At 66.6% G+C, this 57,409-nt stretch carries 48 protein-coding genes, 5 tRNA genes and 2 pseudogenes (2 of these 55 cut by a window edge); 17 read left to right on the top strand and 38 right to left on the bottom strand.

The features are described from left to right. From HTY51_RS18210 to HTY51_RS18195, 4 genes are all read left to right on the top strand, one after another. A protein-coding gene (locus HTY51_RS18210; RefSeq protein ID WP_174254051.1) for a PLP-dependent aminotransferase family protein crosses the window boundary here: on the top strand, positions 1–1,075 show its 3' portion. 122 nt of this gene lie to the left of the window's left edge; 1,075 of the gene's 1,197 nt are visible here — the last part of the coding sequence; the start codon falls outside the window, past its left edge; its stop codon occupies positions 1,073–1,075. Between the two features lie 58 nt (positions 1,076–1,133). Beyond that, positions 1,134–2,060 carry a PhzF family phenazine biosynthesis protein gene (locus tag HTY51_RS18205; protein WP_174254050.1) on the top strand — a complete coding sequence of 309 codons (927 nt, stop codon included), beginning with the start codon at positions 1,134–1,136 and terminating at the stop codon, positions 2,058–2,060. Continuing rightward, on the top strand, positions 2,057–2,725 hold the full coding sequence (locus HTY51_RS18200; protein ID WP_174254049.1) for a VOC family protein: 669 nt from the start codon (positions 2,057–2,059) through the stop codon (positions 2,723–2,725). The genes HTY51_RS18205 and HTY51_RS18200 overlap by 4 nt, the downstream gene beginning before the upstream one ends. Positions 2,726–2,787: 62 nt before the next feature. After that, on the top strand, positions 2,788–3,456 hold the full coding sequence (locus tag HTY51_RS18195; RefSeq protein ID WP_174254048.1) for a histidine phosphatase family protein: 669 nt from the start codon (positions 2,788–2,790) through the stop codon (positions 3,454–3,456). A gap of 6 nt (positions 3,457–3,462) precedes the next feature. Here HTY51_RS18195 and HTY51_RS18190 read toward each other — a convergent pair whose 3' ends face one another. Continuing rightward, complete coding sequence (locus HTY51_RS18190; protein WP_174254047.1) at positions 3,463–4,266, bottom strand: LuxR family transcriptional regulator; 804 nt, start codon at positions 4,264–4,266, stop codon at positions 3,463–3,465. Positions 4,267–4,338: 72 nt separating this feature from the next. Between HTY51_RS18190 and HTY51_RS18185 the strand changes: the two genes are divergently transcribed. Continuing rightward, positions 4,339–4,803: a DUF3237 domain-containing protein gene (locus HTY51_RS18185; RefSeq protein ID WP_174254046.1), complete on the top strand. Its 465-nt coding sequence runs from the start codon at positions 4,339–4,341 to the stop codon at positions 4,801–4,803. A 30-nt stretch (positions 4,804–4,833) separates the two neighbouring features. Continuing rightward, on the top strand, positions 4,834–5,826 hold the full coding sequence (locus HTY51_RS18180; protein ID WP_174254045.1) for a tripartite tricarboxylate transporter substrate binding protein: 993 nt from the start codon (positions 4,834–4,836) through the stop codon (positions 5,824–5,826). Here HTY51_RS18180 and HTY51_RS18175 read toward each other — a convergent pair. After that, complete coding sequence (locus tag HTY51_RS18175) at positions 5,813–6,274, bottom strand: DUF2917 domain-containing protein (RefSeq protein ID WP_254606932.1); 462 nt, start codon at positions 6,272–6,274, stop codon at positions 5,813–5,815. The two genes, HTY51_RS18180 and HTY51_RS18175, sit on opposite strands and share 14 nt — an antisense overlap. Before the next feature lie 122 nt (positions 6,275–6,396). Between HTY51_RS18175 and HTY51_RS18170 the strand changes: the two genes are divergently transcribed. Continuing rightward, a complete protein-coding gene (locus HTY51_RS18170) occupies positions 6,397–7,353 on the top strand; it encodes a LysR substrate-binding domain-containing protein (protein WP_174254044.1) in 957 nt (318 codons plus the stop codon). A gap of 16 nt (positions 7,354–7,369) precedes the next feature. Here the strand turns inward: HTY51_RS18170 and HTY51_RS18165 are convergent, their stop codons facing one another. Then, complete coding sequence (locus tag HTY51_RS18165; protein WP_174254043.1) at positions 7,370–7,810, bottom strand: PilZ domain-containing protein; 441 nt, start codon at positions 7,808–7,810, stop codon at positions 7,370–7,372. 352 nt (positions 7,811–8,162) lie between these two features. Between HTY51_RS18165 and HTY51_RS18160 the strand changes: the two genes are divergently transcribed. Continuing rightward, the gene (locus tag HTY51_RS18160; protein ID WP_174254042.1) at positions 8,163–8,381 is read left to right on the top strand and encodes a SlyX family protein; all 219 of its coding nucleotides are present in this window, start codon (positions 8,163–8,165) and stop codon (positions 8,379–8,381) included. A gap of 1 nt (position 8,382) precedes the next feature. Here the strand turns inward: HTY51_RS18160 and HTY51_RS18155 are convergent, their stop codons facing one another. From HTY51_RS18155 to HTY51_RS18130, 6 genes are all read right to left on the bottom strand, one after another. After that, positions 8,383–8,955 carry a histidine phosphatase family protein gene (locus HTY51_RS18155; RefSeq protein ID WP_217448221.1) on the bottom strand — a complete coding sequence of 191 codons (573 nt, stop codon included), beginning with the start codon at positions 8,953–8,955 and terminating at the stop codon, positions 8,383–8,385. A gap of 16 nt (positions 8,956–8,971) precedes the next feature. Continuing rightward, on the bottom strand, positions 8,972–9,352 hold the full coding sequence (locus HTY51_RS18150) for a PilZ domain-containing protein (RefSeq protein ID WP_174254041.1): 381 nt from the start codon (positions 9,350–9,352) through the stop codon (positions 8,972–8,974). 219 nt (positions 9,353–9,571) lie between these two features. Further along, positions 9,572–12,175 carry an EAL domain-containing protein gene (locus tag HTY51_RS18145; RefSeq protein ID WP_174254040.1) on the bottom strand — a complete coding sequence of 868 codons (2,604 nt, stop codon included), beginning with the start codon at positions 12,173–12,175 and terminating at the stop codon, positions 9,572–9,574. A 3-nt stretch (positions 12,176–12,178) separates the two neighbouring features. Then, entirely contained in the window at positions 12,179–12,991 is an 813-nt protein-coding gene (locus HTY51_RS18140) for a creatininase family protein (RefSeq protein WP_174254039.1), read from the bottom strand. A 19-nt stretch (positions 12,992–13,010) separates the two neighbouring features. After that, entirely contained in the window at positions 13,011–14,567 is a 1,557-nt protein-coding gene (locus HTY51_RS18135) for a B12-binding domain-containing radical SAM protein (RefSeq protein WP_174254038.1), read from the bottom strand. Positions 14,568–14,594: 27 nt separating this feature from the next. Next, on the bottom strand, positions 14,595–15,809 hold the full coding sequence (locus HTY51_RS18130) for a cyclopropane-fatty-acyl-phospholipid synthase family protein (protein ID WP_254606931.1): 1,215 nt from the start codon (positions 15,807–15,809) through the stop codon (positions 14,595–14,597). Positions 15,810–16,079: 270 nt separating this feature from the next. Between HTY51_RS18130 and HTY51_RS18125 the strand changes: the two genes are divergently transcribed. The 7 genes from HTY51_RS18125 to priA all read left to right on the top strand — a co-directional run bounded on the left by HTY51_RS18125 (position 16,080) and on the right by priA (position 23,854). Further along, complete coding sequence (locus HTY51_RS18125; RefSeq protein ID WP_174254037.1) at positions 16,080–18,233, top strand: protein-disulfide reductase DsbD; 2,154 nt, start codon at positions 16,080–16,082, stop codon at positions 18,231–18,233. Between the two features lie 25 nt (positions 18,234–18,258). After that, the gene (locus HTY51_RS18120; RefSeq protein WP_174254036.1) at positions 18,259–18,861 is read left to right on the top strand and encodes a thioredoxin family protein; all 603 of its coding nucleotides are present in this window, start codon (positions 18,259–18,261) and stop codon (positions 18,859–18,861) included. 11 nt (positions 18,862–18,872) lie between these two features. Then, positions 18,873–19,493: a redoxin domain-containing protein gene (locus tag HTY51_RS18115; protein ID WP_174254035.1), complete on the top strand. Its 621-nt coding sequence runs from the start codon at positions 18,873–18,875 to the stop codon at positions 19,491–19,493. After that, positions 19,493–19,915 (top strand): CoA-binding protein, encoded by a 423-nt coding sequence (locus HTY51_RS18110; RefSeq protein ID WP_174254034.1) that lies wholly within the window; start codon positions 19,493–19,495, stop codon positions 19,913–19,915. The genes HTY51_RS18115 and HTY51_RS18110 overlap by 1 nt, the downstream gene beginning before the upstream one ends. After that, entirely contained in the window at positions 19,908–20,276 is a 369-nt protein-coding gene (locus HTY51_RS18105; RefSeq protein WP_174254033.1) for a hypothetical protein, read from the top strand. The genes HTY51_RS18110 and HTY51_RS18105 overlap by 8 nt, the downstream gene beginning before the upstream one ends. Positions 20,277–20,305: 29 nt before the next feature. Next, a complete protein-coding gene (hemE, locus tag HTY51_RS18100) occupies positions 20,306–21,406 on the top strand; it encodes a uroporphyrinogen decarboxylase (protein ID WP_174254032.1) in 1,101 nt (366 codons plus the stop codon). A gap of 375 nt (positions 21,407–21,781) precedes the next feature. Next, positions 21,782–23,854 carry a primosomal protein N' gene (priA, locus tag HTY51_RS18095; protein ID WP_174254031.1) on the top strand — a complete coding sequence of 691 codons (2,073 nt, stop codon included), beginning with the start codon at positions 21,782–21,784 and terminating at the stop codon, positions 23,852–23,854. A 2-nt stretch (positions 23,855–23,856) separates the two neighbouring features. On the opposite strand, the gene HTY51_RS18090 is transcribed toward priA, so the two are convergent. From HTY51_RS18090 to HTY51_RS18080, 3 genes and pseudogenes are all read right to left on the bottom strand, one after another. Continuing rightward, positions 23,857–24,801, bottom strand: coding sequence for a hydrogen peroxide-inducible genes activator (locus HTY51_RS18090; RefSeq protein ID WP_174254030.1), 945 nt, complete (start codon positions 24,799–24,801; stop codon positions 23,857–23,859). A gap of 238 nt (positions 24,802–25,039) precedes the next feature. Continuing rightward, positions 25,040–27,247 (bottom strand): catalase/peroxidase HPI, encoded by a 2,208-nt coding sequence (katG, locus tag HTY51_RS18085; protein ID WP_174254029.1) that lies wholly within the window; start codon positions 27,245–27,247, stop codon positions 25,040–25,042. A gap of 247 nt (positions 27,248–27,494) precedes the next feature. Next, a pseudogene (locus HTY51_RS18080) lies at positions 27,495–28,459 on the bottom strand (AEC family transporter). 70 nt (positions 28,460–28,529) lie between these two features. On the opposite strand from HTY51_RS18080, the gene HTY51_RS18075 reads away from it, so the two are divergent. After that, positions 28,530–30,653 carry an ATP-dependent helicase gene (locus tag HTY51_RS18075; RefSeq protein ID WP_174254028.1) on the top strand — a complete coding sequence of 708 codons (2,124 nt, stop codon included), beginning with the start codon at positions 28,530–28,532 and terminating at the stop codon, positions 30,651–30,653. Then, positions 30,650–31,756 (top strand): phospholipase A, encoded by a 1,107-nt coding sequence (locus HTY51_RS18070; protein WP_174254027.1) that lies wholly within the window; start codon positions 30,650–30,652, stop codon positions 31,754–31,756. The genes HTY51_RS18075 and HTY51_RS18070 overlap by 4 nt, the downstream gene beginning before the upstream one ends. Before the next feature lie 5 nt (positions 31,757–31,761). On the opposite strand, the gene HTY51_RS18065 is transcribed toward HTY51_RS18070, so the two are convergent. The 26 genes and pseudogenes from HTY51_RS18065 to trpE form a co-directional block, all read right to left on the bottom strand. Beyond that, entirely contained in the window at positions 31,762–32,151 is a 390-nt protein-coding gene (locus HTY51_RS18065) for a carboxymuconolactone decarboxylase family protein (RefSeq protein ID WP_174254026.1), read from the bottom strand. Between the two features lie 59 nt (positions 32,152–32,210). Then, a complete protein-coding gene (locus HTY51_RS18060) occupies positions 32,211–33,548 on the bottom strand; it encodes an MATE family efflux transporter (RefSeq protein WP_174254025.1) in 1,338 nt (445 codons plus the stop codon). A 153-nt stretch (positions 33,549–33,701) separates the two neighbouring features. Continuing rightward, entirely contained in the window at positions 33,702–34,103 is a 402-nt protein-coding gene (locus tag HTY51_RS18055) for a hypothetical protein (RefSeq protein ID WP_174254024.1), read from the bottom strand. A gap of 176 nt (positions 34,104–34,279) precedes the next feature. After that, positions 34,280–34,355 (bottom strand) — tRNA-Phe (locus HTY51_RS18050). A gap of 48 nt (positions 34,356–34,403) precedes the next feature. Further along, positions 34,404–35,084, bottom strand: a complete 681-nt coding sequence (locus HTY51_RS18045) for a response regulator (protein WP_174254023.1) — start codon at positions 35,082–35,084, stop codon at positions 34,404–34,406. Between the two features lie 36 nt (positions 35,085–35,120). Next, complete coding sequence (locus HTY51_RS18040) at positions 35,121–37,409, bottom strand: ATP-binding protein (RefSeq protein WP_254606930.1); 2,289 nt, start codon at positions 37,407–37,409, stop codon at positions 35,121–35,123. Next, the gene (locus tag HTY51_RS18035) at positions 37,406–38,047 is read right to left on the bottom strand and encodes a DUF4390 domain-containing protein (protein WP_254606929.1); all 642 of its coding nucleotides are present in this window, start codon (positions 38,045–38,047) and stop codon (positions 37,406–37,408) included. Before HTY51_RS18035 ends, HTY51_RS18040 begins: the two co-directional genes overlap by 4 nt. After that, on the bottom strand, positions 37,998–39,323 hold the full coding sequence (gene rsmB, locus HTY51_RS18030) for a 16S rRNA (cytosine(967)-C(5))-methyltransferase RsmB (RefSeq protein WP_174254022.1): 1,326 nt from the start codon (positions 39,321–39,323) through the stop codon (positions 37,998–38,000). The genes HTY51_RS18035 and rsmB overlap by 50 nt, the downstream gene beginning before the upstream one ends. Before the next feature lie 98 nt (positions 39,324–39,421). Further along, complete coding sequence (gene rpoC, locus HTY51_RS18025; RefSeq protein ID WP_174254021.1) at positions 39,422–43,621, bottom strand: DNA-directed RNA polymerase subunit beta'; 4,200 nt, start codon at positions 43,619–43,621, stop codon at positions 39,422–39,424. Positions 43,622–43,641: 20 nt separating this feature from the next. Further along, complete coding sequence (gene rpoB, locus HTY51_RS18020) at positions 43,642–47,754, bottom strand: DNA-directed RNA polymerase subunit beta (RefSeq protein ID WP_174254020.1); 4,113 nt, start codon at positions 47,752–47,754, stop codon at positions 43,642–43,644. A 299-nt stretch (positions 47,755–48,053) separates the two neighbouring features. Further along, a complete protein-coding gene (rplL, locus tag HTY51_RS18015) occupies positions 48,054–48,428 on the bottom strand; it encodes a 50S ribosomal protein L7/L12 (RefSeq protein ID WP_174254019.1) in 375 nt (124 codons plus the stop codon). A 40-nt stretch (positions 48,429–48,468) separates the two neighbouring features. Further along, entirely contained in the window at positions 48,469–48,969 is a 501-nt protein-coding gene (rplJ, locus tag HTY51_RS18010) for a 50S ribosomal protein L10 (protein WP_174254018.1), read from the bottom strand. A 234-nt stretch (positions 48,970–49,203) separates the two neighbouring features. Then, positions 49,204–49,893 carry a 50S ribosomal protein L1 gene (gene rplA / locus HTY51_RS18005; protein ID WP_174254017.1) on the bottom strand — a complete coding sequence of 230 codons (690 nt, stop codon included), beginning with the start codon at positions 49,891–49,893 and terminating at the stop codon, positions 49,204–49,206. Then, a complete protein-coding gene (rplK, locus tag HTY51_RS18000) occupies positions 49,894–50,325 on the bottom strand; it encodes a 50S ribosomal protein L11 (protein WP_174254016.1) in 432 nt (143 codons plus the stop codon). A 124-nt stretch (positions 50,326–50,449) separates the two neighbouring features. Then, entirely contained in the window at positions 50,450–51,037 is a 588-nt protein-coding gene (gene nusG / locus HTY51_RS17995) for a transcription termination/antitermination protein NusG (protein WP_174254015.1), read from the bottom strand. Beyond that, positions 51,037–51,420, bottom strand: a complete 384-nt coding sequence (gene secE, locus HTY51_RS17990; protein ID WP_174254014.1) for a preprotein translocase subunit SecE — start codon at positions 51,418–51,420, stop codon at positions 51,037–51,039. The genes nusG and secE overlap by 1 nt, the downstream gene beginning before the upstream one ends. Before the next feature lie 113 nt (positions 51,421–51,533). Then, positions 51,534–51,609 (bottom strand) — tRNA-Trp (locus tag HTY51_RS17985). A gap of 8 nt (positions 51,610–51,617) precedes the next feature. Then, a complete protein-coding gene (gene tuf / locus HTY51_RS17980; protein WP_174253578.1) occupies positions 51,618–52,808 on the bottom strand; it encodes an elongation factor Tu in 1,191 nt (396 codons plus the stop codon). 81 nt (positions 52,809–52,889) lie between these two features. Next, positions 52,890–52,964: transfer RNA gene (locus tag HTY51_RS17975), tRNA-Thr, on the bottom strand. 31 nt (positions 52,965–52,995) lie between these two features. Further along, positions 52,996–53,069 (bottom strand) — tRNA-Gly (locus tag HTY51_RS17970). A gap of 78 nt (positions 53,070–53,147) precedes the next feature. Then, positions 53,148–53,233 (bottom strand) — tRNA-Tyr (locus HTY51_RS17965). 62 nt (positions 53,234–53,295) lie between these two features. Further along, a pseudogene (locus tag HTY51_RS17960) lies at positions 53,296–54,014 on the bottom strand (uracil-DNA glycosylase). A gap of 37 nt (positions 54,015–54,051) precedes the next feature. After that, positions 54,052–54,852, bottom strand: a complete 801-nt coding sequence (gene trpC, locus HTY51_RS17955) for an indole-3-glycerol phosphate synthase TrpC (protein WP_174254013.1) — start codon at positions 54,850–54,852, stop codon at positions 54,052–54,054. A gap of 126 nt (positions 54,853–54,978) precedes the next feature. Beyond that, a complete protein-coding gene (trpD, locus tag HTY51_RS17950; protein WP_174254012.1) occupies positions 54,979–56,028 on the bottom strand; it encodes an anthranilate phosphoribosyltransferase in 1,050 nt (349 codons plus the stop codon). A gap of 13 nt (positions 56,029–56,041) precedes the next feature. Further along, positions 56,042–56,632 (bottom strand): aminodeoxychorismate/anthranilate synthase component II, encoded by a 591-nt coding sequence (locus HTY51_RS17945; protein WP_174254011.1) that lies wholly within the window; start codon positions 56,630–56,632, stop codon positions 56,042–56,044. Positions 56,633–56,637: 5 nt separating this feature from the next. After that, positions 56,638–57,409 carry the 3' portion of an anthranilate synthase component I gene (gene trpE, locus HTY51_RS17940; RefSeq protein WP_174254010.1) on the bottom strand. Its footprint extends 728 nt past the window's final position, so only the last 772 of its 1,500 coding nucleotides appear in the window; the start codon falls outside the window, past its right edge — the gene reads right to left on this strand; its stop codon occupies positions 56,638–56,640.

Genomic DNA, 57,409 nt, shown 5'->3' with positions numbered 1-57,409 from the left:
CGGCGGCCTGCCCTCGCCCAAGACCTTCCCGGTCGCCGAATTCGAGCAGGCCTGCGCGCGCGTGCTGCGCGACGACGCCCAGGCAGCACTCCAATACGCCGCCAGCGAAGGTTACGGCCCGCTGCGCGAGATGGTGGCGGCCGGGCTGCCCTGGAAGGTGGACCCGGCGCAGGTGCTCATCACCACCGGCTCGCAGCAGGGCCTGGACCTGGCGGCCAAGGTGCTGATCGACACGGGCAGCCGCATCCTGGTGGAAACGCCCACCTACCTGGGCGCCCTGCAGGCCTTCGCCCCCATGGAACCGCAGGTGCACAGCGTGGCCAGCGACGACGAGGGCGTGGACATGACCGCCCTGCGCCAGGCCCAGGCGGCCGGCACACCGGCGCGTTTCCTCTACGTGCTGCCCAATTTCCAGAACCCCAGCGGCCGCATGATGAGCGAGGCCCGGCGCGCCGCACTCAGCACCACCGCCACCGAGCTGGCCCTGCCCCTGCTGGAGGACAACCCCTATGGGGAACTCTGGTTCGACCAGCCGCCGCCGGCACCGCTGACGGCGCGTCACCCGCAAGGCTGCATCTACCTGGGTTCGTTTTCCAAGGTGCTGGCGCCCAGCCTGCGCCTGGGTTATCTGATCGCGCCGAAAGAGGTGTTCCCCAAGCTGCTGCAGGCCAAGCAGGCGGCCGACCTGCACAGCCCGGGTTTCAACCAGCGTGTGGTGGCCGAGGTGATGAAGGACGGATTCCTCGACCGTCACGTGCCGCGCATCCGCGCGCTCTACAAGGCGCAGCGCGACGCCATGCTGGCCGCGCTGAGCCGGCACATGCCTGCCGGTGTGGAATGGAACCGGCCCGTGGGCGGCATGTTCCTCTGGGCCCGCCTGCCCGCCGGCCTGGACGCCACGGCCCTGCTGCCCAAGGCGGTCGCGCGCGGCGTGGCCTATGTGCCGGGGGCCGCCTTCTACGCCGGGGCGCCCGATGCGCGCACCCTGCGCCTGTCCTTCGTCACGGCCAGCGAAGAGGAGATCGAGCGCGGCGTGAGCGCCCTGGCCGCCGTCATCGGGGAGCACATGGCATGAACGCCGCACGGCCGCCCGAAGGCGTTCGCACCGCAATGCGCAGCATGGAGGTTATCCCGTGACCCAACACCAGCGCCCCTATAAGCAGGTCGACGTCTTCACCGCCACACCCTACCGGGGCAATCCGCTGGCCGTCGTGCTCGACGGCAGCGGCCTGAGCGAAGACGAGATGCAGCGCTTCGCGCACTGGACCAATCTCTCCGAGACCACCTTCCTGCTGCCGCCCACGCAGGCCGGCGCCGACTACCGCGTGCGCATCTTTACACCCGGCGGTGAACTGCCTTTTGCCGGCCACCCCACCCTGGGCAGTTGCCACGCGTGGCTGCAAGCCGGCGGTGTGCCCAAGCACCCCGACCTCATCGTGCAGGAATGCGCCGTAGGCCTGGTCAGCATCCGCCGCGCCGGCCAGCACCTGGCCTTTGCCGCGCCGCCGCTCACGCGCAGCACACCCGAGCCCGCGTTGCTCGCCCAGATCGCGCAGGCCCTGGGCATCACAGCGCAGCAGATCCTCGCCGCGCAAGTACTGGACAACGGACCGCGCTGGCTGGGCCTGCTGCTGGACAGCGTGGATACGGTGCTGGCCCTGGAGCCCGACCACCAGCGCCTGCGCGAGCTGGGGCAGAAGGTGGGGGTGGCCGCGCTCGCGCAGGACAGCGGCGCCGTGCAGCTGATCGCACGCAGCAGCCGCGAAACCCGCGCCTTCGCCGAGCATGCGGACGATGCGCCCCAGCTGGCCGAACCCGATCTGGAGGTGCGAGCCTTCGCCGCGCCGGTAGGCATCAGCGAAGACCCGGTCACCGGCAGCCTCAACGCCAGCCTGGCCCAGTGGCTGATGGCCGAGGGCCGCCTGCCCGCGTCTTATGTCGCGGCGCAAGGCAGCTGCCTGGGGCGCGCCGGCCGTGTGCTGCTGGAGCGCGATGCGCAAGGCCAGGTCTGGGTGGGCGGCCAGGTGCAGACCTGCATCACAGGAAGCGTTTTGTTGTGAGCGCGCAGCTCGATCACCTGGTGGTGATCGCCGCCACGCTGGACGAAGGCGTGGCCTGGTGCGAGGCCACGCTGGGTGTGTCACCGGGCCCCGGCGGCCGGCACGCGCTGATGGGCACACACAACCGGCTCTTCAGCATCGCCAGCCCCGCCTTCCCGCAGGCCTATTTCGAGATCATCGCCATCGACCCGGCTGCGCCGCCACCGGCACGCCGGCGCTGGTTCGACATGGACGACCCCGCCCTGCAGGAACGCGTGCGGCGCAACGGCCCGCAGCTGCTGCACTGGGCCGCACGTGTGCCCGACGCCCGCGCCGCCGTGGCCACACTGCAGGGGCTGGGCATAACCCGCGGCGAGGTCATCGCCGCCTCGCGCCCGACGCCGTCCGGCCTGCTGCAGTGGCAGATCACGGTGCGCGAAGACGGCCAGCGCCTGTACGACGGCGCCCTGCCCACCCTGATCCAGTGGGGCGCGGTGCACCCGGCCGCCGCCATGCCGGCCAGCGGTGTGACGCTGTCGTCTTTCGAACTGCAACACCCGCAGGCCGAGACCCTGGCCAGGGCCTGCCAGACCCTGGGCCTGTCCGGCGTGCCGGTACAGGCCGGCCCGGTGCAGTTGCGGGCCAGGCTGCAGACGCCGGAGGGGTCGATCGAGATTTGCTCCTGAATTAATAGCATTCGTCGCACCGGCGACAAGCACCAGGTGCCGAACTTGCCACAATCCACTGCATGGGAACCCTCTACCTCGTGCGCCACGGCCAGGCCTCCTTTGGCGCGGCTGATTACGACCAGCTCAGCGACCTCGGCCGCCGGCAGAGCGAACGGCTGGGCCGGTACTGGCGCGAACGCGGCATCACCTTCGACGCCGTGCTCACCGGCACGCTGCGCCGCCATGCCCAGACCTGGGAAGGCATCGCCGCTGGCGCCGGTTTTGACAAGGCGGTGCAGGCGCTGGCGGGGCTCAACGAATACGACAGCGAAGCGGTGATCACCGCCATCCACCCACAGCCCCTGCAAAAACCCGACACGCCCGAGCTCTACCGCCACCACTTCCGCCTGCTGCGCGACGGCCTGCGCCAGTGGATGAACGGTGTGGTCAGCCCGCGCGGCATGCCCAGCTACGACGACTTCCTGGCGGGCGTGACCGGCGCGCTGGACCACGTGCGCAGGAATTACGAGGGGAATGTGCTGATCGTCTCCAGCGGTGGGCCCATTGCCACCGCCGTGGGCCATGTGCTGGGCACCACGCCCGAGACCACCATCGAACTCAATCTGCGCATCCGCAACAGCGCGGTGAGCGAGTTCAACTACAACCCCAAACGCCACAGCCTGCTGAGCTTCAACACCCTGCCGCACCTGGACCAGCCGGAGCTGGCGGATTGGGTGACCTACGCCTGAGGGCACTTACTGCCGGGTGAGCGGGGCCGCAGGGGCGCACAGCAGCAGGGCAAAGAGCTCGTTGCGGAAGTGGATGCCCAGGCGATCGAAGGCGCGGTTGCGGTAGGTCTTGACGCTGGGCAGGCCCAGGCCGAGGTCGGCGGCGATGCCGTCGTAGGTCATGCCGCGCAGCAGGCGCACGCAGACCTCCAGCTCGCGCGGTGTCAGCGCCGGCTGCAAGGCGAGCAGGCGCTGCGCCTGCGACACGGGCTCCGACGGCGCTTGCACCACCCCCAGCGCCACGTGCTTGCGCGCCAAAGCCAGCAGGGCCGGCGCCAGGGCCTCGAAGTCCGCCACCTGGGCGTCACTGAACGGGGCCTGGTGCTGGTGCCGGTAGAAGTTCACGGCGAAGAGGCCGTCGTCACGGGCCTGCACCACGGACACGCGTTCGGCCACGCCATGCGCCTCGTAGACCCGCGCCCGGTGCTGGGCCGGCACCTCCTGCGCCGTGAGATGGCACAGCAGGGGCTGTTCCTCGTGCGGGGTCTCGGTGATCAGCGTGCGGTCGCTGCGGTATGGCCCGGAGAGGTAGGCCGACCAGCACTCGCGGGTGGTGTCGGGCACCCCCAGGCTGCCCGACAGAAAGAGTTGCGGCACGCTATGGCGCCCGGTGCGGTAGACCGAGTAGGAGGCGGCGGGCACCAGGGGCTGCAGGGTTTCGAGCAGCAGGGAGCGGAAGCGCGGCTGCCCCAACTGGGTGATGAGCCCGGCCAGCAGCTGGGCATGACGGCCCGTGCCGCTGGCAGTGCCGGTGCAGGTCCACTTGCGCATGTGTCTCCTCGCTCTGTTGTTGTCATCTTAAGGGATGACAGCAACCCGAGGCGAGCCGTCCTAAGCTGCAGCATGTCCTTCACTGCCCCCACCCTGGCATTCTTTGCCGAGCTGTCGGTGCGCGTCGGCACGCCGCAGGAAGTCGGCACCACCGTGCACGGCCAGCGCCGCCTCATCCCCATCCTGGGCGGTGAAGCGCGCGGCGATGGCTGGACGGCACGGGTACTGCCCGGCGGCGCCGACTACCAGCTCATCGTGAGCCCGCGGCTGGCCGAGCTTGACGCGCGTTACGTGCTCGAGACCGACGCCGGCGACCTGATCTACGTGTGCAACCGCGCGCTGCGCGCGGCCGCGCCCGAAGTCACGGCGCGCCTGCTGCGCGGCGAGCCGGTGGACCCGGCGCTGGTGTATTTCCGCTGCAACCCGAGTTTCGAAACCGCCTCGCCCGCGCTGGGCTGGATAACCGAACGCCTTTTCGTGGGCACCGGCGTACGCCGACCCGAGCGCGTGGAGATGCAGTTTTTCACTGTGAACTGACCCCCGAATTCATTACAAGGAGACCTCATCATGAACACCCCCTCCACCCTGCGCCGTGCCCTGCTGGCCAGCGCCGCCCTGCTGACCTGCCTTGCCACCACCGGCGTGCAAGCCCAGGCCAGCTACCCCAACCGTCCCGTGCGCATCATCGTCGGCTTCCCGGCCGGTACCGGCCCCGACATCGTGGCGCGCCTCGTGGCACAGCGGCTTTCCGAGGGCTGGGGCGGCCAGGGGGTGATCGTTGACAACAAGCCCGGCGCCGCCGGCCTGATTGCCGCCAGCGAAGCTGCACGCGCAGCACCCGATGGCTACACGCTCCTGCTCGCCGAGACCGGCATGCTGAGCATCGCCCCCAGCACCTACAGCAAGCTGCCCTACGACCCGTCACGTGATTTCGCACCCGTGAGTCAGGTGGTAGGTGCCGATTTCGCGCTGCTGGTCAACCCGCAGAAGGTAGCGGCAAAAAACGTGAAGGAATTCGTGAGCTGGGTGCAGCAGCAGAAGGGCCTGTTCATGGCCACCTTCGGCGCCGGGACGCTGGGCCATTTCGGCGCCTTCAAGCTCGGCGACGTCGCGAGGATCAAACCCGAGCCCGTGCACTACAAGACCACGTCAGACGCGCTGGGCGGACTCTATAGCGGGGACGTGCACGGCGTGTTTGCCAGCGTGGGCTTGTCGGCCCCCCAGGTGAAATCGGGCAAGCTGCTGGCCCTGGGCACGACAGGCCCGGCGCGCGCCTCCGCCTTGCCCGAGGTGCCCACGATGAACGAGCAGGGCTACCCCAGCCTGGAATTCAGCGCCTGGTTCGGCATCGTGGCGCCGGCACGCACGCCACCCGAGCTGCGAGCCAGGCTCAGCGCCGATGTACAGAAGGCCGTCCAGGCTCCCGAGGCGCGGGCCAAACTGGAAGAAGCAGGCTTTCGCGCGACGGGCACCACGGCCGAGGAGTTTGTGCGCATCATCGCGGCGGACAGGGTGACCTGGGGCAAGGTCGTGGCGGCCACGGGCTTCAAGGCCGACTAGGACCGACCCCCCGGCGTCCGACCAGCAGGGCCAGGGCGGTCGAGGCCAACCCGCACAGCAGACGCCGTGAAGCATCGCCGGCCAGTCGCGCCGCAACGTACAGGTCGGCCAGCGGCTGCAACAAGGGTTCGGGTGCGGGTGCGGGTGCGGGTGCGCGGGGCAGCCATTCAAAACCCAGCGCGCCCTGGTCCAGCGATTCGAGCACAAGGTGCCGTCCGGGCTGCACCAGCAATTGTTCACCGGGCAGCAGGAAATAGTCGCCGGCGTCCGGCCCGTGTCCACGGGGCCGCTCGCCCAGTGTGGCCCAGGCCCGGCCCTGCCGGATGCGCAGCACGCCGGCGACGCGCGGACGCAGGCTCAGCGCCTGTCCGGGCGCCAGTTTCCAGCAGCCCGCAAGGCCGGACAGGCCCGGGGATTGTTGCAATTCGTGATCGCTGACGGGAAACATGACTGACTCCTTTTGAGAGTGTTCGGCATTGCATCATCTGCAGAATCCCCTGGCCCGTCTAATGAAATCCGGTTAGGCTATTGATTCCGGAAACGCATCAATCACCCCCCCACGGTATTCCCATGGCCGGCCCCGATTTCGCACCCCGCACCCGCCCCATCGGGGTGGGCCAGCTGCGTGCCTTCGAGGCCGTGGCGCGGCACCTGAACTTCCGCGCCGCCTCGGAAGAACTGGCACTGACGCAGAGCGCCGTGACACGGCAGATCCAGGCCCTGGAGGACGAGGTGGGTGTGAGCCTGTTCCTGCGCCACACCCGTGCGGTCGAGCTCACGGCCGCCGGCGCACAGCTGCTGCAGGCCCTGCTGCCCTCGCTGGAGCGGCTGGACAGCGCGGTGCGCCAGATCCGCCGCAGTGCCGGGCGCAAGAGCGTGGCCATCAGCACCTGGGCCTCCTTCGCGTCCATGTGGCTGATCCCGCGGCTGGAGGCCTTCCAGAGCCAGCACCCCGACATCGACATCCGCATCGACGCCTCGGATGCGCTGGTCGACCTGGACACGACCGACGTCGACCTGGTGCTGCGCTACACCCAGGCCTCCAATGTGCCGGCACACGCCGTACACCTGTTCGGTGAACAGCTCACACCCGTGGTCAGTCCCTGGCTGCTCAAGAACCGGCCCCTGCAGCGCGCCGAGGACCTGGCGCATTTCACCCTGATCGAGGCCAACGAAGCGCAGCACAGCCACCCCATGGCCTGGCTGACCTGGCGGCACTGGCTGGACGTCTACCGCCTGCGCAAGCTCGAACCCAAGCGCTGGCTGCACTTCGGCTACGCCTACCAGATCGCGCAGGCCGCGCTGGCCGGCCAGGGCGTGGCGCTGAGCCGCATGCCGCTGGTGGCCGACAGCCTGATTTCAGGGGATCTGGTGGAGGTGCTGCCCGGCATGCGCCTGGACTCGCCCATGGCCTACTGGCTCATCCTGGGACCGCACAGCCAAGCGCGACCCGAGGTGCAGGCCTTCTGCGAGTGGCTGACGGCCCAGGCGGCGCTGACGCGCCAGGCGATCGGCACCGAGCGCTGACTGCGCGCTGAGCGGATCAGGCCGCCGCGCCCACCAGCACCGAGAGTTCGCGTGCCAGCAGCGCCGGGTCCTGGGAATTGCGTTCGATCAGCTGGCGCAGGTGGGTGACGCTGTCGAGGTCGATGTGCAGGCACTGCAGGCCCAGCTGGCTGCCCCGCACACGCGTCACCGCCACGTCCATGGCGATGAAGACGGTGGGCGAGAGCAGCAGGCGCAAGCGGCCGCGCACGCCCACCGGACAGGGCAGGGCGGCACCCATGTCGACCAGCGCGCCCTTGAGGGAGACATCGAGCACCTGGACCTCGCGCATGTACCCGGCGAGGTTGAGCCGGGCCGGCGCCTGGTACACCGAGCGCAGGAAACGGCGGTAGGCCGTCGAACGGTTCAGCACCGGCACCGCCTCCAGCACCTCGACCGGTTCGGGGCGTGTCGCGAATTTCTTCCAGGTATCAAACATGGTGTGTCGCCCTTTCTGTGATGTGCTGGTGATGTCACGCTGCCGCTTTGCTGCGCTTATTGTCCGGGCTGCACGCCTCAAAACCTCACGAAACTCCAGAGGAAAACACAGAAAAATCAGGCTGTTACGCGCGCGTCACGGCAGCACGTGCGCTTAGGGCCGAGACTTGAGAAATCGCTTGAAGTGTGACGTCTTCCGAGCGCAACACTCGAAAAATGGGAGCTTGCGTTAAGCCCTGTGATGACCTATGAACGAGGTTTTCGCTGCAGGAATCTGCATCGGATCGGCCCGCACCGCAAAGCGCCACATGCCCCCCTCGGCAACACGCCTGCTTTTCGGGTCCAATACGGCCATGAACCCGATGCACGATGCCGACGCCCGCCTGACCGAGCTGGAGATCAAGGCCAGTTATGCGGAAGACCTGCTGGAGCAGCTCAACGCCACGATCTACCGCCAGCAACAGCAGATCGACCTGCTGCTGCGCGAAGTCATGAGCCTGCGCCAGCAGCTGCCCGAAGGCAGCGCGCCCGTGCTGCGCAACCTGCGCGACGAGCTGCCGCCGCACTATTGATTCAGGACAGGGGCGGGGGTGCGTAACGCACCGTGTCCTGCGGCCGGCCCTGGCGGTCCACCCGCACCAGCACCATCTCGCTGCTGGCCACGCCACCGCCTGCATAGGCGCTGATGTTCACCTGGTGCGTGACCAGGATGGGCGCGCGGTCCGACGGGCCGCTGAGCAGGCGCGCCACAAAAGCCTGCAGGGCCTGGGTGCTCGCGTCCTCCTGTCCATACCGGCCGAAAAAGGAGCCCAGGCTTTCCTCCACCGTCACGGCGCCAAAACCGAGCAGCTGCGCCGTCTCCAGGCAGCGGCACCAGGGGCTGGAATAGACCTGCGCGCGTGACACGCCCTGGCTGCGCAGCCAGCGGCCGGCAGCGCGGGCCTGCTCACGGCCGGCCGCCCCCAGGTTGCGCTGCGTGGCGCAGTCGCCCCGGCGAAAACCCGGCGGATCGCCCACGCCCGGGGCATCGGCATGGCGCATCAGCAGCACGTGCCGACCCGCGGCCAGCAACTCACCGGGGGTGGCCGCGTGGCCTGGCGGTGCCAGCCACAGGGCAGGCAGACCCAGAGCGAGACGGCGTCGCATCGAGGGGGCCGGGGGCTCAGTCGGTAGCGGCACCCTGGGCCACCAGGGTGGCGAGGTCGCGCTCGAGCAGGGCCGGGTCGTCGGCATTGTGTTCGACCAGCTGGCGCAGGTGCGTCATGCTGTCGAGGTCCAGGCGCTCGCAGTGCAGGCCCACATGGCGGCCCTCGATGTGGGCCACGGTGGTCTCCATGGTGATGGCCGCGTCGGCAGCCAGTTCCAGGCGCAGCAGGTAGGTCTCGCCGACGCGCCCGGCCCAGCCAACCGGGACCTCGACCAGCGCGCCCTTGAGCGAGACGTCATGCAGAAAGGCCTGGCTCTCGCGTTCACCCAGCCGCAGGCGCACCGGGGCGTGGAACACGGAACGCAGGAACTGACGGCGGTCGGTGGAGGTTTTCAAGGGCGACTCCTGTTCCAGGAACGGATTAGTACTGCGACCCGGAAGTATCGGAACATGAAAGCGCGCCTTCGCACGCATGGCGGCGTTGCAAATCCTCGCCATAGCAAGGGCTATGGCTGTGGTTTGCGCCTTGCCCTGCGCACGAATCCATCACTTTCATTGCGTTCCTCTACTTCCGGGTCCCAGTACCAAGGAGTATCGGCAGCCCCGGCGGGGCTGTCAAACCGGCGTCGTCGGGCTTGTGGCGTGCAAGCCCATCTGCGCCAGCCAGTTTTCCAGCGGCTGCGGCTGGGCAAACAGGTAACCCTGCAGGCGGTCGCAGTGGCTGGCCAGCAGGAATTCGGCCTGGGCACGGTTCTCCACACCCTCGGCCACCACCTCCAGCCCCAGGTGCTGCGCCATCGAGAGGATGGAGCTCACGATGGCGGTGTCGTTGACATCGTGCGGCGTGTCCTGCACGAAGCTGCGGTCGATCTTGAGCTCGAACAGGGGCAGGCGCTGCAGATAACTCAGGCTGGAATAACCGGTGCCGAAATCGTCGATGGAAAAGCGTATGCCCATCTGCACCAGTTCGCTGATGCGTCGCAGGGAATGCTCCCAGTCCTGGATGAACAGGCTTTCGGTCACCTCGAAGATCAGCTGGCGCGCCGGCGCGCCGGTGCCCTGCAGGATGGCCCGCACACGCGGGACGAAATCGTCGCTGCGGAACTGGCGTGCACTGACGTTGACCGAGAGGGACTGTGTCAGCCCGCCGAGCTGCATGCGCGCCAGCGTCTGGCAGGCCTGTTCGATCACCCACTCGCCCAGCGGCAGGATCAGGCCGGTCTCCTCGGCCAGGGGGATGAAACGCATCGGCGGCACCAGGCCGCGCGTGGGATGCAACCAGCGCACCAGCATCTCGCCGGCCACCACCCGGCCCTGGGCGTCGACCTGGGACTGCACGTGCAGGCGCAGCTGCCCGGTGGCCAGCGCCTCCTTGAGTTCCTGCTCCAGGGCCAGCCGCTCTTCCACCTCGTGCTGCATGGTCAGCTCGAAGAAGGCGATGCGGTTGCGCCCCGCGGACTTGGCACGGTACATGGCGGTATCGGCCTCGCGCAGCAGGTCGTCGATCTGCTGGCCGGCCTTCGGGAACAGGCTGATGCCGATGCTGCCCGTGCTGGTGTAGCTGAAGTTGTCGATCAGGTGCGGCCGGTCCAGCGCGGCGCGCACCTTCTCGGCCACGGCCATGGCCGCGCGGGCGCTGGCCTCCACGTCCTGCCCCAGCTCGTTGATCAGCAGCACGAACTCGTCGCCGCCGATGCGCGCCACCGTGTCCTCGGCGCGCAGCAGGATCTGCAGGCGCTTGGCCACCTCGGTCAGCAGATGGTCGCCCACCGAATGCCCGCGCGCGTCGTTGATCTGCTTGAAATTGTCGAGGTCCACGAACATCACGGCCCCGTACTGGCGGTTGCGCCGTGCCAGCGCCAGCGCCTGCTCGACACGGTCGCGCAGCAGGCTGCGGTTGGGCAGTCCCGTGAGCACATCGAAATACGCCAGCTGGAAGGTATAGGCCTCGGCCTCCTTGCGCTCGGTGATGTCGGTATTGAAACCATGCCACAGGGTGCTGCCGTCGGCCAGGCGTTCGGGCTGGGCGTTGCACAGGCGCCAGCGCAGGCCCTGCTCGGGCAGGATCACCCGGTACTCCACACGCCAGGGCTGCAAGGTCTCGGCCGAGACCCGGATGGAATCGAGCACCGACTGCAGGTCATCGGGGTGGATGCGCTGCAGGGCCAGGGCCGCATCCTCGCGCACCGACTCGGGCGTCACCTCGTAGATGGTGCGGATGCCCTCACTGGCAAATGGGAAGCTCAGATGGCCATCGGGGTCCAGGCGGAACTGGTACAGCGAGCCCGGCACGTGCAAGGCCAGGTTGTCGAGCAACGCCACCTGGGTCTGCAGCTGCTGCTGCCAGCGCATGCGTTCGGTGATGTCGCGGAACACGATGCTGCTGAGCCACTGGCCGTCGTGGTCATGGTAAAGCGCGGAGGTGATCTCGACCTCGAACAGCGTGCCGTCGCCGCGCCGCATACGCAGCTCGCCCCGGGCCTGGCCCTCGCGCTGGCGCAGGTCCAGCAGGAGCGGCAGACGGGGATCGCCCAGGTCGAGCACCCCTTCGCGCCCGCGCTGGCGAATCTCCTCCTCGCTCATGCCCAGCATGGCGCAGGCGGCCGCATTGGCCGCCAGCACCTCGCCGCCGGGCCGCGTCTGCAGCACGCCGTCCAGGGTGTGGTCGAACAGCTTCTGGTAGCGGTCCACGGCCAGCTGCAATTGGGACTGCTTCTTGCGCAACTCCAACTGCGCCACCACCTGGCGCGCCAGCAGGGCCAGGGTCTCGCGCTGCTTCCCGGAAAACTCGCGCGGCTGGCGGTCGATCACGCACAGCGTGCCCAGGGCCCGGCCATCGGGCATGACCAGGGGAGCCCCTGCATAAAAACGAATATGAGGATCGGCCGTGACCAGCGGGTTGTCGCGAAAGCGCGGATCCAGGCTGGCATCCGGCACGACCATGACCTCGTCCGGCTGCTGGATGGCCACGCTGCAAAACGACATGCTGCGCGGCGTCTGGCTCGGATCGAGGCCCACACGCGACTTGAACCACTGCCGCTCCTCGTCGACCAGGCTGACCAGCGAGATCGGCATGCCCAGCCACTCGGAAGCCAGGTGCGTGAGTTCGTCAAAGTCGAGCTCTGGTGGCGTGTCCAGCACGGCATAACTGTGCAGCGACTGCAGACGTCGCTGTTCGGCCATGAACTCGCCACCGGGATCAGGGCTGACCGGATCCATGCGCTAGGACCGCGAGGCCAGTGTGTCTGGTGGCAGGCGGTCGATCTCGGCCAGCAAGGCGGCCAGCGCACGGCCGGCGGCATCGAGCACGGCACGGCCCTGCTCGGCCGTGGCGGCGGCGGCATTGCCGACGGCACCGGCCGGGTTGTAGTCCTGCATCTGCCAGCCCAGCTTGGCGCTCCTGCCGTTGCCCAGGATGGGAAACTGCTGTGCGCGCTGCTGCGAGGCCGAGGCGAAATTCCGCGCCTGCGCCATCTGCACCTGGGCGGGCTTGAGCGCCAGCATCATGGCGGTCTCGATCTGGCCGGCGTGGATGCCAAAGCGGTGCTCGTCGGCGCTGAACTGGCCCTCGACCTCAGGCCCCAGGGGCAGGTTGAACCAGTTGACGCTGTAGACCAGCAAACCCAGGCGCGCGCGCAGGTCGCGCGCCACGATGTCCATCACGCCGACCTGGCCGCCATGCGCATTGAGCAGCACCAGCTTTTTCACGCCGGCGCGCGCCACCGACTCGCCGATCTCGGTCCACAGGCTGATGACCGTGTGCGAAGACAGCGTGAGCGTGCCGGGGTAGGCCTGGTGCTCGGGGCTCAGGCCCACGGCCTGGGTGGGCAGAAACAGCACCGGCAGGTCGGCCGCGATGTGCGGCAGGGCAGCAGCCACCACGCCATTGGCCAGGTCGGTGTCCACGCTCAGCGGCAGGTGCGGGCCATGCTGCTCGGTGGCGGCCACGGGCAGCACCGCGATGGCACGCTGGCTGTCGAGCAAGGCGAAGTCACGCGTGCTGAGTTCGGACCAGAAACGGGTAGGGCTGACCATGGGGGTCTATCTTAGGGCTTCAGTCGACACCCGGGGCGACATGGCGGGCCTGGCGCTCGGCCCGCTGACGCCCGCCCCGGGGCAGGGGCAAGCCTTGCGCCGGCAGCACGGCGCGCAGGCTCTGCGGCCGCGCCCGCGCGCCGCTGGCCAGATAGTCGTCGCACAGGGTGTTACGCACGGCGTCGGCATCCAGTCCCCGCGCCTCGATCAGGTAGTCATGCAGCGCATCGACCAGTTGCTCCGGGCTCAGATGCGCCGTCTCGCCCAGCTGCGACCACAGCCAGTCGCTGAAGGCCAGGAAGGCGGCAAAGGCCGACGGCCCCTGCAACAGCAAGGCCAGCGTGCGCGGGAAGCGCCCGGAGTTGGCCAGCAGCTCCCAGTAACGCGCCAGTCGTGCGTAGCGCTGCACGGTGGACGCATCCACCACGCCGGTCTGGCGCACGGTATAGGGCGGGGCCGGGTCGTAGACCATGCCGTGGACGGCCGTATGACGTGCGATCGGCGTGCCGCGCAGGCGCTTGAGCAGGCCGAGCTGGATCTCGTGCGGGCCCAGGGCATGCAGGCGGTCGAAGCCGGCAGCAAAGCTCTCCAGCGTCTCGCCGGGCAGGCCGAAGATCAGGTCGGCGTGCAGGTGGGCCGGGCTCTCATGCACCAGCCAGCGCAGGTTGGCCTCGGTCTTGTCGTTGTCCTGCTTGCGCGAGATGCGCTGCTGCACCTCGACGTTGAAGCTCTGGATACCGACCTCGAACTGCAGCACACCCGACGGGAAACGCGCAATCATCTCCTTCAGGCGATCGGGCAGGTGGTCCGGGATGACCTCGAAGTGCACGAACAGGTCCTCGCTCATGCGATCCAGGAAAAACTGCAGGATGCGCACCGAAGCCTCGACCTTGAGATTGAAGGTACGGTCGACGAACTTGAAATGCCGCGCACCGCGGCCATGCAGCGCGTCCATTTCGGCCAGGAAGGCGTCGAGGTCGAAGGCCCAGGCCGTCTTGTCCAGCGAGCTCAGGCAGAACTCGCACTTGAAGGGGCAGCCGCGCGAAGCCTCCACATACAGCAGGCGGTGCGCCAGGTCGTCGTCGCTGTACCCGGCATAGGGCAGGGCGATCTCGTCGAGCGGCGGCTGTACACCCGCGATGACCTTCATCAGGGGCTGAGGGCCATGGGCCAGCGCACGGCACAGCCTGGGAAAGCTCACGTCCCCCCAGCCGGTGATCACAAAGTCGGCCAGCCGGACGATCTCCTGCGCCTCGACTTCGTGGCTGACCTCGGGGCCACCCAGCACCACCTTGAGCCCAGGCCGGGCGGCCTTGAGCAGCCGCAGCACTTCGGTGGTCTGGCTCACGTTCCAGATGTAGACCCCGAAGCCGACGATGGCCGGGTCCAGGGCCAGCAGTTCATCGACGATGTCCTGCGGCACACGTGCAATGGTGTACTCGCGCAGCAGGGTGCGTGCGCGCAGATCCGCACCGCCGTGGCGTTCCATATTGGCCAGCAGGTAGCGCAATCCGAGCGAGGCGTGGATGTACTTCGCGTTGAGCGTGCAAAGAACGATGGCGGCAGGGTCTCCCATGCCGCCATTATCCGAGCCGCAGCGGCATCAGTGCGGATACATCCAGCGCCGCGACCAGGGCAGGCCACGGGCCCGGCGGCCGGCCCTGGTGCACAGCACCTGGTAGAGCGAGATCTCGTCGTTATCGAAAGCCCACTGGCAGCCGGCCAGGTAGACGCGCCAGATGCGCCAGCGGCGCTCGCCCACCATGTCGCGCAATCTCTGCCCCTCGGCCTCGAAGGCCTGGCTCCACAAGCCCGTGGTGCGCGCGTAGTGGCGACGCAGGCTCTCCACGTCCAGCGCCTCCAGGCCGCCGGCCTGCAGGGCCCTGAGCACGGTGGCGATGTGCGGCAGCTCACCCTGCGGGAACACATAACGGTCGATGAAACGGCCACCGCCCAGGCTGGTCTCGCCATCGTTGACATCGGTGGAGGTGATGCCATGGTTCAACACCCAGCCCCCCTCGGCCAGCAGGCCGTTGATGCAGGCGAAGTAGCCTTCGAGGTGCCTGAGCCCGACGTGCTCGAACATGCCCACGCTGGTGATGCGGTCGAACGTGCCCTGCACGTCGCGGTAGTCCTGCAGGCGGATCTCGATCCGGTCCTGCAGGCCGGCCGCACGCACCCGCTCGGTGGCCAGCTCGAACTGGCGCTGCGACAGCGTGATGCCCGTGCAACGCGCGCCGAATTTCTCGGCCGCCCGGATGACCAGCGCACCCCAGCCGCAGCCGATGTCCAGCAGGCGCTGATGGGGCTGCAACTGCACCTTGGTCAGGATGTGGTCGATCTTCTTGAGCTGCGCTTCTTCGAGGGTCTCGTCGCCGTTCTCGAAATAGGCGCAGGAGTAGACCAGACGCGGATCCAGCCAGGCCTGGTAGAAGTCGTTGGAGACGTCGTAGTGGTACTGGACGGCTTCGCTATCGCTTTTGGGGGTGTGCTGGAAGTGGCGCACCATGCGCGTGAGGCGGCTCTCGGTCCGGCTGCCCGCTTCGGCCAGCCGGTGCGCCATCTCCAGGATATCGTCCACGCTGCCCTCCACGTCGATCAGGCCCTCGACATAGGCCTCGCCCAGGCTGTCCAGCGTGGGCGAGAGCAGCAGCGGCACGGCGCCGGCCTTGCGCACCCGGATCACGACCTTGGGCGTGTCGAAATCCCCCAGGCGCAGGCCCGCGCCGGGCGCCGGGTTGTCGCCCCATTGCACGAGCAGGGGCAGCTTGGCCTTGGACTTGAGTTGAGCCACCCAGGGGCTCAGCACTGCTTCCATGCTGGACACCATCATGAATCTCCCATTAACCGAGTTTTTCATGGACAGGCCAGCTTGACGGCCTGCGGTCATCTCCACGCATTATTCGGGCCGGGGACCGGGCGCGGAATTCGATAGTGTCTATGAAGACCATAGGGAACTCAAGGCTTTCAGGCTTATATTCATGGGCGGTCTGCGCTGCCCGTACTGCGGTTGGCGTCTGCGGGGAACTTGCGCCAGTCCGGCGCACTCCCACCCACGTGCCGCCCCGTCCCCCTCCGGAAGTCCCTGATGTCCCTGACCCCCGTCCTGCGCAAACTGCTGTTTCTTTCCCTGGCCCTGGCACTTCATGGCGGCTCCAGCGCCCAGCTGACCGCCAGCGGCACCGGCGCTGTCGTCACCACCGACCAGGCCCGCACCGAGTTGCTGGCCCACGCACCCGAAGGCGTATCCCCCGGCCAGCCGGTCTGGGTGGGCCTGCAGATCCGGCACAAGGAGCACTGGCACACCTACTGGAAAAACGCCGGTGACTCCGGCCTGCCCACCGTGCTGGAATGGACGCTGCCGCCGGGCGTGTCAGCCGGCGAGATCGCCTGGCCCATCCCGAAGAAGATCTCGGTCGGCCCCCTGGTCAACTATGGCTATGAAGACACGCTGCTGCTGGCCGTGCCGCTGACCATCGGCCCCGACTTCAAGCCTCCCGTGTTGGGCGATGCCCTCACCGTCAAGCTGCGCGCCAGCTGGCTGATCTGCAAGACCGAGTGCATCCCCGAGGAAGGCGAATACACCCTGCGCATCCCGCTCAAGGGCTCCACCGCGCTGCACGGCGCCACCTTCGAAGCCGCGCGCCAGGCCCAGCCCCGGGCACTGGACGCCGGCAAGAACAGCCGCATCCAGATCGACGGCCAGACTCTCAAGCTCACCGTTGCGGGCCTGCCCGCCAGCCTGCAGGGCAAGAAGCTGGACGCCTTCCCCGAAACCGCCGAAGTCATCAACCCCTCGACGCCCTGGCAGCAAAGCTGGTCGGGTCCGGTCTGGACGGCCGAACTGCCGCTGCTGGCCCAGCGCAGTGCCAGCCCCGCCATGCTGCCCGTGGTGCTGACCCAGGGGGGCCAGGGCTGGCGTGTTGAATTGCCCATCAGCGGCAACTGGCCGGCCAGCGCCGCCCCCGCCACCCTTTCACCCGCCCTGCAGGCCGCACTGGCCGCCAATGCCGCGCAGACTTCTGTCGCCCCGGCTGCACCGCTGGGCTTCTATGCCGCCCTGCTCGGCGCGCTGATCGGCGGCCTCATCCTCAACCTCATGCCCTGCGTGTTCCCGGTGCTGGCCATCAAGGTGCTGAGCTTCACGCGCCATGCCGACGACCACCGCAGCCACCGCATCAGCGGCCTGGCCTATACCGCCGGTGTCATCGTCAGCTTCGTGCTGCTGGGCCTGCTGCTGCTGGGCCTGCGTGCCGCCGGCCAGAGCCTGGGCTGGGGCTTCCAGCTGCAGGACCCCTGGGTGGTCGCCGCCCTGGCCGCGCTGTTCACCATCATTGCGCTCAACCTGGTCGGCGTGTTCGAGTTCGGCCAGTTCGCGCCCAGCTCGCTGGCAGCCTTCCAGGCACGCCATCCGGTGATCGACGCCTTCCTCACCGGCGTACTGGCCGTGGCCGTGGCCTCGCCCTGCACCGCGCCCTTCATGGGCGCCTCGCTGGGCCTGGCCGTCACGCTGCCACCCGCCCAGGCCCTGCTGATCTTCGCCGCGCTGGGCCTGGGCCTGGCACTGCCCTACCTGGCCGCCAGCTTCGTGCCGGCCTTCGCACGCCTGCTCCCGAAACCCGGGGCATGGATGGACGCGCTGCGCAAGCTGCTGGCCTTCCCCATGCTCATCACCGTGGTCTGGCTGGTCTGGGTCATGGGCCACCAGAGCGGCGTGGACGGCGCGGCCGCCCTGCTGACCCTGCTGATCGCGCTCAGCGCCGTCATCTGGGCGCTGACACTGCAGGGCCGCCTGCGCACGGTGATCGCCACGCTGCTGGTCGCCGGCGGCGCCTGGTCGGCCTGGACCCTGGGCCCCTACATGTTCAAGATCGAGCCCAGCACGGCCAGCCAGACCGGCAGCGAACGCTGGCAGGCCTGGAGCCCCGAGCGCGTGCAGACCCTGCTGGCCGGCGGCCAGACCGTCTTCGTGGACTACACCGCCGCCTGGTGCGTGACCTGCCAGTACAACAAGCAGACCACGCTGGCCGATACGGAGGTGCTGGCCGACTTCGATGCGAAACAGGTCGTGATGCTGCGCGCCGACTGGACCCGGCGCGACCCGGCCATCACCGCCGCCCTGGCCCAGCTGGGCCGCAACGGTGTGCCGGTCTACGTCTTCTACCGCCCCGGCCGTGCGCCCCTGGTGCTGTCCGAGGTGCTGAGCGCGGGCGAGATCCGCCAGGCGCTGGCCACGCTCTAGTTTTAGTCGTCACCAGGAGATCACCATGCTGACACGTCGTCTTGCCACCCTCGCCCTCGGCGCCACGTTGCTGGCCGGCGCGCACGCCGCCACCCTGGGCCAGAGCGCACCGGACTTCACGCTCAAGAACGTCCAGGGCCAGACCGTGAAACTCAGCGACTACCGTGGCCGCCACGTGGTACTGGAATGGAACAACCCGGGCTGCCCCTTCGTGCGCAAGCATTACGACAGCGGCAATATGCAGACCCTGCAGGCCGAGGCCCGCGGCAAGGGCGTGGTCTGGCTGGCCATCAACTCCACCGAGCCCACGCACGGCGACTACCTGAGCCCGGCCCGGCTGGGCCGCTGGATGGACGAGCAGAAGGCCAGCCCCACCGCCACGCTGATGGACGAGGACGGCAAGGTCGGCCAGGCCTATGCCGCGCGCGTCACACCGCACATGTACATCGTCGACCCGCAGGGCAAGCTGGTCTATGCCGGCGGCATCGACAGCATCCCCTCGGCGCGCACGGCAGACATCAAGACCGCCACCAACTACGTGCGCAGCAGCCTGGCCGAGGCGCTGGCCGGCCAACCCATCAGCCAGGCCAGCACCCGGCCCTACGGCTGCACCATCAAATACCGCTGAAACCGACACCCATGCCCTACGCCCCCACCCGCCGCCAGCTGGGCACGCTCGCCCTGGCGTCCCTGCTCCTGCCGCAGCCGGCACTGGCGGCCCTGGCCATCGGCCAGCGCGCGCCCGAACTGAGCCTGGAAGACGTGCAGGGCCGCAGCGTGCGGCTCAGCGATTTCCGCGGCCGCCACGTGGTGCTGGAATGGAACAACCCGGGCTGCCCCTTCGTGCGCAAGCACTACGGCAGCGGCCACATGCAGGCCCTGCAGGCCGAGGCCCGGGGCCGGGGCGTGGTCTGGCTGACGGTCAACTCCACCGCCGACGGCAGCGCCGATTTCATGACCCCGGCCCAGATGACGCGCTGGCTGGCCGAGCAGAAGGCCGCGCCCAGCGCCGCGCTGGTGGACGAGAGCGGTGCGCTGGGCCGCGCCATGGGCGCGCGCAGCGCGCTGCACATGTTCATCCTCAACCCGCGCGGCGAGCTCATCTATGCCGGAGCCATCGACAGCAAGCCCTCGGCCAAGACCGAGGACCTCAAGACCGCCACCAACTACGTGCGCCAGGGCCTGAACGAGGCGCTCGCCGGCCAGCCGCTGAGCGTGGCCACCAGCCGGCCCTACGGCTGCCCCATCACCTACCGCTGATGGACCAGCATGCCGACATCGCGTGGATCCTGGCGCATTGCCGCACGGTGGCCGTGGTCGGCCTGTCGCCCAGGCCGCACCGTGACAGCTACCAGGTGGCGCGTTACATGCAGGCCCGGGGCTGGCGCATCGTGCTGGTCAATCCCATGGCGACCAGCCAGACCATCCTGGGCGAGCCGGTCTATCCCAGCCTGACGGAGGCCGCCCGCCACGCGCGCATCGAGCTGGTGAACTGCTTTCGCAACAGCGTCGACATCCCGCCCATCGTGGACGAGGCCATCGCCATCGGCGCGTTGGCCGTGTGGATGCAATTGGGCGTGGAACATGAAGACGCCGCAGACCGGGCGCGCAAGACCGGCCTGCGCGTGGTGCAAAATCGTTGCCTCAAGATCGACCACGCCCAGAACCAGAACCATGAGTGAGACCGCCACCCCCGGCATCGTCGACGGCCCCGAGCCGATCTACGTCCCCCACGAGGAATTCCGCACCGGCCTGCCGGCCGGGCGCTTTCGCCTCATCGTCAACCCGGAGCGCGCGCGCAAGTACGTCAAGCACCGCCTGATGCTGACCGCGCTCATCCTCCCCATCATCGGCACCGGCATCGGCATGGCCTACTTCGGCTACCCCTGGCTGGGGCTGGCCCTGGTACTGTTCGGCGTGGGCGCGCACCGCGTGGTGGCGCACCAGGCCCCCAAGATCCTGCTCTACATGGTCACGCACGACGCACGCATCTACCGCGAAGCCATCGACTTCGAAATCCTGGAAGTGCGGCTGGCCCAGTAAGTCGCGCCGTCCTGCGACAATCGGGGGTTATGAGTTCCAGCTACGCCCCCCTGCAAAACGACACCTTCCTGCGCGCCTGCCTGCGCCAGGCCACCACCCACACCCCCGTCTGGCTGATGCGCCAGGCCGGCCGTTACCTGCCCGAGTACTGCGCCACGCGCGCCAAGGCCGGCAGCTTCATGGGCCTGGCCACCAATGTGGACTACGCCACCGAGGTCACGCTGCAACCCCTGGCGCGTTACCCGCTCGACGCGGCCATCCTGTTTTCCGACATCCTCACCGTGCCCGACGCCATGGGCCTGGGGCTTTCCTTTGCCCAGGGTGAAGGCCCGCGTTTTGCCACCCCCGTGCGCGACGAAGCCGCCGTCGCCAAGCTTGAAGTGCCGGACCTGGACAAGCTGCGCTACGTCTTCGACGCCGTCACCTCCATCCGCAAGGCCCTGAACGGCCGGGTGCCGCTGATCGGCTTCTCCGGCAGCCCCTGGACCCTGGCCTGCTACATGGTCGAGGGCGCGGGCTCGGACGACTACCGCCTGGTCAAGAGCATGCTTTACAGCCGCCCGGACCTGATGCACCGCATCCTGCAGGTCAACGCCGACGCGGTGGCCGCCTACCTGAACGCCCAGATCGACGCCGGCGCCCAGGCCGTGATGGTCTTCGACAGCTGGGGTGGCGTGCTGGCCGACGGCGCCTTCCAGGAGTTCAGCCTGGCCTACACGGCCCGTGTACTGGCCGGCCTCAAGCGCCACGGCGTGGACGGCCAGATCGTGCCGCGCATCGTCTTCACCAAGGGCGGCGGCCTCTGGCTGGAGCAGATGGGATCGCTCGATTGCGAGGTGCTGGGCCTGGACTGGACCATGAACCTGGGCAAGGCCCGGACCCTGGTGGGCAACACCAAGGCGCTGCAGGGCAATATCGACCCCAATGTGCTGTTCGCCCCGCCCGCGGCCATCGAGGCCGAGGTGATCAAGGTGCTGGAGAGCTTCGGCGCCCCGCACCGCGACGCCCAGGCCAGCGGCCCCACACACATCTTCAACCTGGGTCACGGCATCAGCCAGTACACCCCGCCCGAGCATGTGAGCACCCTGGTGCAGGCCGTGCACGCGCATTCGCGCCGCATGCGCGCCTAGGCCCAGTCGACCGGCACCTCATGGATTTCCCCAATTCCGGTGCCCGCCCCTGGCAGCCCCAAAAAGGCTCAGTGCAGACTCACTTATGCACAAAAGACGTGCTGCGGTGCGCCATAGTGCCCCCCGGGGTGTGACTGTTGCTACAAAACCAATAGCGACAGCAAGTCGTTGATTTATATAAGATTTGCTCTTTGCTTTTTTTAAGGGCATTTTGAGCAAGGCCTTGATTTTCAAGGCTTCAGAGCGGCTCGTGACAAGCTATCAACAAAGTTATCCACAGAAACCTTGGATCATTTGCAAAGTCATTCCAGATCAAGCACTTAGCGCGACTTTCGCCAGTCGGCATGAAGACTGGCCCCCAAGCACCCCCTCCGCATGAGTTCCTTACTCCCCATCCTGGTCCAGACACCGGCCCACAGCCAGGTGGGCGGGACGCTGACTTATCTGAGTGAGCTGGCACTTCCCGCGGGAACCCTGGTGCGTGTGCCACTGGGCCGGCGCGAGACCCTGGGCATCGTCTGGGATGCTGCGTCGCAGGATCAGGCCGAGGTCGACAGCAGCCGCCTGCGCCCCATAAGCACCGCACTCACCGCCCTGCCCCCGCTCACGGTGGCCTGGCGCCAACTGGTGGACTTTGCCGCCGGCTACTACCAGCGCGCCGCCGGCGAGATCGCCCTGGCCGCCCTGCCGCCGCAATTGCGTGAACTCGGCAGCGAACAGCTGGCGCGCCGCCTCAAGCGCCCGGCAGCCGCGGCCGGCGGTGCCCCCTTGACCAGCCTGCCCACGCTGACGCCCGAGCAGGGCGAGGTGCTGGCGCAGATCGAGGCCCAGGCCGGGCCCTTCCTGCTGTTCGGCGCCACCGGCAGCGGCAAGACCGAGGTCTACCTGCGCTGCGTGCAGACGCTGCTGGAACGCGAGCCCGACGCCCAGGCGCTGGTGATGGTGCCCGAGATCAACCTCACTCCCCAGCTGGAAGAGCGTTTTGCCGCCCGCTTCGGGCCTGAGGTGGTGGTTTCGCTGCACAGCGGCATGACCAACCCGCAGCGCCTCAAGAGCTGGCTGGCCGCGCACAGTGGTGCGGCTCGCATCGTGCTGGGCACGCGCATGGCGGTGTTCGCCTCCTGCCCCAAGCTGCGGCTCATCGTCGTCGATGAAGAGCACGACCCCAGCTACAAACAGCAGGAAGGCGCGCGTTACTCGGCGCGCGACCTGGCCATCTACCGCGGCCGCCTGGAAGGCGCCAAGGTCATCTTGGGTTCGGCCACGCCCTCGCTGGAGTCCTGGCACCACAGCCGCCCGGCCGCCGAGGGCGGGCGCTACGTGCGCCTGCTCATGCCCAGCCGCGTGGGTGACGGTGGGGCTTTGCCGCTGGTGCGGCGCGTGGACATGAACCACCAGCCCAAGCACGCGGTGTTCTCGCCGCCCCTGCTCGAAGCCCTCAAGGGCCGCATCGCCAAGGGCGAGCAGAGCATGGTCTTCCTGAACCGGCGTGGTTACGCCCCGGTGCTGCATTGCAGCGACTGTGAGTGGAAAAGCGAGTGCCCGCACTGCAGCGCCTTTCGGGTCTTCCACAAGATCGACCGCACCCTGCGCTGCCACCACTGCGGTTTCACCGAACGCGTGCCGCGCGCCTGCCCGAGTTGCGGCAGCCCCGACATCCGCCCCATGGGTCGTGGCACGGAAAAACTCGAAGAACACCTGGCCGAACTGCTGGCCGATGTGCGCCGGCCCGACGGTGAACCGGTGCGCATCGTGCGCATCGACGCCGACACCACCAAACTCAAGGGTGAGCTCGAAGCGCAGCTGGCCCAGGTGCACGCTGGCGAAGTGGACGTGCTGGTCGGCACGCAGATGATCGCCAAGGGCCACGACTTCCGACGCATCACCCTGGTGGCCGCCGCCAACCCCGACAGCGCGCTTTTCTCCAGCGACTTCCGCGCGCCCGAGCGCCTGTTCAGCCTCTTGATGCAGGCGGCGGGCCGCGCCGGACGCGACGCCGGCATCAGCGCGCAGAGCGAGATGTGGGTGCAGACCCAGCACCCCACCCACCCGCTCTACGAGAACCTGAAGAAACACGACTACCCGGGTTTCGCCGCGCAGCAGTTGAAGGAACGTGAACAGGCCGGCCTGCCGCCCTACAGCTTCCAGGCCCTGGTGCGCGCCGAGGCGCGCACGCAGGAAACCGCGCAGGCCTTCCTCAACGCCGCCAGCACCTTTGGCACCGAAGCCGCCGCGGCGCTCAAGGTCACGCTCTACCCGGCCGTGCCCATGAGCGTGCAGCGGGTGGCCAATGTGGAGCGAGCGCAGATGCTGATCGAATCGCCTTCACGTGCTGCGCTGCAACGCTTTCTGGCGGGCTGGCACGCAGTGCTGCATGAAGTGCGGCAGGGCCCCGAAGGCAAGGGCCTGATCCGCTGGGCGGTGGATGTGGATCCCTTGACGATCTGAGCTCAACTCAGCCGCTCGACGCCCGGCAGTTCACAGGCGCGGATGGTCTGCAGCAGCAGCTCCATCGCCATGTCCCGGGTGTAACTGCGGCGCCAGGCCAGCACGACCCGCCGCACGGGCGGTGTTCCCGCAAAGGGCCGGTAGCACAGGGTCTCCGTTGGCGCCGTACCGCCGCTGCCCGGCAGCAGTGCCGGGACACTGAGTCGTGGCAGCAGGGTGACGCCCATGCCGGCAGCCACCATATGCTTGATGGTCTCCAGCGAAGAACCCTTGAGGTTGCCCGGCAGGCCGGGGCTTGCCAGACCCAGGCGGGCGAACTCCGGACAGGTCTTGAGGATGTGCTCACGCACGCAGTCGCCAGCCTCCAGCAACAGCAGTTTCTCCCGCTGCAGATCGGCGCAGCTGATGTACTCGCGCCGGGCCAGCGGGTGGCCGACCGGCAGGGCCACAAGGAAGGGCTCGTCGTACAGGTCCACAATCCTGAGGGTCGGGTCGTGGTGGGGGTTCGAGAGAATGGCGGCGTCGATCTCGCCGGCACGCAACATCTCGATCAGGTGCGGGGCGTCGTCCTCGGTCAGGATCAGCGGCATGCGGGGCGCGCGGTTCATCATGCGTGCCATGACCACGGGCACCAGATAGGGGCTGATGGTGGGGAGCGCGCCCAGCTTCAATGGCCCCGTCAGGGGATCGTGTCCGCGCCGCGAGATTTCCACGATATCGGCCGCCCGTTCCAGCGCGGCCTGCGCCTGGTGCAGGATCTCCTCGCCCAGCGGCGTCACGGCCACCGCGGTGGTCGTGCGCTCGAACAGCTGGACCTGCAACTCCTCTTCGAGCTTCTTGATCGCGATCGACAGGGTCGGCTGCGACACCTCGCAGGCCTCGGCCGCCCGGCCGAAATGCTTCTCGCGGGCCAGGGAGACAGCGTATTTGAGCGCGGTCAGATTCATGTCGGGGCCTCGTCATCTCGTCGGGTGATCCGTCCGTTCCATCGCGGGGACTGTGCTCTTGCACAGGCAGGCTCACTCGCGCCAGCCAGCGATCTGGCCTGGGGCGACTCGCCTGAAGTCGGTGGTCCGGATGGAACCGTGCGCGGGCGACTGGCGCCGCCCGCGCACGAGATCCACGTCACCGCACCATCACACGCCTCGGCACCGGAGCGGCCGAGGCGTGGATCGCGCAGGCGCTTTACTTTTTCAGGTCGAAACGGTCCAGGTTCATCACCTTGGTCCAGGCCGCCACGAAGTCCCGGGCGAACTTGGCCTTGTTGTCGTCCTGGGCATAGGCCTCGGCGATGGCCCGCAGCTGCGAGTTGGAGCCGAAGGCCAGGTCGACGCGGGTGGCCGTCCACTTCACCGCGCCGGTCTTGCGGTCGCGGCCTTCGTAGGCGTTGTCGCCGCTGGGCTTCCAGGAGGTGCTCATGTCGACCAGGTTGACGAAAAAGTCGTTCGTCAACTGGCCCGGGCGCTGCGTGAAGACACCAGCCTTGGAACCGCCGACATTGGCGCCGAGCACGCGCAGGCCGCCCACCAGCACGGTCATCTCGGGCGCGCTCAGGGTCAGCAGCTGCGCCTTGTCAAGCAGCATCTCCTCGGGCGAGATGCTGTAGGCCTTTTGCCGATAGTTGCGGAAGCCATCGGCCACGGGCTCGAGGACGGCGAAGGATTCGGCGTCGGTCTGCTCCTGCGTGGCGTCGGCACGGCCGGGGGCGAAGGGCACGTCCACCGCCTGGCCGGCGGCCTTGGCGGCGGCTTCCACACCGGCGTTGCCGGCCAGCACGATCAGGTCGGCCAGGGACACCTTCTTGCCACCGGAAGCACTCTTGTTGAACTCGGCCTGGATGCCCTCGAGCGTCTTGAGCACCTTGGCCAGCTGGGCCGGCTGGTTGGCTTCCCAGTCTTTCTGCGGCGCCAGGCGAATGCGCGCGCCATTGGCACCGCCGCGACGGTCGGAGCCGCGGAAGGTGGAGGCGGAAGCCCAGGCGGTGGAGACCAGCTCGCTCACGGTCAGGCCCGAGGCCAGCACCTTGGCCTTGAGCGCGGCGGCGTCCTTGGCGTCGATCAGCGGGTGATTCACGGCGGGGATCGGATCCTGCCAGATCAGGTCTTCCTTCGGCACCTCGGGGCCCAGGTACAGGCACTTGGGGCCCATGTCGCGGTGGGTCAGCTTGAACCAGGCGCGGGCATAGGCGTCGGCGAACTCGTCCGGGTTGGCCAGGAAGTGGCGGGCAATCTTCTCGTAGGCCGGGTCGAACTTGAGCGAGAGGTCGGCCGTGGTCATCGAGGGCGCGTACTTCTTCGACGGATCATGCGCATCGGGAATCATGTCCTCGGGCGCAACGTTCTTGGCGCGCCACTGGATGGCACCGGCGGCCGTCGTCATCTGCTCATAGTCGTACTTGAACAGCACCTTGAGGTAGCCCATGTCCCACTTGGTCGGGTTGGGCTTCCAGGCACCTTCGAAGCCGCTGGTGGTGGTGTCACCGCCCTTGCCGCTGCCGTGCTTGTTGATCCAGCCGAAGCCCATCTCCTCCATGGGCGCGCCCTCGGGCTCGGGGCCGACCAGGTTGGCGGGACCGGCGCCGTGCATCTTGCCGAAGGTGTGGCCGCCGGCCACCAGGGCCACGGTCTCGTAGTCGTTCATCGCCATGCGCGCGAAGGTCTCGCGCACGTCACGGCCCGAGGCCACCGGATCGGGCTTGCCGTCCGGCCCCTGCGGGTTCACGTAGATCAGGCCCATCTGCACGGCGGCCAGCGGGTTCTCCAGATCGCGCTTGCCGCTGTAGCGGCTGTTGGGCTTGTCGCTGGTGGCCAGCCACTCCTTCTCGGCGCCCCAGTAGACGTCTTCCTCGGGCGCCCAGACGTCGGCACGCCCCCCGCCGAAGCCGAAGGTCTTGAAGCCCATGGTTTCCATGGCCACGTTGCCGGCCAGGATGAAAAGGTCGGCCCAGGAGATGGCGTTGCCGTACTTCTGCTTGAGCGGCCAGAGCAGGCGCCGGGCCTTGTCCAGGTTGCCGTTGTCGGGCCAGCTGTTGAGGGGCGCGAAGCGCTGGTTGCCCGTGTTGGCGCCGCCACGGCCATCGGCCGTGCGGTAGGTACCGGCGGCGTGCCAGGCCATGCGGATCATCAGGCCGCCGTAGTGGCCCCAGTCGGCCGGCCACCAGTCCTTGTTCTCGGTCATGAGGGCGGCCATGTCTTTCTTCAGCGACTTGTAGTCCAGCTTCTTGAAGGCCTCGGCGTAGTCGAAATCCGGGTCCATGGGGTTGGACACCGGCTGGTGCTGGTGCAGGATGGACAGGTTCAGCTGGTTGGGCCACCAATCGGCATTGGACTGGGCACCGTGCGTGGCACGCGCACCGCCGGCAGCGTGAAAGGGACATTTGGCTTCGTTGCTCATGGTCGACTCCTTGGGTTGAAAACGTGACTTCCGACAAAGAAGCTCAGCTGGCCAGCGCCAGCATGGCCAGGCATTCAAGCCAGGGGGCAAGGCGCCCCTGGACGGCGATGGTTTGCATGGTGCGCTCCTTCTTTGGAAGAACCATGACTTTAGGAAAAAGAGATCGGTATGCCTATTTGATTTGTCGAATCTATCGAATAGGCGACAACTATCCATGTATGAATAGTCATAGGTATTTACCCTAGATCTAGGTCATCAAACCGACCGCGCCCGAGAAGCTCAGGAAGGCCACGGCGGTGGAGACCAGGATGATGCGGGCGATGCGCCCGTTGTCGGCGCCGAAGCGCTCGGCCAGCAAGGAGACATTGCTGGCGCTGGGCAGGGCCGCGGCCAGCACCATGACGGTGAGCGCAAAACGGCTCAGGGGCGCGCCCAGCTGCACGGCGCCCACGCCCACCAGCAACACCAGCAAGGGGTGCAGCAGCAACTTGAACACGGCCACCGGCACGTAGTCGCGCAGCGGGATGGGCGGGTGCTTGCTCTCGATGGTGAGGATCTGTGAACGCGCCAGCACGGCGCCGATGGTGAACAGGGCCACCGGCGAGGCCGCATCGGCCAGCAGGCCCACGGTCTTGTGCACCGGCCCCGGCAGTTCAAGCTGCACATAGGAGGCCAGCCCCCCAGCAGGATGGCCCAGGGCATGGGGTTGGTCAGCATGCCCTTGAGCGCATTCTTCAGCGCCACGGCCGTGCCGTGCTTGTCGGCACCGTCCAGGCGCGAGAGCGCAATGCACAGCGAGGTGGTGATCACCATGTCCACCAGCATGCCCACGATGATGGGCGCGGCCGCCAGCGGCCCCAGCAGCGCCACCAGCAGGGGCACACCCATGAAACCCGTGTTGGGAAAGGCCGCCACCAGGGCGCCGAAGGAAGCGTCGTTCCAGCGGATGCGGTCGTTCAGGGTGACGGCGATGGTGAAGCCCACCATGACCAGGCCGCAGAGCAGCCAGACCAGGAAGACCGAGTAGTCGAGCAGCTGGGCAATGGGTGTGCTGGCACCGAAGCGGTACAGCATGCAGGGCAGGGCAAAGAAGAGCACAAAGCCGTTCAGGCCGGGGATGGCTTCCAGCGGCAGCATGCGCCGGCGGGCAGCGAGGTAACCGCACAGGACCAGGGCAAAGAAGGGGAAGGTGACCGAGAAGATTTGCAACACGGTGTGTATTGTCGCCGCAGTGTGAAACGCGCTCTCGGTATGATCAGCCAGCAAGAGTTATCCACCACGCATGTCGTCATCCCCCTCCCACGGTCTCAATGTCGCACAGCAGGACGCTGTCAACTTTCTCCACGGCCCCTGCCTGGTGCTGGCCGGCGCCGGTTCCGGCAAGACGCGGGTCATCACGCACAAGATCGGCCGTCTGATCCAGGCCGGGCTGGAACCCAAGCGCATTGCCGCCATCACCTTCACCAACAAGGCCGCGGCCGAGATGCGCGAGCGCGCCAAGGGCCTGATCGGCAAGGCCGCAAAGGACGTGCGCATCTGCACCTTCCACGCCCTGGGCGTGCACCTGCTTCGGGAAGACGGCGAGGCCGTGGGCCTGAAGCCGAAGTTCTCCATCCTGGACAGCGACGACGTCACCAGCATCCTGAAGGACGCGGGCGGCAGCACCGACGCGGCCACCGCACGCCAGTGGCAGTGGGCCATCAGCCTGTGGAAGAACCTGGGGCTGAACGCCGAGCAGGCCGAAGCCCAGGCCAAGGACGACAACGAACGCATCACCGCGCGCATCATGGCGCGCTACGAGGAGCGCCTGGCCGCCTACCAGAGCGTGGACTTCGACGACCTGATCGGCCTGCCATTGAAACTGCTGCGCGACCACCCCGAGGTGCGGGCCAAGTGGCAGAAGATCATGGGCCACATCCTGGTCGACGAATACCAGGACACCAATGCCACGCAGTACGAACTGCTCAAGCTCATGGTGCCGGAGGACCCGACCCTGGCGCGCTTCACCGCCGTGGGCGACGACGACCAGTCCATCTACGGCTGGCGCGGCGCCACGCTGGACAACCTGAAGAAACTGCCGGTGGATTTCCCCACCCTGAAGGTCATCAAGCTGGAGCAGAACTACCGCTCCACCGGCGCCATCCTGCAGGCCGCCAACAACGTGATCGGCCCCAACCCCAAGCTGTTTCCGAAAAAGCTCTGGAGCGATCTGGGCGAGGGCGAGCCGGTGCGCGTAGTAGACGCCGACAGCGAGGAGCACGAGGCCGAGCGCATGGTGGCGCGCATCCAGAGCCTGCGCTCGGAGTCGCAGCACAAGGAATTCCGCCACTTTGCCGTGCTCTACCGCGCCAACCACCAGGCCCGCGTGCTGGAGCAGGCCCTGCGCAAGGCGCAGATTCCCTACAAGGTCTCGGGCGGCCAGAGCTTCTTCGACCGCGCCGAGATCCGCGACCTTTGCGCCTGGTTCCGCCTGTGGGTCAACAACGACGATGACCCGGCCTTCCTGCGCGCGGTCACCACGCCCAAACGCGGTATCGGCCACCAGACCCTGCAGTCCCTGGGCACCTTTGCCGGCCAGTACAAGCTGAGCCTGTTCGAGGCCCTGTTCTCCAGTTCCCTGCCCTCGGTGCTCAACGCGCGTGCGGTCGGCAGCCTGCACGAGTTCGGCCGGTACGTGAACGACCTCGAATACCGCGCCCGCCACACCGAAGGCGCCGAAGACGCCATGGTCTTCCTGATGGACTGGCTGAAGGACATCGGCTACGAGAAGCATCTCTACGACGGCGAGGACAGCGAAAAGCTGGCCGCGTCGCGCTGGACCAATGTGCTGGATTTCTGCGACTGGATGGCCAAGCGCTGCGGCGGCGAGATCGACGACACCGCCGGCGTGACGCTGGCCAGCGAGAAGAAGTCGCTGCTGGAAGTGGCGCAGACCATCTCCCTGCTCTCGACCATCAGCGAGCGCGACAAGGACCAGGACGTGGTGACGCTCTCCACCCTGCACGCCGCCAAGGGCCTGGAGTGGCCGCACGTGATGATGGTGGGCGTGACCGAAGGCATGCTGCCCTTCAAGCTGGACGAGGGCGCCGACTCGCTCGGGGGTTCGACGCGCGAGCACGAGGCCGTCAACGAGAGCGTGGCGCTGCGCCTGCAGGAGGAGCGCCGCCTGATGTACGTGGGCATCACACGGGCCCAGCGCACGCTGGCCGTGAGCTGGCCCAAGAAACGCAAGAAAGGCCGCGAGATGGTCAGCGTGATGCCCAGCCGTTTCATCGCCGAAATGGCGCTGAACCAGGCCACGACCCGGGAAGACCCGCGCGAAAAACTGCGCGCCCTGCGTGCCGAGTTCGCCAAAAAGGCGCAGGATACGGCAGCCGCTCAAGCGCTGGCTGGAGGTGCTGCATGAAAACACATCGCCTGTTGGGACTGCTGGCCGGTCTGGCCCTCAGCAGCCTGGCCTGGTCGCAGACCGCGACGGTGGGCGCACCGGATCCGGCCCAGGGCTGGCAAGCCTGCGCCCAGCAGAGCCAGGACGCGACGGCGCGCCTGGCCTGCTACGACCGCTGGGTGCAGCAGCAGGGGCAGGCCGCGCCCGCCGCGGTGGTCGCCACCGCCACCGAAACACCGGCCAGCCCGCCCGATTGCCGCAGCGGCACGCACAGCACCCTCTCGCGCTACTGGGAACTGGAGGCCGGCAGCGACTGCGGCCGTTTCAACATCCGCGGCTACAAGCCCATCAGCCTGTCCTGGGTGCACGGCACCAGCGTGAACACGGCGCCGAGCTCGACCGCAACGGGGCGCACGGCCACCAGCGAGCAGCCCTATATGCGTAACGAGATGCGCATCCAGCTCTCGGTACGGACCAAGGTCGCCTCGGGCCTGCTGCCCATGCTGCCCGAGGGGCAGCGCGATTCGCTCTGGTTCGGCTACAGCCAGCAGTCCTACTGGCAGCTGTTCAACACCGAGCTCTCTCGCCCTTTCCGCACCACGGACCACGAGCCCGAGGTCATGTACATCCTGCCCACGCCGCTGGACCTGCCCGGCGGCTGGCGCCTGCGCTACAGCGGCCTGAGCCTCAACCACCAGTCCAACGGCCAGACCCTGCCGCTGTCGCGTAGCTGGAACCGCGCCATCCTGATGGCCGGCATGGAGAAGGACGACCGCTACACCGTGACGGCCCGGCTCTGGAAGCGTATCAGCGACGGCGACGGCGACGGCACCCTCAGCTCGCTGGACGACAACCCGGGCATCGACGACACCATCGGGCGTGCCGAAGTGGCCGGTAGCTGGCAGATCGACCCCGAGCACACCGTGGCGCTGACCCTGCGGCACTCCCTGCGCTCCGACGCCAATGGCTCCTGGCGCCTGGAATGGCTCAGCCCCCTGGACAGCAGCTCCAAGGGCCTGCGCCTGCATGTGCAGTTCTTCAGCGGCTACGGCGACGCCCTGGTGGACTACAACCGCCGCCGCAGCCTGCTCAGCGTCGGTCTGAGCCTGGTCGACTGGTAGTTACCTTACTTGCTCGCCTCGTCCTTGAAGACCTGCTGCGCGATCTTGAAGGAGTCCAGCCCCGCGGGTGCGCCGCAGTAGACAGCGGCCTGCAGGAAGACCTCGCGCATCTCCTCTTTCGTGACGCCGTTGTTGAGCGCGCCCTTGATGTGCAGCTTCAGTTCATTGGGGCGGTTCAGCGCCGTGAGCATGGCCAAGTTAAGCATGCTGCGCGTCTTGCGGTCCAGCCCTTCGCGGGTCCAGACCGTGCCCCAGGCGTTCTCGGTCAGGAACTGCTGGATCGTCGCCATGAACTCGTCGGTACTGGCAGCGGCCAGCGATTGGTTGACATACGCTTCGCCCAGCACGGCCTTGCGCACGGCCAGGCCGGCCTTGAATCTCGGGTTCTCGTCCATGGTGTCTCCGTGGGTGGTGATGTGCCGTCCACTGTACAGGGCGAACGGCGCCCGCGCGCTCAATCGCCCCAGCGTACGTAGTACACCGTAAGCGCCGTGACCAGGCCGTAGAGCAGCATGGCCGCGCTGATCAGGGCGAACATGCCCGCCACCGGCACGTCGTAGCGCAGCAGCAGCCAGCCGCCCACCGCCACCAGCAGCAGGCGCAGCGTGCCGGCCAGCACCGGGCCCAGCAGCTTGCCCGCGCCCTGGGCCGCAAAGTACAGGCACAGGCCAAAGGCGAAGAAACCGTAGGCCGGCGCGACCCAGCGGAAGTAACTGCCGGCGTAGGCGATCACCTGCGGCTCGTCAGTGAACAGCCGCGACCAGACATCAGGAAAAACCGCCACCAGCAGGCCTATGCCACCGACGATGGCAGCCGCCAGGCTGGCCCCCGTCCAGGCCACGCGCCGCGCGCGCGCCACCAGGCCCGAGCCCAGGGCCATGCCCACCAGGGGCAGGCAGGCCACGCCGATGGCAAAGGTCACGGGAATGAGCAGGAACTCCAGCCGCGCACCGATGCCGTAACCGGCCAGCGCCTCGGTGCCGTAAGCGGCCACTATGCGCGTGATGATGAGGATGGTCAGCACGGTCTGCAGCGAGGAGATGCTGGCGACGGCGCCGACCTTGAGGATGTCGTGGAAGTGGCTGCGATGCAGCAGCCGGGTGGCGAACACCAGGCGCACGCGGCCGTGCCCCGTGCGCAGGTGGCGGTAAAGGTACAGCGCGCCCAGGCTGAAGGCGATCACCTGCCCCAGCGCGATACCAGCCATGCCCATGCGGGGCAGCGGCCCCCAGCCCAGGCCCAGCAGGCCTCCCAGGACGATCTGCCCCAGGGCCACGCCCAGCAGGGTGAGCGACGGCGTTTTCATATTGCCCGCGCCGCGGATGACCGAAGCCAGGGCATTGGTCAGCCAGATGCTCAGCGCCCCGGCAAAGGCGATCTGCGCGTAGGCCAGGGACTGCGCCAGCGCCTCGCCCTGTCCGCCGATCAGCTGAAACAGGGCTCGCCCCCAGAGCAGGATGAACGCGCTGAAGAATAGCCCCAGCACCGCGCTGATGATCACGGCATGCAGGGCCAGCGCATCGGCCCGGGCCTGCTGGCCGGCCCCGATGGCCCGACTCACGGCGGCCGCGATGCCGCCGCCGATGGAGCCGGCCGACAGCATCTGCTGCAGCATGACGAGGGGAAAGACCAGCGCCATGCCAGCGAGTGCCGGCGTGCCCAGCAAACCCACATACACGGTCTCGGCCACGCTGACCAGGGCCGTGGCCACCATGGCAACCATATTGGGCACGCTGAGCCGCCAGAGGGTGGGGAGGATAGGGGCGGAGGTCAGGGAGTGGGTGGCAGCCATGGATTCCTGAGAGGCCGGGCGCGGCCTGCATCCTTTCATGATGGCAGGGATCACGGTGGCCTGCTGCGCACCTGGGCGACATGGCCACGCCATTCACGTGGTCGCAGCCGCTCCGGGCCAGCAAGAAAAAAGCCCCTCACGGGGCTTCTTGGCTCAGGCGGCTTGCGCGCTGCCAGGGCTCGGCGTACGCCCCGTCCATGCCGCACACAGCGAGTCCGCCAGCTGGTCGGGCACCTCGTTGTCAAAGCTCATCAGCAGCTCGGGTGCCTGGGCTGCGGCCGCCGATTTCAGGATGTCGGCCAGGCTGGCCCGCTGCGCATCGGTCGCCACGTGGCTGTGGCGCTGGGCCAGGCAGGCCAGGGTGGCATCCCGCAGGCGGTCGGAGCCCAGCACATGCCAGGCGTAATCGATCTCGTAACGCTCGAAGGCGTCTTTCAAGCTCTCCCCGTTGATCTTGGCTTCCTCGGCGAAGTGGTTCAGCGTGCGGGTGCAGATCGTGTTCATCACGCGGTCGAGCTGTGCGGTGTGCTCGTGCACGGAATGTTCAGTGGTCATAGAGGACTCCTGTTGGTGTGATGAGCGGGTGCCCAAGATACGTCCGACAGCCATCAACACGCAGGCCAATGGGCAGACGGGGGAAAGGTGGCCAGCCGCCCCGGTTTCGGGGGCGGCCAGGGCCGGCGCGGGGGAAATAAAAAAGCCACCCCTGAGGATGGCTTTCTGAGAGATTCTGGTGGCCTGGGGCGGAATCGAACCACCGACACGCGGATTTTCAATCCGCTGCTCTACCAACTGAGCTACCGGGCCATGGAGAGATGGAATTATAGCAGCAGTCCGGTGGCCTTGCGGCCGGGCTCAGCCACCGTTGCGCTTGCCGCGACTCAGGTCCACGCCGAGTTGCTTGAGCTTGCGGTAGAGGTGGGTGCGCTCCAGGCCGGTCTTCTCGGCCACGCGGGTCATGGAGCCGCTTTCACGGGCCAGGTGGTACTCGAAATAGGCTTTTTCGAACTCGTCGCGCGCCTCGCGCAGCGGCTTGTCGAGCTGGAAGTTCTGCTGCGCCTGCGGGCCGGTCTCCGCGCTGGCCATCAGGGGCGGGTTCAGGCCCTGTGCCTCTGCGCTGGCGGCCGGCGTCAGCAGCCCGCCCCCATGGGCCGGCGCTGCCGCTTGCGGTGTGTTGCGCACCAGGCCCTGTTCCACCGCCTTGAGCAGCTTCTGCAGGGTAATGGGTTTTTCCAGGAAGGCCTGGGCGCCGATCTTGGTGGCGGCGACGGCGGTGTCGATGGTGGCGTGGCCGCTCATCATGATGACGGGCATGGTCAGCAGGCCGGTGGTGGACCACTCCTTGAGCAGGGTGACGCCGTCGGTGTCGGGCATCCAGATGTCGAGCAGGACCAGGTCGGGGCGCTCGCGCTGGCGGGCGGCACGGGCCTGCGCCGCGTTCTCGGCCACCTCGACGCTGTGTCCCTCGTCGTTCAGGATTTCCCACAGCAGGTCGCGTATGCCTAGCTCGTCATCGACTACCAGTATGTTTGCCATGATGTGAACGCGGGTCTCTCGTAGTTCGGGCGGGATTCAGGCCGGGGCCGGTTTCTCCACTGCGAATGATAACGATACTTGCGCCCCCACCACCTGCTCCTCGGCCAGGCGGTTGGCCAGGTCGATCCGGGCACCGTGTTCGTCGGCAATTTTCTTGACCACGGCCAGGCCCAGGCCGGTGCCCTTGGCCTTGGTGGTGACGTAGGGCTCGAAGGCGCGCTTGAGGATGGCCTCGGGGAAACCCACGCCCCAGTCCAGCACGCTCAGGCGCACACGGCCACTGGCTTCCACCCACTGGGTGCGCACGATCACCGGGAATTCCGGCCCGCTGCGTCCGGCGGTATCGGTCGCGTCCTGGGCATTCTGCAGCAGGTTGTGCAGCACCTGGCGCAGCTGCTGCGCGTCGCCCAGGATACGGGGACAGCGTTCGTCCAGTTCGGCGCGCACCGGCACGCGAGCACTGTCGCCGCCATACAGATGCAGCACCTCGACCACCTGGGCATTGAGGTCCAGCGGCTTGAGTTCGGCCGCAGGCAGGCGCGCATAGTCGCGGAATTCGTTGACCAGGCGTTTCATGGCATCGACCTGGTCGACGATGGTCTTGACCGATTTGGTCAGCACGGCCTGCTCGGTGGGCTCGACCTTGCCGGCGAGTTTTTTCTCCAGCCGCTCGGCGGAGAGCTGGATGGGCGTGAGCGGGTTCTTGATCTCATGGGCCAGGCGGCGCGCCACTTCGCCCCAGGCCTGGGAGCGCTGGGCCGAGACGATTTCGGAAATATCGTCGAACACCAGCAGCCAGGCCTTGCCCGGCAGTTCGGCACCGCGCGCCACCAGGGTCAGGGTACTCTCCCCGCTGGTGCCGGCCGCCGGCGAGCCCGAGGGCGGGCCGAGTTCGAAGGACTGCTGCCAGTGGTCCAGGGCGTGTTCGGCGCGCTCCTCGACGAAACGGTCGAACTGCTGCTGCACGTTGCTGGCGAAGTCCTCCAGCCCCGCGATGTCGGCCAGGTGCTTGCCCTCCCAGGCGGCCATGGGCACGCGCAGGATGCGGGTGGCCCCGGGGTTGACCGACTGGATCACGCCCTGCGCGTCCAGCACCATGACCCCGGCAGTCAGGTTGTCCAGGATGGTCTGCAGGTTCTCGCGCGCGGCGTTGACCTGCTCCATGCTGCTCTCGACCGCATGGCGTGCGTCGGCCAGCTGCTGCGTCATGTCGGCAAAGGAACGCGTCAGGCCGCCGAGTTCATCACGCCCCTGCAGCGCCGCCTTCGGGGTCAGGTCGCCGGCCGCCACCTGGCGCACGCCGTCGGCCAGCAGCAGCAGCGGCCGCGTGATCTGGTTACCCAGCACCACGGCCAGCAGCACGGCGCCGAAGACGGCGAGGAAAAGGCTGAGGGTGAGCGTGCCGATGTACATGCGCCGCAGGCCCTGGCGTGCCAGCGCGCGCTCCTGGTACTCGCGATGCGCCTCGGTCACCGCCAGGGCATTGGCCACCAGGGTTTCGGGCAGGATCTGGGTGACCATGAGGAAACGCGGCTCGTCCAGGATTTCCAGGCCCGTGCGTGGCACCAGCACCAGGGCCGTGATGCGCGCCTGCGCCGGCGCCATGGCGCTGCCTTCTTCCAGGCCCTCGACCCAGGTCACGGCGCGCTGGGTGCGCGCCTTGCGGAACTGGGCGGGCGGCGGTTTTTCCGGATTGAGCTGGAAACGCAGATCCCCCACGCTGGCCAGTACCTGGCCATTGGCACTCCAGAGGATGGCGTCACGCACCTCCAGCTGTTCGCGCAGGCGCTCCAGCATCAGGCCGGCCACCACATCGGGCGTGTCCTGCAACTGGGCAGCGGAAGCGCGCGTCTTGCCGGCCAGGTCCTTGGAGAGGGTGTCGAGGGTGGCACGCCCCAGGCCCAGGCCGGCCTCCAGCGCGCCTTCGACCTGCACGTCGAACCAGCTCTCGATGGAGCGCGAGACAAACTGGTAGGAGACCACATAGATCAGCAGGCCCGGCACGAAGCCGGCCAGCGCAAACACCGCGGCCAGCTTGACCAGCAGCCGGCTGCCGAAGCGCCCCTGGCGCAGGCGCTTGAACAAGCGCCAGGCCACCCAGGCGATGACCCCCAGCAGCGTCACGGCCACCACCACGTTGAGGGTGAACAGGCGCGCGTAGTTGCGCTCGTACATCTCGCGGTTGTCGGTGGCCTGGGTCAGCAGGAAGAGCAGCACCATGCCGATGGCCACGACGATGGCCAGCACCACACCCAGGGTCCAGCGCAAGGCCCTGGATTGCTGCGGATACAGGCGCTTGTCGGCACCCGCGGCCGGGGGTTTCACTTCAGGTTCTCCGGCGCCAGGCGCTTGCTGGCGCTGACGGCCAGCACCCAGTCGCTCTCACCCAGGGCGCCGATCTGCAAGGGACGGGGCAGTTGCGTGACATCGAGACGGAAGCGGAACTCGAAGCGGTGCTGCGATCCGGCCTCCAGGTCGGCCAGGCTGGCGATGCGCCAGCCCGAGACGCGCCGGATCACGGCCAGGGCCTCGTCCAGCGTATCGAAGGTCTGTGCCAGGGCCACACCGGCTCCGCCGCTGCTGGCCAGTCCGGCCCCCATGGTGAGCCGCCAGCGGCGGATCAGAGGCTGGAACACCAGGCGCATGTGGCGCTGGGCCCCGCCCACGCGCTTGTCCAGCCAGTACCAGCGCTCGCGGTAGACCTCGGCCTCCTGCACGAAGATCACCGGCAGGCCCTTGTACAGGGCATCCTGCACAGCCGAGGGCAAATCAAAAGTGACGGTGGCCGCCAGATCGACCCCCTCGCCGCTGCGGCCCAGATCCAGCTGGGTGATCTCAACCCGGGCCGGCTGCGCATGCAGGGGCAGCGGCTGCAGCAGCCCGAACAGGGCGCAGACAAGCAGCGCGGACAGCTCAGCCCTCGCCCTTCTCCAGCAGTGCGTAATAAAAACCGTCTTGATCACTGCTCTGATTGTCCGTGACCGCGGCGCTTCCCCGCGACATGGAGGGCCATAAATGGCCGGGCGAAGGCAGCAAACGTGCCGCTCTGTTGTGTGCAAGAAACGCCTGCACCTGCTCTTCCCCCTCGGCCCGGAACACCGAGCAGGTGCAGTACACCAATCGTCCCCCTGGTTTGAGCAGGGGCCAGAGCGTGGCCAGCAGACGGGCCTGCTGGATCGCCAGTTGGGTGATGTCGCTCTCGCGGCGCAGCCAGCGCACGTCCGGATGGCGGCGCACGATGCCTGAGGCGGTGCAGGGGGCGTCGAGCAAGATGGCATCAAACGGCTGCCCGTCCCACCAGCGCTGCGGCGTGCCCGCGTCCGCCGCCAGCACCTCAGCCTGCAGGCCCAGGCGTTGCAGGTTCTCGCGGATGCGCCCGCAGCGTTGCGGGTCGATGTCCAGGGCCGTGACCTCCCCCGCGCCCAGTTCCAGCAGATGGGCCGTCTTGCCGCCGGGGGCGGCGCAGGCATCGAGCACGCGCAAGCCGGGCCGGCCCTCCAGGCCCTGCAACAGCAGGGGGGCCGCCAGCTGGGCCGCCGCGTCCTGCACCGAGACCTGTCCCTGGATGAAACCCGGGATCTGCTGCACCGGCAGCGGCTCCCCCAGAGTCACGCCGTAAGAGCCATTGCGCACGGCCGGGATGCCGGCCGTGCGCAAGACCTCCAGATAGTCCGCCACCGTCGTCTGGCGGCTGTTCACGCGCAGCGTCATGGGCGCCTGCCGGTTGTTGGCCTGCAGGATGTCCTGCCAGTGCTCCGGCACCTCCCGCTGCAGGCGGGTGATCCACCAGGCCGGGTGGTTCCAGCGCGCGACCGGATCCTGTTCGGTCTGTGCCACCAGGGCCTCGCGTTCGCGCAGGAAACGGCGCAGGCAGGCGTTGATGAAGTTGGCCTGGGCGTGGGTGGCCTCGGTCCGTTTGGCCGCTTCCACGGCCTGGTTGACCAGGGTATGGACCTCGTAGGGCGCCCCCTCGTCGCGCCAGGCCAGGGCCAGGGCCAGGCACAGCAGGGCATCGGCCGCCGGCGGCGGCTTGCGCGGGGCCAGCAACTTGCGCAGGGCTTCGGCGCGGCCGAGCTGGCGCAGCGCGGCGTAGACCAGCGCCTGCACGCCGGGGCGCAGCAGGGCGGGCACGGCCTCGATGGCCAGCGTCCCGGAGCTGCCGGCGCGGATGGCCGCCAGGGCGACTGCACCGGCCTGCAACTGGCGCCATAAGGCGGGGGCTTGCCCGGTCTCACTCATGCATCGTTCCTCGACATGTTCATCGTCCATCCGGCCCCAGGCAAAAAAATGCCCCAAGTGCGGAGCACCTGGGGCATTTTGCGCGAGCGCAACCGGTCTTACTCGGTGGCAGCGCCTTCGCTGCTCTGGGCCAGCTCGGCGGCCTCCGCATCGGCGATGGCGCGGCGCTCGGCCTCGTCCATGCCCTCGCGGATCTTGCGGGCGTCGTGGTAGGCCATGCCGGTACCCGCCGGGATCAGGCGGCCGACGATGACGTTTTCCTTCAGACCGCGCAGCTCGTCGCGTTTGCCCATGATGGCGGCTTCGGTCAGCACGCGCGTGGTCTCCTGGAAGGAGGCGGCGCTGATGAAGCTGTCGGTGGACAGCGAGGCCTTGGTGATACCCAGCAGCAGGTTGGTGTAGGTCGAGGGAAGCTTGCCGTCCTTGCGCAGGGCGTCATTGGTGTTGAGCATCTCCGAGCGTTCCACCTGCTCGCCGCCGATGTAGCCCGAGTCACCCGGGTTCTCGACCACGACACGGCGCAGCATCTGGCGCACGATCACCTCGATGTGCTTGTCGTTGATCTTCACGCCCTGCAGGCGGTAGACGTCCTGGACTTCGTCCACGATGTAACGTGCCAGCTCTTCCATGCCCAGCAGGCGCAGGATGTCCTGCGGGTCGGCCGGGCCGTCGACGATGCTCTCGCCCTTGTTGACCACCTGGCCTTCGTGCACCACGATGTTCTTTTCCTTGGGCACGAGCTCTTCCCAGACCTTGCCTTCGGGATCGGTGATCTGCAGGCGGACCTTGCCCTTGGTCTCCTTGCCGAAGGACACGGTACCCGTGACCTCGGCCAGGATGCCCTTGTCCTTGGGGGAACGGGCTTCGAACAGCTCGGCCACACGCGGCAGACCGCCGGTGATGTCGCGGGTCTTCTGGCCTTCGATCGGGATACGGGCCAGCACTTCGCCCGGGCCCACGTCCTGGCCGTCACGCACCTGGATCAGGGCGCCGACCTGGAAGCCGATGGTCACCGAGTGGTCGGTGCCGGGGATCTTGACCTCGTTGCCCGAGGCGTCGATCAGCTTGACCTGCGGACGCACGACCTTGACGGAACCGCGACGCTTGGGGTCGATCACGACCAGGGTGGACAGGCCGGTGACTTCGTCCACCTGCTTGGCCACGGTCAGGCCCTCTTCGACATTCTCGAAGTGCGCCTTGCCGGCGAACTCGGTGATGATCGGGCGGGTCAGCGGATCCCAGTTGGCCAGGATGGTGCCGGCCTTGATGGCCTGGTCAGCCTTGACCGTCAGGATGGCGCCGTAAGGCACCTTGTGACGTTCACGCTCGCGGCCATGCTCGTCCTGGATGATGATCTCGCCGGAACGGGCGATCACCACGAGCTCCTTCTTGCTGTTGGTCACGTAGCGCATCGTGGCATTGAAGCCGATGATGCCGTTGGACTTGGCTTCCACGCTGGAGGCGATGGCCGCACGCGAAGCGGCACCACCGATGTGGAAGGTACGCATGGTCAGCTGCGTGCCCGGCTCGCCGATGGACTGGGCAGCGATCACGCCGACCGCCTCGCCCATGTTGACCAGGCCGCCACGGCCGAGGTCACGGCCGTAGCACTTGGCGCACAGGCCAAAGCGCGTGGCGCAGGTCAGCGCGGTGCGGACCTTGACCTCGTCGACACCGGCGGCTTCCAGTTCCTCGATGATGTCCTCGTCCAGCATGTTGCCAGCCGGCACCAGCACGACGCGGGATTCCGGATGCAGCACGTCCTCGGCCGCGGTACGGCCCAGCACACGGTCGCGCAGCGACTCGATCACCTCGCCGCCCTCGACGATGGCGCGCATCAGCGAACCTTCGCTGGTGCCGCAGTCGTCCTGCGTCACCACCAGGTCCTGCGTCACGTCCACCAGACGGCGGGTCAGATAGCCGGAGTTGGCCGTCTTCAGCGCCGTGTCGGCCAGGCCCTTGCGGGCGCCGTGCGTGGAGATGAAGTACTGCAGCACGTTGAGGCCTTCACGGAAGTTGGCCGTGATGGGCGTCTCGATGATGGAGCCGTCGGGCTTGGCCATCAGGCCGCGCATGCCGGCCAGCTGGCGGATCTGCGCAGCAGAGCCGCGCGCACCGGAGTCGGCCATCATGTAGATGGAGTTGAAGGACTCCTGGTCCACCGTCTTGCCATGGCGATCCGTGGTCTTCTCGGTGCGCAGCTGGTCCATCATGACCTTGGAGACCTTGTCGCCGGCCTTGCCCCAGATGTCCACCACCTTGTTGTAGCGCTCGCCGGAGGTCACCAGACCCGAGGTGTACTGCTGCTCGATGTCCTTGACCTCTTTTTCGGCCGACTCGATGATCTCGCCCTTTTCCTTGGGCACCAGCATGTCGTCGATGCAGATCGAAATGCCCGCCTTGGTCGCCAGACGGAAACCGTTTTGCAGCAGCTTGTCTGCAAACACCACGGTCTCCTTCAGGCCGCACTTGCGGAAGGACACATTGATCAGCTTGGAGATTTCCTTCTTCTTCAGCGCCTTGTTGATGTTGCTGAAGGGCAGGCCCTTGGGCAGGATCTCCGACAGCAGCGCGCGGCCGACCGTGGTCTCGACGACCTTGGTCTCGGGCACGAACTCGCCGGAATCCTTGTCCTTGGTCCACTCGGTCAGGCGCACGTGGACGCGCGCGGTCAGCTCGACCATGCCGGCGTCCAGGGCGCGCAGGGCTTCGGCGGTGTCGGCGAACATCATGCCTTCGCCCTTGCCGTTGACGCGCTCACGGGTCGTGTAGTACAGGCCCAGCACCACGTCCTGCGAAGGAACGATGGAGGGCTCGCCGTTGGCGGGGAACAGCACGTTGTTGGAGGCCAGCATCAGGGTGCGGGCTTCCATCTGGGCTTCCACCGACAGCGGGACGTGCACGGCCATCTGGTCGCCGTCGAAGTCGGCGTTGAAGGCGGCACAAACCAGCGGGTGCAGCTGGATGGCCTTGCCCTCGATCAGGATGGGCTCGAAGGCCTGGATACCGAGGCGGTGCAGCGTCGGTGCGCGGTTCAGCAGCACCGGGTGCTCCTTGATCACCTCTTCCAGGATGTCCCAGACCACTGGCGTGCCGGTCTCGACTTCCTTCTTCGCCGCCTTGATGGTGGTGGCGATGCCCATGGCTTCCAGGCGCGAGAAGATGAAAGGCTTGAACAGCTCCAGGGCCATCAGCTTGGGCAGGCCGCACTGGTGCAGCTTGAGGGTCGGGCCCACGGTGATGACGGAACGACCGGAGTAGTCGACGCGCTTGCCCAGCAGGTTCTGGCGGAAACGACCGCTCTTGCCCTTGATCATGTCTGCCAGGGACTTGAGCGCGCGCTTGTTGGCGCCCGTCATGGCCTTGCCACGGCGGCCGTTGTCCAGCAGCGAATCCACGGCTTCCTGCAGCATGCGCTTCTCGTTGCGCGCGATGATCTCGGGCGCCTTGAGCTCGAGCAGGCGACGCAGGCGGCTGTTGCGGTTGATGACACGACGGTAGAGGTCGTTCAGGTCGGAGGTCGCAAAGCGGCCGCCGTCCAGGGGAACGAGCGGACGCAGGTCCGGCGGCAGCACGGGCAGCACTTCCAGCACCATCCACTCGGGCTTGATGCCGGACTTCTTGAAGGCTTCCAGCACTTTCAGGCGCTTGGCGTTCTTCTTGACCTTCAGCTCGGAGCCGGTCAGGTCACCGCGCAGGCGCTCGATCTCGGTGTCGATCTCGATGCCCTGCAGCAGGTCCTTGATGCCTTCGGCGCCCATCTTGGCGGTGAACTCGTCACCGTGTTCCTTGACCTTGGCGTCGTAGTCGTCCTCGGACATGATGCTGAACTTCTTCAGCGGGGTCATGCCGGGGTCGGTCACCACATAGGCTTCGAAGTACAGCACGCGCTCGATGTCGCGCAGCGTCATGTCCAGCACCAGGCCCAGGCGCGAGGGCAGGGACTTCAGGAACCAGATGTGGGCGCAAGGCGCGGCCAGGTCGATGTGACCCATGCGCTCACGGCGCACCTTGGTCTGCGTGACTTCAACGCCGCACTTCTCGCAGATCACGCCGCGGTGCTTGAGGCGCTTGTACTTGCCGCACAGGCACTCGTAGTCCTTGATGGGGCCGAAGATCTTGGCACAGAACAGGCCGTCACGCTCGGGCTTGAAGGTGCGGTAGTTGATGGTCTCGGGCTTCTTCACCTCGCCGAAGGACCAGGAACGGATCTTCTCGGGCGAGGCCAGGCCGATCTTGATGGCATCGAAATGCTCATCCGGCGTGAACTGCTTGAACAGGTCGAGTAGGGATTTCATATGACTCTATCCTTTGCGAATTAGGAGCGCTCGAGCTCGATGTCCAGGCCCAGGGAACGGATTTCCTTGACCAGCACGTTGAACGACTCGGGCATGCCGGCTTCGATGGCATGCTCGCCCTTGACGATGTTCTCGTAGACCTTGGTACGGCCCTGCACGTCGTCGGATTTGACGGTGAGCATTTCCTGCAGCGTGTAGGCGGCGCCGTACGCTTCCAGCGCCCAGACCTCCATCTCGCCGAAACGCTGGCCGCCGAACTGCGCCTTGCCGCCCAGCGGCTGCTGGGTGACCAGGGAGTACGGGCCGGTCGAACGGGCATGCATCTTGTCGTCCACCAGGTGGTGCAGCTTCAGGAAGTGCATGTAACCCACCGTGGTCGTGCGCTCGAAGGCGTCGCCGGTGCGGCCGTCATACAGCTGCGCCTGCGTGCGCGTCGCGGTCAGGCCCTTGGCCTTGGCCACGTGCTCCGGGTAGGCCAGCTTGAGCATCTCGCGGATCTCGTCTTCCGAGGCGCCGTCGAACACCGGGGTGGCGAAGGTCACGCCATTCGACAGGTTGGTTGCCATCTCGACAACTTGCGCATCGGTCAACTTGCTGAGGTCTTCCTTGCGGCCCGAGCTGTTGTAGAGCTTGTCCATGTAGGCGCGCAGCTCGGCCGCCTTGGCTTCCGCCTGCAGCATGTCGCCGATGCGGTGGCCGATACCCTTGGCAGCCCAGCCCAGGTGCACTTCCAGCACCTGGCCCACGTTCATGCGCGAGGGCACGCCCAGGGGGTTGAGCACGATGTCGCACGGCGTGCCGTCGGCCATATGGGGCATGTCTTCGATCGGAACGATCTTGGACACCACACCCTTGTTGCCGTGGCGGCCGGCCATCTTGTCGCCGGGTTGCAGGCGGCGCTTGACGGCCAGGTAGACCTTGACCATCTTCAGCACGCCCGCCGGCAGTTCGTCGCCCTGCGTGAGCTTCTTGCGCTTCTCTTCGAAGGCCAGGTCAAAGCTGTGGCGCTGCTGCTCGATCGAGTTCTTGATCGATTCGAGCTGCGAAGCCACTTCGTCGTCCGCCGGGCGGATGTCGAACCAGTGGAACTTCTCGACGCTGGCCAGATAGGCCTTGTCGATCTTCGTGCCCTTGGCCAGCTTCTGCGGGCCGCCGTTGGCGACCTTGCCGTTGAGCAGCTTCTCGATACGGTCGAAGGCGTCGGCTTCCACGATGCGCAGCTGGTCGTTCAGGTCCAGGCGGTAACGCTTGAGCTCGTCGTCGATGATCTGCTGGGCGCGTTTGTCGCGCGTGATGCCTTCACGGGTGAAGACCTGCACGTCGATGACGGTGCCCTGCGAGCCCTGGTCCACACGCAGCGAAGTGTCCTTCACGTCGCTGGCCTTCTCGCCGAAGATGGCGCGCAGCAGCTTCTCTTCCGGCGTCAGCGTGGTCTCGCCCTTGGGCGTGACCTTACCTACCAGCGTGTCGCCGGGCATGACTTCGGCACCCACGTAGATGATGCCGGACTCGTCCAGGCGGTTCAGCTGCTGTTCAGACAGGTTGGGGATGTCGCGGGTGATTTCCTCGGCACCGAGCTTGGTGTCACGCGCCATGACCACCAGTTCCTCGATGTGGATCGAGGTGTAGCGGTCTTCGGCGACGACGCGCTCCGAGATCAGGATCGAGTCCTCGAAGTTGTAGCCGTTCCAGGGCATGAAGGCGATCAGCATGTTCTGGCCGATGGCGATCTCGCCCAGGTCGGTCGACGCGCCGTCGGCGATCACGTCACCCTTGGCCAGCTTGTCGCCCTTCTTGACGATGGGACGCTGGTGGATGTTGGTGTTCTGGTTGGAACGCTGGTACTTGATAAGGTTGTAGATGTCCACGCCCACTTCACCGGCCAGGGCCTCGGCGTCGTTGACGCGCACCACGATACGGGTGGCATCGACGTAGTCGACCACACCGCCGCGGTTGGCCGTCACCACGGTGCCGGAGTCCACGGCAGCCACACGCTCGATGCCGGTGCCGACCAGCGGCTTTTCCGGACGCAGTACGGGCACGGCCTGGCGCGACATGTTGGCGCCCATCAGCGCGCGGTTGGCGTCGTCATGCTCCAGGAAGGGCACCAGCGAAGCGGCCACGGAGACGATCTGTGCCGGGGACACGTCCATGTACTGGATGCGCTCGGCGCCGCACAGGATGGACTCGCCGGTTTCACGGGCCGAGACCAGCTCGTCGGTCAGGCGGCCGTCCTTATCCAGCGTGGCGTTGGCCTGGGCGATGACGTACTTGCCTTCCTCGATGGCGGACAGGTAGTCGATCTGCATCGTCACCTTGCCGTCCACCACACGACGGTACGGGGTCTCGATGAAACCGTATTCGTTCAGGCGGGCGTACAGGGCCAGCGAGTTGATCAGGCCGATGTTCGGGCCTTCCGGCGTCTCGATCGGGCAGACACGGCCGTAATGCGTGACGTGCACGTCGCGCACTTCGAAGCCGGCACGCTCGCGCGTCAGACCGCCCGGGCCAAGAGCCGAGACACGGCGCTTGTGGGTGATCTCGGCCAGCGGGTTGGTCTGGTCCATGAACTGCGAGAGCTGCGAGGCACCGAAGAACTCCTTGAGGGCCGCGGAGATCGGCTTGGAGTTGATCAGGTCGTGCGGCATCAGGGGTTCCTGCTCCGCCTGGCCCAGACGCTCCTTCACAGCCTTCTCGATACGGGCCAGACCGGCGCGGTACTGGTTCTCGGCGAGTTCGCCGACGCAACGCACGCGGCGGTTGCCCAGGTGGTCGATGTCGTCCACTTCACCACGGCCGTTGCGCAGGTCCACCAGGATCTTGACCACGGCGAGGATGTCCTCATTGGTCAGCACCATGGGGCCATTCGGGTCGTTGCGACCCATCTTGGCGTTGAACTTCATGCGGCCCACGCGCGACAGGTCGTAGGTGTCCGGGTTGTAGAACAGACGCTGGAACAGGGCCTGCACCGCGTCTTCAGTCGGCGGCTCGCCGGGGCGCATCATGCGGTAGATGGCCACGCGGGCGGCGAACTCGTCGGTGGTCTCATCCACGCGCAGGGTCTGCGAGATGTAGGCGCCCTGGTCGAGTTCGTTGGTGTAGATGCACTGCAGGTCCTGCACGCCGGCGCTGCGCAGCTTCTTGAGCAGCGCGTCGGTCAGCTCGTCATTGGCCTTGGCGATGATTTCGCCGGTGTCCGGATCGACGATGTTGCGGGCCACCACACGGCCGACCAGAAAGTCTTCCGGCACGCTGATGTGGGTGGTGGCGGACTGCTCCAGATCGCGGGTGTGACGCGCGGTGATGCGCTTGTCCTTGGCGACGATGACCTTGCCGCTCTTGTCGGTGATGTCGAAGCGGGCGACTTCACCACGCAGACGCTCGGCCACGAATTCCATCTGCGCGCCGCTGTCCATCAGGCGGAAGTTGTCGTTGACGAAGAAGTTCGCCAGGATGGACTCGGGGTTCAGGCCGATGGCCTTGAGCAGGATGGTGACCGGCATCTTGCGACGGCGGTCGACGCGGAAGTACAGGATGTCCTTCGGGTCGAACTCGAAGTCCAGCCAGGAACCGCGGTAGGGGATGATGCGAGCGGAGAACAGCAGCTTGCCCGAGCTGTGGGTCTTGCCCTTGTCGTGTTCGAAGAACACACCCGGCGAACGGTGCAGCTGCGACACGATGACGCGCTCGGTACCGTTGATGATGAAGGAACCCTTGGTCGTCATGAGCGGCACTTCGCCCATATAGACTTCCTGCTCCTTCACTTCCTTGACCACCTTGTTCTGCGGCGTCGAGGACTCACGATCGTAGATGATGAGCTGAACGCGTGCGCGCACGGCGGACGCGAAGGTCAGGCCGCGCGTCTGGCATTCGCGCACATCGAAGGCGGGCTTGGCCAGGTTGTATTCCAGGAACTTCATCTCCACAAAACCGTTGTGCGAGACGATGGGGAAGGCGGCTTCAAAAGCGGCCTGCAGGCCCTCGGGAGTACGTTTGGTGGGCGCAAGGTCCGCCTGCAGGAAGGCCGTGTAGGCATCCTTCTGCATCTGCAGCAGGTAGGGGATTTCGAGCACGCTGTCGCGGCTGCCGAAACTCTTGCGAATCCGCTTGCGTTCGGTATAGGTATAGGCCATTAGATCTGCTCCACGGGCTTGAGAGGTCTTTGGCGACTGGCGCGCCGGGCATCACACCCAGCAGGCTTGGTGGTTGGCCGCTACCAACCAATGGCGGACGGCCGCGCATTGCACGCGGCCCGAACCAAGGCGTCTTCTGCAGTCGGGTCAGAAGTCACTCAAAAAACGTCTCGTTTTGGCTTTTCCGTTGACCTGAAGGTCCCCGGGAAAGCCGGCAACGAGCCGGCTTTTGGGTGCGCTCTGTAAGCGCCAAAGGCTGGAGGCCTTTTCAGACACTCCAGCCTTCGAGCGGGGCTGAATTACTTCAGTTCGGCCTTGGCGCCGGCTTCCACCAGCTTCTTGACGGCAGCTTCGGCGTCGGCCTTGGGCATGGCTTCCTTGACAGCCTTGGGAGCGCCGTCCACCAGGTCCTTGGCTTCCTTGAGGCCCAGACCGGTGATTTCGCGCACGGCCTTGATGACCGACACCTTGTTGGCACCAGCTTCCAGCAGCATCACGTTGAACTCGGTCTTCTCTTCCACGGCAGCAGCGGCACCACCGCCAGCAGCAGCGGGGGCGGCCATGGCGGCAGCGCTCACGCCAAATTTCTCTTCGATGGCTTTCACCAGGTCGTTGAGGTCCATGACCGTCATGCTGTCCAGCGCGGTCAGAAATGCGTCTTTATCGAATGCCATTTTTAATTTCCTAACAATTGGTTAACAGGATTGCCGCGCTTCAAGCAGCAGCAACTTCGCCTTTTTTCGCCGCCAGGGCACCCAGCACCACGGCGGTGCGGGACATCGGCGACATCAGCAAGCCACACAGCTGAGCCAGCAGCACTTCCTTGGAGGGGATGCTTGCCAGCTGCTTCACGCCCTTGACGTCCAGGGCCTTGCCGCCGTATGCGCCGCCGCGAATCACCAGCTTGTCGTTGGTTTTCGCGAAATCGGCCACCACGCGAGCGGCGGCCACGGCATCGACGGAGAAGCCATAGATCAGCGGACCGGTCATCTGGTCGGCTGCCACTTCAAACGCGCTACCTGCCACAGCACGGCGGGCCAGCGTGTTTTTCAACACGCTCAGGCTCACACCCTGGCTGCGGGCATTGGAACGCAGTTTGGTCATGTCAGCGACCGTGATGCCGCGGTACTCCGCCATCACGAGCGTTTGAGCTTTAGCGGCGAGGCTGGTCACATCACTGATGACCGCTTCTTTCTCACTGCGATTCAGACTCAAGGTCTAACTCCTTCAAAATGTGCCCCTCGGCTAAACGCCTCAGAACACGCCTCATTGCAGCGACCAACTGTTCAGGAACTCAATCCATCTGCAGCGGGATCGCCATCTACGCTGGCTTTCACTGATTAAGCACAGTCAGACTGCACACCAGCGGTCTTGGATGGCCCGACCCGTCTTGCAACCGGCCGACCCACCACATCAGGCGATTCTTTCGAACCGCCCAAATTCTTGCGATTACGCCGAGATGGTCTGGGTGTCGACACGGACACCCACGCCCATCGTGGACGAAACAGCAACCTTGCGCAAAAACACACCCTTGCTCGACGCCGGCTTGGCCTTGTTCAGGGCCTCGATCAGCGCGGCCAGGTTGCCCTGGAGCTTGGCAGCATCAAACGAGCGGCGGCCGATCGTGCTGTGCACGATACCGGCCTTGTCCACGCGGAACTGCACCTGACCAGCCTTGGCGTTCTTCACGGCCGTGGCGACGTCGGGGGTGACGGTACCCACCTTGGGGTTGGGCATCAGGCCACGCGGACCCAGGATCTGACCCAGGGTACCGACGACGCGCATGGCATCGGGAGCGGCGATCACCACGTCGAAGGGCATGTCGCCAGCCTTCACGCGGGCAGCCAGATCGTCCATGCCGACCACGTCGGCACCGGCGGCCTTGGCTTCTTCAGCCTTGGCGCCCTGGGCAAACACGGCCACGCGCTTGGTCTTGCCGGTGCCGTTGGGCAGCACGACGGCGCCACGCACCACCTGGTCCGACTTCTTGGCATCGATGCCGAGCTGCACGGCCACGTCGATGGACTCATCGAACTTGGCGGTGGCGCACTCTTGCACGATCTTCAGCGCATCGGCCAGCGGGTACAGCTTGTTGCTGTCGACCTTGCCTTGCAGGGCCTTCTGTTTCTTGGTGGTCATTTACACGCCCTCCACATTCACGCCCATGGAACGGGCAGAACCAGCGATGGTGCGAACCGCGGCGTCCAGATCGGCAGCCGTCATGTCCTTCATCTTGGTCTTGGCGATTTCCTCGAGCTGGGCCCGGGTGATCTTGCCGACCTTGTCCTTCAGCGGGTTGGCCGAGCCCTTGTCGAGCTTGATGGCCTTCTTGATCATCACGGTCGCCGGCGGCGTCTTGATGATGAAGGTGAAGCTCTTGTCCGCGAAAGCGGTGATCACCACCGGCAGCGGCAGACCGGGCTCGACGCCCTGGGTCTGGGCGTTGAACGCCTTGCAGAACTCCATGATGTTCAGACCGCGCTGGCCCAGAGCGGGACCAATCGGCGGCGAGGGATTGGCCTTACCAGCCGGCACTTGCAGCTTGATAAAACCGACGATTTTTTTCGCCATGCTTTTCTCCTTACGGGTGATAGCGCCTGGGCAATCTGCCTCGGCTCCCCGGGGTTAACGACTCACTTCAAACATCCGCGCCGAGTCGTAAAGCGCGAAATCCAAAACTGTCTGGCGCAGGGCCTCAGGTCTTCTCGACCTGCGAGAACTCGAGTTCCACCGGTGTCGAACGGCCGAAGATCGTGACCGCCACGCGCACCTTGTTCTTTTCGTAGTTGACTTCCTCGACCGTGCCGTTGAAGTCGGTGAAGGGTCCTTCCTTGACGCGCACGTACTCGCCCACCTCGAACTCAACCTTGTGACGCGGCTTGTCGGAGCCTTCCTGCATCTGGTTGACGATCTTCATGACCTCCTCTTCGGAAATCGGGGCCGGTCGGTTCTTGGCGCCGCCCACGAAACCCGTCACCTTGTTGGTGTGTTTCACCAGGTGCCAGGTGTCGTCATCCATGACCATTTCCACCAGCACATAGCCGGGGAAGAACTTGCGCTCGGTGGTGCGCTTCTGGCCGTTCTTGACCTCGACCACCTCTTCCATCGGCACCATGATGCGGCCGAACTTGTCCTGCATGCCCGAACGGGTGATGCGCTCGATGATGTTGCGCTCGACCGCCTTCTCCATGCCGGAGTAGGCGTGCACAACGTACCAGCGCAGGTCCGGATTGGCCGGCTTGGCCACCGGCTCGGTCGAAGAAGTATCCAGCACGTCAGTCATCACTTCCTCCAGCCCAGAATCAGGTCAAAGATCACCCACTCGAGCGACTTGTCGGTCAGCCACAGGAACAAGGCCATCACCACCACAAAAGCGAAGACATAGGCCGTCATCTGGATGGCTTCCTTGCGCGCCGGCCAGACCACCTTGCTGACCTCACGCCAGGCATCGCGGCCAAAGGCCCACAGGTCGCGCCCGCTCTGGGCAGAGAAAAACACGACGACAGCCGCCACCAGGCCAGCCAGTAGCGCGCCCCATTGCACCAGGGCACCCTGCTTGCCCAGCCAGTAGAAAGCCACCAAGCCAGCCAGCAACAGCAGCACTGCCGCAACCAGCTTGAGCTTGTCCGCTCCGCTACCGACCGTTTCCACTTGTGACGTTGCCATTTTCAAAATTCCACTTAGCGCCTGTATCAAAACCGTCGCGCCTCTTTAGACGCTGAAGCCCGCCATGGCGATGGCGGGCTTTTTGGTGCACCAACCCGGATCAGCGGGTCAGGTGGCAGGGGCAGTAGGAATCGAACCTACAACCTTCGGTTTTGGAGACCGACGCTCTGCCAATTGAGCTATACCCCTACGAACAATTACGCCAGGATCTTGGCCACCACACCGGCGCCCACGGTCTTGCCGCCTTCGCGGATGGCGAAGCGCAGGCCTTCTTCCATGGCGATGGGGGCGATCAGCTTGACGGTGATCGACACGTTGTCACCCGGCATGACCATTTCCTTGCCCTCGGGCAGCTCGATGGCACCGGTCACGTCCGTGGTACGGAAGTAGAACTGCGGGCGGTAGTTGTTGAAGAAGGGGGTGTGGCGGCCGCCTTCGTCCTTGCTCAGCACGTACACCTCACCGGTGAAGTGGGTGTGGGGCTTGATGGAGCCGGGCTTGCACAGCACCTGGCCGCGCTCGACTTCTTCACGCTTGGTGCCGCGCAGCAGGATACCGACGTTGTCGCCAGCCTGGCCCTGGTCCAGCAGCTTGCGGAACATTTCCACGCCGGTGCAGGTGGTCTTCTGGGTGACCTTGATGCCGACGATCTCGATTTCTTCGCCGACCTTGACGATACCGCGCTCGATACGGCCGGTCACCACGGTGCCACGACCGGAGATGGAGAACACGTCTTCCACGGGCATCAGGAAGGCGCCGTCCACGGCACGCTCAGGGGTGGGGATGTAGGAATCCAGGGCGTCGGCCAGCTTCATGATGGCGCCTTCGCCCAGCTCGCCCTTGTCGCCTTCCAGGGCCAGCTTGGCCGAGCCCTTGACGATGGGGGTGTCGTCGCCGGGGAAGTCGTACTTGGAGAGGAGTTCACGCACTTCCATCTCGACCAGCTCCAGCAGCTCGGCGTCGTCGACCATGTCGCACTTGTTCAGGAAGACGATGATGTAGGGCACGCCGACCTGACGGGCCAGCAGGATGTGCTCGCGGGTCTGGGGCATGGGGCCGTCAGCGGCAGAAACCACCAGGATGGCGCCGTCCATCTGGGCGGCACCGGTGATCATGTTCTTGACGTAGTCGGCGTGGCCGGGGCAGTCCACGTGGGCGTAGTGACGGTTCTTGGTCTCGTACTCGACGTGGGCGGTATTGATCGTAATGCCGCGAGCCTTCTCTTCAGGAGCCGCATCGATCTGGTCGTAGGCCTTGGCCTGGCCACCGAACTTGGAGGCCAGCACGGTGGTGATGGCCGCCGTCAGCGTGGTCTTGCCGTGGTCCACGTGACCGATGGTGCCCACGTTGACGTGCGGCTTGGTCCGCTCAAATTTCTCTTTTGCCATTTTTCAAATCTCCAGAAAGGATGCGAAAAGCAATACGAATCAAACACCAAGACACGTCGGCACAAGCCGCGCACCTGAAACTGGTGCCCTTTGCGGGAATCGGACCCGCGACCTCTCCCTTACCAAGGGAGTGCTCTACCACTGAGCCAAAAGGGCAAATTCTTTCACCATCACAACAAGTCAATTGTGGAGCGGGGTAGGAGAATCGAACTCCTCGCTTTAGCTTGGAAGGCTAAGGTATTACCACTATACGAACCCCGCGCAAACCTGCCTTGCAAGCGTTCACAGCAGACAGTTCACCCGCCCCAACGGGGCGCGCCCTGACAATCAACTCATCACTGGTGGAGAGGGCTGGATTCGAACCAGCGTACTCGTAAGAGGGCAGATTTACAGTCTGCTGCCATTAACCACTCGGCCACCTCTCCTAGGTGAACCACGGATTATGCCATGAAATTTTGACGCCAGCGAGGCCGCCAAAGCACCGGATTCACCACCGGACCTCGCCCAGCCCCCGGTCCCGCAAAAACGCGCAGGCCTGGCCGAAATGGCCGCAGCCCAGAAAGGGGTGCGGACCGCGCCGGGCCGACAGGGGCGAAGGATGGTTGGCGCTCAGCACCAGATGGCGCCCCAGCCCAGCCCCCAGGCCGGCCGCCGCTGCGGCGCGCTGGGCATGCCCCCCCAGAGCAGGAAAACCACGGGCTGCGCTCGCTCCACTACCGCATGGATTATCCGCTCAGTAAGCACTCCCCAACCTTGCCCGGCATGGCTGGCCGGCTGGCCATCTTCCACGGTCAGACAAGTGTTGAGCAGCAGCACACCCTGTTGCGCCCAGCGCAGCAGGGAACCATCGGTGGGCTGCGTCCAGGGCGCCAGGGCCGGGTCACGCGCCAGTTCCTGGTAGATGTTGCGCAGGGAAGGGGGCAGGCGCACCCCCGGCGCCACGGAAAAAGCCAGACCCTCAGCCTGGCCCGGCCCGTGATAGGGATCCTGCCCCAGGATCACGACACGCACCTCGGACAAAGACGTCAGCTCCAGGGCGCGCAGCGGCCGGGGCGGATAGACGACAGCCCCGGCCGACAGGCGGCCTTCGACAAAGGAGGCCAGGTGGCGACCTGTTTCGCTGACCAGGAATTGAGCCAGCAGCGGCTGCCAGTCGGGCGCCACCGGCCACTGGGTCGGCTGCCAGGCCGTCAGGCGCTCCGACACGGCGGGCTCGGCCCGGAACAGATCCGGCTGGGCCACGTCAGGCAAACAACTCAGCCAGGGCCAGGCCCGGATCGGGTGCGCGCATGAAAGCCTCGCCCACCAGGAAGGCGTCGATGCCCGCCGATCGCATGCGCTGCACGTCGGCGCGGTCCAGGATGCCGGACTCGGTGACCAGCAGGCGATCCGCCGGCACGCGATCGCGCAGGGCCAGCGTGGTGTCCAGCGTGACCTCGAAGGTGCGCAGATTCCGGTTGTTGATGCCGACCAGCGGCGTCTTCAGTTTCAACGCACGGTCCAGTTCGGCACCATCGTGCACCTCGACCAGGACGGCCATGTCCAGTCCGCGCGCGATGGCCTCCAGGTCGGCCATCTGCGCATCGTCCAGGCAGGCGGCGATCAGCAGGATGCAGTCCGCCCCCATGGCACGCGATTCGTAGATCTGGTACGGATCAACCATGAAGTCCTTGCGCAGCACAGGCAAGGGGCAGGAAGCGCGCGCCTGCTTCAGATAGTCGGGCTGACCCTGGAAGAACTGGCGATCGGTCAACACCGACAGGCAGGCCGCGCTGGTCTGGCCGTCGCCTTCGGCGTAGCTCTGGGCAATGTCGGCGGGGATGAAGTCCTCGCGTAGCACGCCCTTGCTCGGGCTGGCCTTCTTGATCTCGGCGATCACCGCAGCCTGTCCGGCGGCGATCTTGGCGCGCAGCGCGGCAACGAAATCGCGCGTGAGCACACGCGACTCCGCGTCGGCACGCATGGCGACCAGCGATGTCTTCTTGAGGGCGGCAGCGACTTCTTCTCGCTTGACGGCCACGATCTTGTTCAGGATGTCACTCATGGTCAGGCGGCGATGAGCCGTTTTTCAGAATCTTGACGAAGATGCGATGGAGGGCCAGGCCGACCACCACGAAAAGGGCTGAGACGCCCAAGGCGATCCAGGTGCCCGGGTCTTGCCACACGGGGATCAGCCCGCCTGGCCCAGGCGATGCGCCACGGTCACCAGCTGCTCGAGCTTGGCCTTGGCCGCCCCCGAGGCAATGACCTCACGCGCACGCGCCATGCCCGCCGCCATGCTGTCTGCCACATTGGCAGCATACAGCGCCGCCCCGGCGTTCAGAATGACGATGTCACGCGCAGCGCCGGGCTGGTTGTCCAGCACACCCATGAGCATGGCGCGCGAGGCCTCCGGTGTGTCCACCTTGAGGGCGCGCGTGCTGGCCATGGTCAGGCCGAAGTCTTCGGGGTGGATTTCATACTCCCGGATCTCGCCATTCTTCAGCTCACCCACCAGGGTCGCCGCGCCCAGGCTGATCTCATCCATCCCATCCTTGCCGTAGACCACCACGGCGTGCTCGGTACCCAGGCGCTGCAGGGCACGCACCTGGATGCCCACCAGGTCTGCGTGGAACACTCCCATGAGGATGTTGGGCGCGCCGGCCGGGTTGGTCAGCGGTCCCAGGATGTTGAACAGGGTCTTGATGCCCAGTTCACGCCGCACCGGCGCCACGTTTTTCATGGCCGGATGGTGGTTGGGCGCGAACATGAAACCCACGCCCGTTTCGGCGATGCACTGCGCGATGGCCTCGGGCTTGAGGTTGATGTTGATGCCCAGCGACTCCATCACGTCGGCGCTGCCGCTCTTGCTGCTGACGCTGCGCCCGCCGTGCTTGCTGACCTTGGCACCGGCCGCCGCGGCCACGAACATGGAACAGGTGGAAATGTTGAAGGTGTGCGCGCCGTCGCCGCCGGTGCCGACGATGTCGACCAAGTGCTTCCTGTCGGCCACATTCACCTTGGTCGAGAACTCGCGCATCACCTGCGCCGCTGCAGTGATCTCGCCGATGGTCTCCTTCTTCACGCGCAGGCCGGTGATGAGCGCAGCCATCAGCACGGGCGACATCTCGCCGCCCATGATGAGACGCATGATGTGCAGCATCTCGTCGTGGAAGATCTCGCGGTGCTCGATGACACGCTGCAGCGCTTCCTGCGGGGTGATCTGGTGGGGCTGGGTCATGTTCTTGTGGTCCTCAGGCTTGGAGCAGGAAATTCTTCAGCATGGCGTGGCCATGCTCGGTCAGAATGGATTCGGGGTGGAACTGCACGCCCTCGATGGCCAGCGTCTTGTGCTTCACACCCATGATCTCGCCATCCTCGGTCCAGGCCGTGACCTTGAGTTCGGGCGGGCAGGTTGCGCGCTCGATCGCCAGCGAATGGTAGCGGTTCACGGTGAACTGCTGCGGCAGGCCGGCAAACACCCCCTCCTGCGTGGTCGTGATGACACTGGTCTTGCCGTGCATGAGCTGTTGCGCGCGGATGATCCTGCCACCGAAAGCCGCGCCTATGCTCTGGTGCCCCAGGCACACGCCCAGGATGGGCAGCTTGCCGGCGAAGTGGCGGATCGCCGCCACCGAGATACCGGCTTCGGCGGGCGAGCAGGGGCCGGGCGAGATGACCAGCCGGTCCAGTTGCCCGGCCTTCAGCTTCGCCTCGATCTCCGCGACCGTGATTTCGTCATTGCGGTGCACTTCCACGTCGGCGCCGAGTTCGCCGAAGTACTGCACCAGGTTGTAGGTGAACGAGTCGTAGTTGTCCACCATGAGGAGCTTGATGTTCTTCATGGTGTTCACTCCAGACCCTGCTCGACCAGTTCCGAAGCGCGCACCAGGGCGCGCGCCTTGTGCTCGGTCTCGCGCCACTCCATCTCGGGGATCGAGTCGGCCACCACACCGGCCGCGGCCTGCACATAGAGCGTGTCGTTCTTGATGATGCCGGTGCGGATGGCGATGGCCACATCCATGTCGCCGGCATAACTCAGGTAACCGCAGGCACCGCCGTACAGGCCGCGTTTGCTGGGCTCCAACTGGTCGATCAGTTCCATCGCGTGCACCTTGGGCGCGCCGGTCAGCGTGCCCGCCGGGAAGGTGGCCTTGAGCACGTCCATGGAGCTCATGCCGTCCTTCAGCAGGCCCTCGACGTTGCTGACGATGTGCATCACGTGGCTGTAGCGCTCGACCACAAAGGCCTCGGTCACCTTGACGCTGCCGGTCTTCGCGATGCGGCCGATGTCGTTGCGCGCCAGGTCGATCAGCATCACGTGCTCGGCACGCTCCTTGGGGTCACCCACCAGCTCCACCTCGGCCGCCTTGTCCAGCTCCGGCGTGGCGCCGCGTGGGCGGGTGCCCGCCAGCGGACGGATGGTGACCTTCTGCCCCTCGGGGGTCTGCTCCTGCCGCACCAGGATCTCCGGCGAGGCGCCCACCACGTGGAAATCCCCGAAGTGGTAGTAGTACATGTAAGGGGAGGGGTTGAGCGAGCGCAGCGCGCGGTAGAGCGACAGCGGCGACTCGGTGTAACGCTTGTGCAGGCGCTGGCCCACCTGGACCTGCATGAAGTCG

The sequence above is a fragment of the Rhodoferax sp. BAB1 genome, from assembly GCF_013334205.1.
Lineage (GTDB): Bacteria > Pseudomonadota > Gammaproteobacteria > Burkholderiales > Burkholderiaceae_C > Hylemonella.
This window is presented reverse-complemented; position numbering and strand designations above follow the sequence as displayed.

Coding starts and splice junctions, on each gene's coding strand:
- HTY51_RS18195 (WP_174254048.1), top strand. CDS start 2,788: ATGGGAACCCTCTACCTCGTGCGCCACGGCCAGGCCTCCTTTGGCGCG.
- rsmB (WP_174254022.1), bottom strand. CDS start 39,323: ATGAGTGAGACCGGGCAAGCCCCCGCCTTATGGCGCCAGTTGCAGGCC.
- trpC (WP_174254013.1), bottom strand. CDS start 54,852: ATGAGTGACATCCTGAACAAGATCGTGGCCGTCAAGCGAGAAGAAGTC.
- HTY51_RS18110 (WP_174254034.1), top strand. CDS start 19,493: ATGGACCAGCATGCCGACATCGCGTGGATCCTGGCGCATTGCCGCACG.
- priA (WP_174254031.1), top strand. CDS start 21,782: ATGAGTTCCTTACTCCCCATCCTGGTCCAGACACCGGCCCACAGCCAG.
- rplA (WP_174254017.1), bottom strand. CDS start 49,893: ATGACCACCAAGAAACAGAAGGCCCTGCAAGGCAAGGTCGACAGCAAC.
- HTY51_RS18135 (WP_174254038.1), bottom strand. CDS start 14,567: ATGGGAGACCCTGCCGCCATCGTTCTTTGCACGCTCAACGCGAAGTAC.
- hemE (WP_174254032.1), top strand. CDS start 20,306: ATGAGTTCCAGCTACGCCCCCCTGCAAAACGACACCTTCCTGCGCGCC.
- rplK (WP_174254016.1), bottom strand. CDS start 50,325: ATGGCGAAAAAAATCGTCGGTTTTATCAAGCTGCAAGTGCCGGCTGGT.
- HTY51_RS17945 (WP_174254011.1), bottom strand. CDS start 56,632: ATGAAGAACATCAAGCTCCTCATGGTGGACAACTACGACTCGTTCACC.
- HTY51_RS18130 (WP_254606931.1), bottom strand. CDS start 15,809: ATGGAAGCAGTGCTGAGCCCCTGGGTGGCTCAACTCAAGTCCAAGGCC.
- HTY51_RS18140 (WP_174254039.1), bottom strand. CDS start 12,991: ATGGTCAGCCCTACCCGTTTCTGGTCCGAACTCAGCACGCGTGACTTC.
- HTY51_RS18145 (WP_174254040.1), bottom strand. CDS start 12,175: ATGGATCCGGTCAGCCCTGATCCCGGTGGCGAGTTCATGGCCGAACAG.
- rplL (WP_174254019.1), bottom strand. CDS start 48,428: ATGGCATTCGATAAAGACGCATTTCTGACCGCGCTGGACAGCATGACG.
- HTY51_RS18115 (WP_174254035.1), top strand. CDS start 18,873: ATGCCCTACGCCCCCACCCGCCGCCAGCTGGGCACGCTCGCCCTGGCG.
- HTY51_RS18155 (WP_217448221.1), bottom strand. CDS start 8,955: ATGCGACGCCGTCTCGCTCTGGGTCTGCCTGCCCTGTGGCTGGCACCG.
- HTY51_RS18120 (WP_174254036.1), top strand. CDS start 18,259: ATGCTGACACGTCGTCTTGCCACCCTCGCCCTCGGCGCCACGTTGCTG.
- HTY51_RS18090 (WP_174254030.1), bottom strand. CDS start 24,801: ATGAATCTGACCGCGCTCAAATACGCTGTCTCCCTGGCCCGCGAGAAG.
- HTY51_RS18175 (WP_254606932.1), bottom strand. CDS start 6,274: ATGTTTCCCGTCAGCGATCACGAATTGCAACAATCCCCGGGCCTGTCC.
- HTY51_RS18125 (WP_174254037.1), top strand. CDS start 16,080: ATGTCCCTGACCCCCGTCCTGCGCAAACTGCTGTTTCTTTCCCTGGCC.
- HTY51_RS18185 (WP_174254046.1), top strand. CDS start 4,339: ATGTCCTTCACTGCCCCCACCCTGGCATTCTTTGCCGAGCTGTCGGTG.
- tuf (WP_174253578.1), bottom strand. CDS start 52,808: ATGGCAAAAGAGAAATTTGAGCGGACCAAGCCGCACGTCAACGTGGGC.
- HTY51_RS18075 (WP_174254028.1), top strand. CDS start 28,530: ATGTCGTCATCCCCCTCCCACGGTCTCAATGTCGCACAGCAGGACGCT.
- katG (WP_174254029.1), bottom strand. CDS start 27,247: ATGAGCAACGAAGCCAAATGTCCCTTTCACGCTGCCGGCGGTGCGCGT.
- nusG (WP_174254015.1), bottom strand. CDS start 51,037: ATGACTGACGTGCTGGATACTTCTTCGACCGAGCCGGTGGCCAAGCCG.
- rpoB (WP_174254020.1), bottom strand. CDS start 47,754: ATGGCCTATACCTATACCGAACGCAAGCGGATTCGCAAGAGTTTCGGC.
- HTY51_RS18165 (WP_174254043.1), bottom strand. CDS start 7,810: ATGTTTGATACCTGGAAGAAATTCGCGACACGCCCCGAACCGGTCGAG.
- HTY51_RS18180 (WP_174254045.1), top strand. CDS start 4,834: ATGAACACCCCCTCCACCCTGCGCCGTGCCCTGCTGGCCAGCGCCGCC.
- HTY51_RS18190 (WP_174254047.1), bottom strand. CDS start 4,266: ATGCGCAAGTGGACCTGCACCGGCACTGCCAGCGGCACGGGCCGTCAT.
- HTY51_RS18070 (WP_174254027.1), top strand. CDS start 30,650: ATGAAAACACATCGCCTGTTGGGACTGCTGGCCGGTCTGGCCCTCAGC.
- HTY51_RS18065 (WP_174254026.1), bottom strand. CDS start 32,151: ATGGACGAGAACCCGAGATTCAAGGCCGGCCTGGCCGTGCGCAAGGCC.
- HTY51_RS18060 (WP_174254025.1), bottom strand. CDS start 33,548: ATGGCTGCCACCCACTCCCTGACCTCCGCCCCTATCCTCCCCACCCTC.
- HTY51_RS18105 (WP_174254033.1), top strand. CDS start 19,908: ATGAGTGAGACCGCCACCCCCGGCATCGTCGACGGCCCCGAGCCGATC.
- trpD (WP_174254012.1), bottom strand. CDS start 56,028: ATGACCCAGCCCCACCAGATCACCCCGCAGGAAGCGCTGCAGCGTGTC.
- HTY51_RS18160 (WP_174254042.1), top strand. CDS start 8,163: ATGAACCCGATGCACGATGCCGACGCCCGCCTGACCGAGCTGGAGATC.
- HTY51_RS18055 (WP_174254024.1), bottom strand. CDS start 34,103: ATGACCACTGAACATTCCGTGCACGAGCACACCGCACAGCTCGACCGC.
- HTY51_RS18045 (WP_174254023.1), bottom strand. CDS start 35,084: ATGGCAAACATACTGGTAGTCGATGACGAGCTAGGCATACGCGACCTG.
- secE (WP_174254014.1), bottom strand. CDS start 51,420: ATGGCAACGTCACAAGTGGAAACGGTCGGTAGCGGAGCGGACAAGCTC.
- rpoC (WP_174254021.1), bottom strand. CDS start 43,621: ATGAAATCCCTACTCGACCTGTTCAAGCAGTTCACGCCGGATGAGCAT.
- HTY51_RS18170 (WP_174254044.1), top strand. CDS start 6,397: ATGGCCGGCCCCGATTTCGCACCCCGCACCCGCCCCATCGGGGTGGGC.